Here is a 57,671-nt window from a genome sequence, read left to right on the forward strand (position 1 = left end):
TCCTGGCACATCTTTAGATGAACTCATCTGTGCCTACTGCGCTCAATAGTGTCTCTTTTTTATTTGAAATGACTATAGTATTTTTAGATGAGACTGGAGTATTGCTAGGTTTAAACCGAACTCATGCACGTTCGGAACGAGGCAAAGCGAGCCTATGCGGTTAAACCTTTTTACCGAGGGAAAAAAGTCACAGTAATTGGTGCAATTAGTATCAAGCGAGTAGTAGCACTCATGACAATGGATAACTCAATGGATGGCAAAGCATTTGAGGTATTTATCGAAAAATGTTTAGTGCCACAATTGTGGTCGGGAGCAGTAGTAGTGATGGATAATTTACCCGCGCATAAAGTAGATTCAATTACATCGATGATTGAATCTGTCGGTGCTTCTATTTTATGTTTGTCTCCATACTCTCCTGATTTTAATCCGATTGAATTATGGTGGTCGCAACTTACAGCACATTTCAGGTTTATGAGGTACAGTAGCAGCAGTTGGCAAACCAATTTTTTAGATGCTGAGGATTGAACAAGTCAAGGGCAGTTGCAATTAACGTATCAACCATTTTTGTTGTCGTAGGGGAAAACTGACGTAAAAAAGCTTTCAATTGTGACCACCAATGTTCAATTGGATTAAAGTCAGGAGAGTAAGGAGACAAATTAAGAACACTTGCACCAACTGATTGAATTAAAGTTTCAATTGAAGCTATTTTGTGGGCAGGAACATTATCCATAACAACAACTGCACCCGACCATAACTTTGGGACTAAACATTCTTTTATAAAAACTTCAAAGGCATTTCCGTCCATCGAACCATTTAAATTCATTACTGCTAAAACTTGTTTTAGGCTTACTGCCCCAATAACCGTAATCTTTGCTCCCCGATAAAATGGTTTTAAATCATATACTCTGGTTCCATGATGACTCCGAGACTTGGGTCTCGTCAACCCTAGTAATACGCCCATTTCATCTAAAAACACGCTTATTTTTAGGGTCTATGTTTTTAGCTTTTTCCCATTACTCACATCTCAATTTTTGAACTCTTTCTGTCGCTCCTTGGCTACTGCGTAAAGTCTTTTTTTTATGGTCAGCTTCTGTTTTTTTAATGCCCGACACATACTACTATTACTAACCCATTGACCGTGGGTTTGTCCCCAATATTCGCAGTATTCGGAGAGGGTGGCATCTGGATATTTTTCAACCATAGCCGCTAGCTGGGTTTCATATCCATCCATTTCACTTTTCATGCTTCCACCCTGCTGTTTTGGTTGTACATGACCTTTAGTTTTTTTCATCTCAATCAGTTTTTGTACGAAACTTTTGCTAATATCAAATCGGGCGGCAACTTTTCTGATTGAGGTGTCCCCTTGCTCATAAGCTTTAACAATTTTTTCCCGGAAGTCGATGGAGTACGCTTTCATTGTCGTAGTTGATACACTAATTTTAGTGTACCTCATTTACCCGCAATCTGCTGTAAATCTTTATTGCGAAAGTTTTCGCCAACGACCACTAAAATGGTTGATACGATAATTGCTGTGGCTCTTGACTTAATTAATCCGAAACATCTTAAAAACTGGTTTACTAATTGCTGCTAGTGTACCTCATAACATCCGGAAGTGCTGTAAATCGACGGCAAAGTCGATCGGAATCCCATTCAAATCTATCACTTTTATTTCTCTACAATCAGCTCGGGCATTGTAATCAAGCAATTTAGTCCCGGACACCCCAGATTCATTCCTTCGCAGACTCAGGACAGGAGTAATTCTCCAATCCAAAATCCCAAATCCCAAATCTAAAATCGGCTGACCATTTTTTCATGAATCATCTTCATCTGTGACAATTCTTCCAGCAGTCCCTGCGGTAGGGGAATTTTCACAGCTTCCAGCATACTTTGAATCCGATGCCTCCAATCGTGACGGGCTAAACTCTCAACATAGTTGCGTTTGTATATAGAATTAAGCCTCACTTCGTCCTGTAAAAGTTCATTAATGAATTCAACACTTTTTTGCGGGTCATCGGGCAACTCAATAGTAGCATCTTCCCAATTCATCAACTCATCCATTAGATGTGTAGTTGGACGCTTCCCAACTACCGCACCGCCAGTCGCAGTACCATAAAACCAACGCAGTGTAATAAACGAGTAAGGAAACCGACGCATACCAGGATAGAGCGTGTCAAATGCCAAGGTGAGTTTGCTATGTCTGAGAATGTGAAATAGCAGCCGAGTATCTGGCTCGTCTCTACGCATTTCGTAAGGCAATTTCGGAAATTCCTCATCTTTTCTGGGCGTAGATTTATAGTAAATTTGTTCGGAACCAGGTTGATTGAATTTATTGAAAAACACAGTGTCATACTGTGAAGGTATCCGCCCGAAGCTTGTTAAATCTATTGAACGCTTGAGTTGACACGAACCCTGAGCGAGAACATCAGCAGCAAAAGGTATCAGCGATACTGGTATACCAAAACGTTTTTTCAGTTTATCTCTAATTTCTGGAAGTGCAACGAATAAATGATCTAAATGATAGACATTTTTTGAATAAATTTCCGGTGCCCAAGAATCGAAAATATAAGCGATGACAACATCAAAACGCTCCCTCCACTTAGGTATACTTGAGAGTAGTTCCAGATCGACTCCTGATATCCCAATCATCAGTAAAACATTGGGTTTGTTCGACAATTGAGGTAAAAGTGGTAAATTATATAGACCTGTAGTAGACTTAACGGCTTTACGGACTATTCGAGCGGCTAGCGGATAAAGTGTGGATGACCACTGGATTACATCGCGGGCAGATGGTACCAAAAGTTGTGCGTTGCAGGTTCGTACAACAATATTTTCTAATTCAAAAACTGGATCCCAGGATACAGTTGAGATTAAAGCCCGTGAAGAAAGTACAAAAATATTCATAGCTGGATTTTAATTTTATTAAATGAGTTCGCACATTATACCAAAGACGAGGGGATTAGGGTAGATTCAATAGTCCTGGACGCAACAATCCTATGGATAGATGCAACCACGGAGGGATTGCCCCTACAAAACCCTAAAAGTACAAAAATATTCATAGCTGGATTTTAATTTTATTAAATGAGTTCGCACATTATACCAAAGACGAGGGGATTAGGGTAGATTCAATAGTCCTGGACGCAACAATCCTATGGATAGAGGCAACCACGGAGGGATTGCCCCTACAAAACCCTATATCTAGAGGCTTTGCGTAAGTCCTGTTTAATTAAAGTTGAAATGCCAATTCCTTTGAATCGACTTCCCAATTTACTTAGCTACTAGCTAGCAAATCTAGCCGATCGCACTTATGGCAGCACTTGCAGTGGGTCAATATATCGCCCTATCAGGAAAAACAATAACACATCTATAATCTTAATGTCAATATTGATTATGAATTTTTAACAATATGTATTTTGTCGCTGAGTCGTGATCGCGTCTAGAAAGAGCGGGTTGATAAATCCTAAAGTGCCTAGGATTTATCAACCTTTTCCCTCTTCCTCTTTCCTCTTTCCCCTTCCCCTTCTTTAGACTAAACATTTAACCACTCAAGGAGTACCCTGGGCGCCGGCAACAAAATCATTAACAAAAGCCCGATCGCCATTAGCCCCAAAAAATCCCGTCGATTATCCAATTCACTGACATCATTCAACGCCGGTTCGTCGTTTAGTGGTGTGAAAAATAAAATAATCGCCCACAGCAGTAAACCCTGTTCCAAAAAAGAAAGCAGCAACATACAAAGTCTAGCAACTTGCCCGATCGCCATACTCGCTCGCTGGCCGAACATCGCGTGTACGATGTGCCCGCCGTCGAGTTGTCCCACCGGCATCAAATTAAACGCCGTCACGATCAAACCCAAATAACCCGCCACCGCTACCGGATGCAAATCGATCGCAGTTTCCGCATTCAAAGCGCCGCCCAAGGTTAACTTGCTCAACAAAGTCATCAGCAGCGAAAAACTGGGTTTGAAAGACTCAAAATTTAACATTCCCGACTTGTCAGACAGCGGTACAATAGTCGAATGATTCAAACCCCAAATTAATAATGGCACTGTCGCCACTAAACCCGCAAGGGGCCCGGCAATGCTAACATCAAATAAAGCTCGGCGGTTGGGAATTGGACTCCGTATTTGAATGAAAGCCCCAAAAGTTCCTAAGAAAAAAGGAATCGGGATAAAATAAGGCAAAGTCGTGCGAATTTTGTAGAATCTGGCAGCTAAATAGTGGCCGGATTCGTGAATTGCTAAAATTGTAATTAGAGCCAGCGAGTAAGCCAAACCCTGGAGCAATATTGATGGGTTGGACTGCAAAGCTTGTTCAGTAACTCCGGCAAGTCGCGCCCCGACAAGCGTAGTCGTAAACACCGTGATCACCAGCAAAGCTAATGCAAAAAAGGGTCGGGTTACAGATTCGGTTTTGACAGGAGTTTCCCCTGATTGGTGGCTGGGATTGGGAACTATAGCAAAAAAAGGTTGACCGCTCAAGCTGTTTTGAAATACTACTAAAAAGCGATCGCCAAAAAGCCTCTCCACATTCTCCCGAATTGCCTTATAAGCAGCCTCGGGGTTTGTCCGCAACTGTCCGCGACAAATTACAGCCTGCGGCCGAAATTCCAAATCTCGCAAAAAGTAAATTGACCAAGGAAAACAATCGCGCAAACTCGCTTCTTCCGCTGCATCGATCGGGCGCACGGGCGGTTTTGGCTTTGCAGGTTCAGTCGCTTCTGCTGCTAGCTGCTCAGCAGTTTCGGCGGTAATTTTCTTGCGCCCCAACTGTACCAAAAACCAATACAAAAAAGGGCAAACCAGAAAAGGTATAATTACCAACTCCGGCGGTACAGTTTTGCTGGTACCGTAAACTAAAATCCAACCACTCCAAATCAGCGCGGGCGCCATCATTACCAGCCACAGCAGCCATATCGGAGTCCTGGTGATGCGGCTGGTGCCGTTCTGCAACAAGTAGTACGATATCAGCCCCAATACGAACAACCATAGTAAAAAGAACATAATATTTATCCCATTCCCTTCTGAAATACTTCCTTGAAACAACAGACTTTAGTCTCCAAACAACCCAGGCCCGTGCTCGACAATATCCTTGCTTTCCCGCCTAACCGGGAAACTCTGGGTGCAACAGCCTATTTCATTGTAGAAAACCAAACTAACATCCTGGTGGATTGTCCCGCTTGGGATGAGATTAACCAAACATTTTTGCGGGAACACGGCGGCGTGCGACTGCTGTTTCTCACGCACCGCGGCGCTATCGCCAAGGCGCGGGAGATTCAGGAAGCCACGGGGTGCGAGATCCTGATTCAAGAGCAGGAAGCTTATTTACTGCCGGGTTTGAAGGTGACGGTTTTTGAGCGAGAATTTGTTGTGAGCGATCGAATCAAAGCATTTTGGACTCCTGGCCATTCTCCTGGTTCCTCTTGCCTTTATCATAGTGGCAGCGGTGGAGTGCTGTTTTCGGGTAGGCACTTGCTCCCCAACCGAGAAGCCGCCCCAGTACCGCTGTTGACGGCAAAAACTTTTCACTGGCCCCGGCAAATTAACAGCGTGAAGTCAATTATCGATCGATTTTCGCCGGAAACTTTACAGTATATTTGTCCCGGTGCAAATACTGGTTTTTTGCGGGGAAAAGGATCGATCGATCGAGCTTTTGAGCAATTAGCCAATCTAGATTTAGCCGTTTGTTTGCAGTCAAAACCTGAACCCTAAATGTATGCTGAAACATCAAAAAATAATCTGACGCGCTAATTATAGCGGTAAGGTGCGCCTAGCGCACCCTACATTATTCTTCAGTCTCTTAGAGAGGAAGTTCGTTGGTGAAGTAGCGGTTTCAACCGCCGATTCTTACCTTAAAAAAAACTGTGGAAAAAACCGAAAAACAAAAAATGCTCGCCGGCGAATTGTATTTAGCTGCTGATGAGCAATTAATTTTAGAGCGCCAACGAGCCCGCCGCCTCGCCAGAACCTACAATTCTACCCGCGAAGACGAACCAGACAAACGGTTAGAAATTCTCGCAGAATTGTTCGGTGCAGTTGGGCCAAAAGTTGAAATCGAGCCACCTTTCTACTGCGACTACGGCAGCAATATTTATGCTGGAAACGGATTGTACATGAATTTTGGTTGCGTGATTCTCGACTGCAATCGAGTTAACATTGGCGAAAACTTACTGTGCGGGCCCTACGTGCAAATTTACACAGCTTTTCACCCCACAGACCCGGAAATTAGACTTTCTGGCCAAGAACTCGCCGCTGAAATTAATATTGGCAATAATGTTTGGATTGGCGGCGGCAGTATGATTTGTCCAGGAGTCACTATTGGCGACAATAGCACGATCGGCGCAGGCAGTGTTGTTGTCAAAGATATTCCCGCAAACGTCGTGGCGGCGGGGAATCCTTGCCGAATCATCCGGCATCTACCTTGATGTGGTACGATCGACACAATCGTGCGATCGGCTCCTTGGAGCTTAACCCAAAAATTTTAGGTCTTAGAACAGCCGGTTTGATATTTTTCACGTAAAATCCCCGAAAAAAACGCTGGAAAAAATCTCAAATCTAAAATCTAAAATCGCTTAATTTATCGTTCCCGGTTTCCACACTACCAAGCTTTTCTTATGACGACTGCAACAGTTTATGCCAACGCTCCCGATCTCTGCACCGACGACTACATAGCAGTCGGTGTAGCTACCTGCTTCATCAAAGAAGAAGGCGAAGTTTTTGAAGTGCAAGTAATCGAAGCTATTCCCTCAGCAGCTTTGGAAGCAATTTTGAAGGGAATTCCCACATCTTATTTAATGATTTGCGGGACGACTTTGGGAGCAGTGCTCGACGGCGACACACCCAAAATGTTGCCAGAATTCCCTACCTCAGCTCAGTTTAGCGAAGAATTTGGCTTTCGGGCGATCGCCGCTGCCCGCACTTACAAAATCCGCCCCCAAGCTCAACTTCACATTCCCTTGGGAACAGTTCGCAACGACTTTACTTATTCCTTAGAACGCAAAAGAGTGCTCAACTCCGAGCGCGTCATTCGCACTGAAGACAATGTGAAACAGCACGAACACACTCACAAGGTTCTTTAAACAAATCGCGCAACTCGGGCAATTTAACAGTGCCTCAGCCAGCGGATGCACCGAAAAGAGTTCCGAGTTTTGAGATGTAATATGAATTCCGGTTGCACTCCTCAATTTGATTTTTGACTGTTGATTGTTGACTAAAATTATGCTTTCGGGCCAACTGACTGTTGGGATTTTTGAAAAATACCGAGGCAACCGGAAACGATGTAAATTAAAGATTTAACAAGTTTTGAGTTCATTAATGAAGGAAAACTTTTTAATATTTCGTTATTAAGACAAACACCAAACATCTCAATGTAGGGTTCGCATTACTCACATCACCTAATTAACATAAATTATTAACGACTGTTAAGAAAAATCTTAAGTTGTTAATAAAAAGTTTTAATTAATAAAATAAATGATAGAATATTATTCCAGTTTAACAAGGTGAGCCGGCCGGCGGGAAAAAATTAAAAAATCCCGCAATTATTGAAGGCTAGTAGTTTCAGACTACTGGCGTGCGGGCGAGTACATCGCAGGTGAGCTAAGGATTTCAATCTCACAAATTGGTCAAACCATGCGAAGCTTTGCGAGAGTAAAGTGGTGGAAATTAACTCGACTATTGCCAGCGGAATTAAAGGGCGAATACCATCTTGGGTACAAAACTGCGCTCTTAATTTTGGGCGGAACAATTCTGGCAGCTAGCATCACTGGTTGTATTAGCTATCAAAGCGTTCGCCGCTTGATTATCACCAAAAGCGAGCGAAATGCTTTGTTAGAAGTTAGGGATCGCGCCAACAAGATCGATCGCTGGCTCGGCACTAGAAAGGCTGAGATCGAAATCCTCGCCCACACTCCTCCCGTTCGTTCGATGAATTGGTCCGTTGCAGAGCCTTATTTAAAATCGGAAGTAAATCGACTGCAAGAATTCCAGCACTTCGCCTTAATTGATCCCGACGGTTCTTATTTCACCACAAAAGTGGGCAGAGCGTTGATTAATGTGAGCGACCGCCAACACTTTAAAAAGGCAATGGCTGGGAAAGTTTATGTTTCCGATCCTACCATTTCTCGCACGCTCAAAGGACAAAGTATTGTTCCCATTTCGGCTCCGGTGTGGTCAAGTTCGGCAAATTCTATTGATAAAAAAGCACAAAAGCCGATCGGAGTAATCAACGGCGTCATTAGCATCGACCGAATTGCCCAAGTAGTAGGAAAGCTGGAATATGGGGCAGGAACTTACGCTTTTGTTCTCAATTCTCAAGGAGTGCCGATTGTGCATCCCGACGATCGATTAATGGGAAATATAGACAAATCGGCGCCCAGTCTTTTAGAGTCCGCAGATGCTAATTTGGCGAATGTAGCCCGGGAGATGGTTTATCAAAAAACGGGCATTTCGCTGACTAAAATCAACGACGCCAGAGTTTATGTTGCCTATCTTCCTTTAGAACAAGCTGAATGGTCGATCGCCCTCGTAATTCCCCGCGACAATCTCGAAAAAGAACTCCTTCCTTTCAAGATACTAGCAATAGCAGCCGGGGTACTTGCCGCCGCAGCTATTTTCGCAGCAATTGTGGCGCTCAAGCTGTTTGCCCTAAATGGCATTCGCAGTCGCACAGAAGGCCTTCTCCACCGCTTGACTGGGCGCATTCGCGCTTCCTTGCACCTCGATCGCATCCTCCAAACTACAGTAGACGAACTCGGTACTTTACTGAAGCTCGATCGAGCAATTTTCGCATGGTACGATCCCCGACAAGATACTTTAGAATTTGGCTGGGAATATTGCCGGGAAGGTTTGCCACCACGCTTGGGAATCTTTGGTGTTCCTGGAGGGCCCTCTGGAGATTTAGCTGCACGGCTTCACCGCTGCGAAACGATACTGCTACATAAAACCGCCACTCCTAATGCCACATCGTCTGAGGAACACGCCTATATCGAACTCACAAATAGTCACTACGCAGCAGTACCCGTACTAACTCAGAATCATCGGCTTGGATATCTGTTCGCCTGTGCAAACCGGCAGTTTGCAACTCCCGACGAGGTGGAAGTTTTGGAAGCAATTGCAGACTCGCTGGCGATCGCAATTTCCCAATCCCAACTCCACGGGCAAATTCAAGAAGAACTCAAACTTTTGGAAGAAGTATTAGCAAAACTCAGAATCACCGAAGAGCATTTAGTACAAAGCGAAAAAATGACAATTGTCGGTCAACTAGCCGCCGAAGTTGCCCAGGAAATTAATAACCCGATTAACTTTATTTACGGTCGCCTGATTCACGTTAACGATTATATCAAAGATTTGCTCAATATAATTCGCCTCTATCGCGAACAATATCCCGAACCTGTGCCGCGAATTGCCAAAGAAATAGAGGCCTGCGACCTAGATTTTATCAGCGAAGAGTTGCCGCAAATTCTCAACCTTTTGAAAATAGGAGCCGATCGCATTCGCCAGATAGTCCTTGCTTTGCGGAAATTTTCGCTTCCTGACGAACCCAACAAAGAACACGCCAACCTAAATGAAAGCATCGACAATATTTTGCTGTTGCTAGCGGGCCGGCTGGAGCCAAAAATATTAGTAGTCAAGGAGTACCACAACTTGCCGCCCATTTTGTGTTATCCCGGTCAACTGAGCCAGGTATTCGCGAGTCTCCTCAGCAATGCTATTGATGCTCTTAAGAGTATTGAAAACTCCGATCAAATTATTACAATTAAAACAGATATTGTCGAGGGTTATCCCGCCAGGTTTATTGCAGTATCGATCGCCCACAACGGCGCCCGAATTCCCCCGGAAATTCAACACAGAATATTTGACCAGTCTGGTCATACTAAATCATTTAAAAATTTTACAGCATTGGACTTGTCAGTTTGTTATAAAATTATTGTAGAATTGCACGGCGGCAGCCTTACAGTTGAATCTCCAGTACAATCTCAAATTAAATCTCAAACTGGGGGCGGTGCTGAGTTTATGGTGAAATTGCCGATCGTTTGATATCGCATCTTGCCGCCAGGGAAACCCCTCGCTAATCTTGCCAGCAAGCTCCGCGAAAAGCTTAATGTGGTTTCGCAGTCAAGACTTTAGTCCTCATAAAACAGAGCGCTGAAGTCCTCACTATAAACCTCATATCATTTCCGGTTACACTCATACATGATGTTGACTGTTGACTGTTGACTGTTGACGCCGTGAACAGTGAACAGTCAACCGTCAACAGTGAACTCGAATTTACTATTCCGATGCTAACGGATTTGATATCACGATCATTTGTTAACCCAAATTGCTATGATAGGATTAGGGAAATAATAAAGGTGCAACCACAGCAAACAACCAACCTCCCATTACCAAGACTTCCGCAACAATTAATAAAATATTTTTGTTCATTTTCAAATTAAGCATTTTCACATTAAGAGCGATCGACCAAAGAGCGAATTTTCTTCCACCAAGCCGCCGGCGAATCTTCCGGGCGATATGCGGCATCAAACATCGACAAAATTAGCGGCAAACCCCCCACCTTCGCACTCATCAACAAGTGCATTGCCAGACAAAACACCAATACCACCCAACCAGAAGCGTGTAAATAATACCAAACCTGCGTCAATTCCCCAGCCGGCAGCCATTCTTCCTTAACCATACTGCCAGAAGCGATCGCCCAAGTCAGTGCCAGCAACATCAACGTATTCACAATCCGGTGCAAACTGTACCACCAAATCGGTTTTCCCAACTGCGTTAGTTTCCCAAAAGAATCCGGCTGCACCAAGCGTTTTTGACCGGGGTGGAAACTGTACAATGCAAAAGCCGGCATTATTCCTAACAGCAACATCTTGCCAAAAGTGCCGTGAATCCCAATAATATCTGCAATCTGAGGCACGGGGACTTTGCCAAACCGCCCATCGTAGGTGTTGTAAACCAGAAATGCGCTCAAAATTGCTAAAAGGGCGATCGCAGCGTTAACCCCATGCAGTAACCTGAGCAGCAATGGCTGGTACGGTCTAGATGGCGCCATAGTCGATTCTGCTACTTCATAAATAATCTTTTACACAGTACAGCTAAGCGGTGATTTTTTCAACCCTCGCCAATTGTGAAATAAATGTGAGTCAAAAATGAATATATTATGATAAGAACGCAATTATATCAAAATTTAGTGTAAACTAAAACAGTCAAGAGGAACACTTTATTTATAACACCTAACACTTTACAAAAATGGATGCAGCCACTACCATATTACTTTCGTTGGGACTAGCAGCAGATGCTTTTGCTGTTGCTGTTTCGAGCGGTTTAGCAATCAAACACATGAAGGTCAATAAAGCTTTAAAAATCGCCTTATTTTTCGGAGGGTTTCAAGCTTTAATGCCCGTCATAGGATGGTTGCTCGGTCTTAGTTTTAGTTTTTTGATAACACCGATCGACCATTGGATCGCTTTTGGGCTTTTGAGTTTCATTGGCGGGAGAATGATTTATGAATCGCTGCAAAGCGAAGAATGCGAGAAAAAGTTCAATCCCTTAGATACGGGGACTTTGATAACCCTGTCGGTGGCGACGAGTATCGATGCCCTCGCAGTTGGCCTGGGATTTGCTGTCCTGAAAGATTCTATTGCTCTTGCGGTGACTGCGATCGGGTTTATTACTTTCTTTTTAGCCTTTGCAGGCGTGTTTATCGGGCACAAGTGCGGCAACTTATTTGCTAATAAAATTGAGATATTGGGCGGAGCAATTTTGATTTTTATTGGCAGCAGAATCTTGTTTCTGCACTTGACAGAACTGCCATTAGTTATCGGCAGTTAGTAATTAGTCAGTAGTCATTAGTGGAACAGTGACATGAAAGTCTCTAGTGGCTGCAATTACCAATTACCAATTCCCAAAAAATGCTATAACAGCAATATTGCGTTAAAGGATAAAAATTTTGTGCTGAAACTTTACGGCGGAGCCCGCAGCAGGGCCTCAATTGTCAAGTGGTATCTAGAAGAAATAGGAGTTCCCTACGAATTCGTCATGCTGGATATGCAAGCAGGGGCACACTTGCAGCCAGAGTATCTCGAAATTAACCCGATCGGCAAAGTACCGGCAATTGTTGACGGAGATTTCAAACTTTGGGAATCCGGCGCAATTCTGCTGTATTTAGCTCAAAAACATGGTAAAATGCCCGCGACTTTGGAGCAGCAAGCTCAAATCGTGCAGTGGGTCACGTTTGCTAACGCCACCTTGGGGCCGGGAATATTTGTCGAAGCCAATCGCGATCGCGAAACTCCCAAGTTGTTAAAACCCTTAAATGAAATCTTCGAGAAACAGCCGTTTTTAATGGGTGATGAATTTGGCGTCGCCGACGCAGCAGTCGGGTCAATGTTGGCCTACATTCCGATGATGCTAAAACTAGACCTCAGTGCTTATCCGGCAGTTGTAGATTACATCAAGCGGATCTCAGAAAGACCGGCTTTCAAAAGTGGGATCGGCGGTAGCTGAAGGCACAAGGAAGAGCGAAACAAAACTTAACATCTAAAAGCAGGGGCAATTCTGGAATTGCCCCTGCTTTTATTAAAATCAAACTTATCTAAATCCGACAGCCGCCTGCCAAACAAAAGCCAGCAGCAAGAAAAATACGGGAATGACCGGCAAAACATTAACCAAAGGCTCAAAAATCGAATAAGCTTCGGGCAGTTTTGCTAAGAGTAATGCAGCTTCCATGAATCAACCTACCTATCCAACAGAATTTTCATAATTGTCGCATATCTTTACCCAAGGCAATCACGATCGATCGACTCTCGGTGCGAGCCAGTGGGCAAACTCTTCAGTAAATCGATCGGCAAAAATCGCCTCCCGCATCCTCCCCGTAAAGCGAATCAACTCCGTGACATTGTGAATCGCTAGCAAAGTATACCCCAGCACTTCGTTAGCCCGCGCCAAATGGGCCAAATAAGCCCGACTGAATTTTTGGCAGGTATAACAAGGACAAGACTCATCCAGCGGCGCAAAATCTTCCCGAAACCGAGCATTTTTCAAACTCCAGCGTTCCCCACCCACAAAAGCCGTCCCGTGGCGGGCCAGCCGAGTCGGAATCACGCAGTCAAACATATCTACGCCACTCGCCACCGCCAACGCCATTTCCCGATAAGTCCCAATCCCCATCAAATAACGCGGTTTATTTGCCGGCAACAGAGGCGCAGTCACCTTCACAATCTCTGCGATCAAATCCCCCGATTCCCCCACACTAACGCCGCCGATGGCGTAGCCTGGTAAATCCAAATCTACCAACTGGTTCGCCGCGCGCGATCGCAAATCGGGGAAAACACCCCCCTGGACGATCCCAAACAAAGCTTGATCCGGGCGCGAGTGAGCTTGAATGCAGCGTTGCAGCCAGCGGTAAGTGCGATTTGTGGCAGCCTCCACCTCTTCCCGCGTAGCGGGGTAAGGGGGACACTCGTCAAAGGCCATAATCACATCAGCGCCCAACTCATTCTGAATTTCGATCGATCGTTCCGGCGTCAAATTAATCATGCGGCCATCGCGGGGAGAGCGAAAAGTCACCCCATCATCAGTAATCTTCCGCATTTGGCTCAAGCTAAACACCTGAAAGCCACCCGAATCCGTCAGCATCGGGCCCGGCCAAGCCATAAATTTGTGCAATCCGCCCGCGCCTGCGACAATCGCTTCCCCCGGCTGCAAATGCAAGTGATAAGTATTTGCCAAAACCATTTGAGAACCCGCCGCCTCAAGATGTGCCGGGGTCAAAGTTTTGACATTAGCTAGCGTCCCCACTGGCATAAATTTAGGCGTTTCCACCACACCGTGGGGGGTGGCAAAAACCCCTGCACGGGCTTGGGTATGGCTGCAATTAGCCTGACATTTAAAAGAAAATTTCGCCTTGTCCTCAGTCATTAGTCCCCGATGCTCGTTAACCGCTACTCGGCCGTCCGTGTTATTTAATCTATTGTTGATGACATCGCGACAAAAAAAACCATGACCCCGCCCAAAAACGGAGACAAGTTTCCGACAATCGTCGTGGAGGGCAAAAAATTTTAGACCTTAGTTCTACCTCCCAGATTCTAAAGCTGCAAGTAAATCTAAAATCTAAAATCTAAAATCTAAAATCGACTGACTGACGATTAAAAGGGGGAATCATCCTCATCCAATTGCAAATCCCAGTGGCCTGAGAGTACCTGATCGACAACCGCATCCAAAGCAGCAGCATTTAAATTCCGGGCGACTTGCTCTTGCAAAGGATTGGAGAGGGGAATTAACCGCAACTGCCGTCCATCTTGAATCAGGTCAAAATAAGCACCATCGACCGGGGACTGTTTAAGTTCCAGGTAATCAAAACTATACACGTTCAAATAAAGCGCATGATTGGCAATCAGGGTAGAACGGTGGGGGTTGGCGAAGACTTCGAGTACATACCCTTCCCCTTCGCTGTAAATCTGGCCATCTTGTATGTGAAGGTAGCGGACACGTCCTAAATCAAACAGCAATCTTTTGATATCGCTTTTGTTGACGACAATGCCTGTATCGATGATGCAAGGAGCAACTACCCTGTTATTCAATTGATCGTGACTCATGTAGTAAAAGCCTCTGTTGTAGTATTTTCCCGTCTTGAACATCAGGGAGTTAGCTAGAATTCTTGGGAAGGGAAACGCGGATCTTGAGTTTAGTCATTTTAGATAGGGAGCTTTGGGATCGCTGCCGACAGAGGTTTTCCGGGGAAAAGAGCGGGCGACAGGAGGAATGCTCGATCCAAAAAACTAGGGTGTTACAGTCCAATTCTGGCACACGCTAATCGATTGACAACTGCATACCAGATGAAAAATTTTCTATCTTATGGTGCATGATAAATGGGTTCGCTCTACGATCGACTTTTTCCGGAATCAAGGCGCTGCCATCGCAGCCGCAGTCGCTTTTTATACTTGTTTGCCGGTACCGGTGTCTTGGACTTTGGAGTTTCGGGGCATTGCCCGCTTGGCACCGGCGATCGGGCTTTTGATTGGGGGGATGCTGGGACTGGGGGATGTTGGGTTGCAGTTGTTGGGAATGCCTGCTCTGACTCGATCGGCCTTGGTGGTAGTCTTGGGCATCGCCGTGACTGGCGGGCTGCACCTAGACGGCGCAATGGACGCGGCGGACGGGCTGGCTGTACCCGACCCGGTACGCAGGCTGGAAGTCATGCGGGACAGCGTTACAGGAGCCTTTGGGGCGATGGCTGCGATCGCGATCGTACTGCTGAAAACTGCCGCTCTCTCAGACTTGAATAACTATCGGTGGCTGGCTTTGATGGGTGTGGCCGGTTGGGGAAGGTGGGCCCAACTGGTGGCGATTGCCCGCTATCCCTATCTCCGGGCCGAGGGTAAGGGAGCTTTTCACAAGGAATCGATTTATTCTCCTTTTGATTTTATACCGGGAGTGCTGTTGCTGCTGAGTTTGAGCGTGGTGCAAGTTGTCTTGGAGGGCGATCGGTGGCTGTTGGCGGCGGGGATGGCTTTGGGGGGAAGTGCGATCGGAATTTTTGCCGGAGCCTGGTTTAACCACCGTTTGGGCGGCCACACGGGCGATACTTACGGTGCTGTAGTCGAGTGGACGGAGGCTTTGTTGCTGTGTCTTTTGGCAGCATTGGAAGGGTAAGTTATGCCATGTTGCCATAGTTTTAGTGAAGCTTTAGTCCTCAATTTACCAAATAACGACAGTTCTAGCAGGTGGAAATCCGCACTCAATAGCAATGGTTTTGCTCCTGTCTGCCTTCAAATGCCACCCTAGATTAGATAGAGCAAACCTCAAACTTTAAAGAAAGCTATGGGATACTTTATTGCTGCGATCGTCCTCGGAATGTTAATTTGGGCTGGGTTCGAGATAATCCAAACAATCCGCAATTGGGAAACGAATCCCGAAGAAACCACCCGCAAAATTCAAGCTGAAATGGTCAAAGAAACATATCGCGGTCAATTTGGTGCCGATGCGCTGGAGGGAGGGAGTCAGGCTGTCGGAAACGCACTCCACGCCGGCCACTGCGCCGCCGAAGCTGCTCCAAGTGCGATCGGTCATGTGGTAGAAGGCTTGTTGCACGTGCTACAACATTAATATCGTGTCTGCTAGCGTAAATTGTGCAAGTGTTTTTGATGCTGTAGGGGCTGGTTTTACCAATAATGTTTGACGCACACAAACAATCTCATAAACCCGCCCCCCACAACTAATAACCTATATCAACCTTGACTTTTATCGAAGGGAAAAAATGTACATTGACGTTTACCGTTCAGAGAGAGGGGGCGGGTTTATGGGATGATTAGTTTTTGGCGTAGATGGTTGGTAAAACCAGCCCCTACCATCGCGCAAATTATACAAAAACCAACCAATCCCAATGATATAACAACACAAAATGAATGGAAAATGTTACTGCAAATTTTCCATTCATTCTCACTTTTTAGGCTTTCGGCTCAACCCAAATCGTCATCCCCTCAACCCTCAAACCTTTGCCGCGAGTGCCGCAATATTGACCGTTAGGAGTAACAGGAGTATCACCTACATTCTGGATGTGAGCCGTATAAAATACGTCATACTTATCAGCTTGTGGCCCTGTCAGGCGGGCGGCAAATCCCTCAATGCGCTTGGCTTTGCCCCGGAATCCAGCTAACTCTCCTTCCGAGATCCAAGCAGTGTCGCCCACTCCTTCAACGTGAGCCATGTACTGCAAATTTAAACCGGCAACGGGAGGCTCTATTTTAATTTGAAATCCTTCGACGCGGCGGCCTTGAGCTTTAGTACCCGCATATTCTCGATCACTAAAAGTTCGATCGCCAATTCCTTGAATATGCGCCAACACTTTTAAACCCACAGGCGCCACTGTTTGGGAACTCGCAGACTGCGCGATCCAAACTTTGATGCCCTCTATTCTCAAAGCTTTGCCGCGAGTGCCGCAATATTCGCCGTTGGAGGACACGTCGGTGTCGCTGATATTCTGAATGTGAGCGCTATAAAATACGTCGTACTTATCAGCTTGTGGCCCGCTCAATCGCACCGCAAATCCTTCAATTCGTTTCGCTTGACCCCGAAAACCCGCCAATTCTCCCTCGCTAAGCCAAGGAGTATCGCCAACACCTTCGACGTGAGCCATGTACTCGACATTTAAGCCGGGAATTGGCGGATCGATATTAATCGCAAATCCTTCGACGCGCAGCCCCCGCCCCTTAGAACCCGCGTATTCTTGAGCACCGAAAGTTCGATCGCCAATTCCCTGAATGTGCACCAAAACTTTGATTCCCAAACCGCCCTCTACTGCCACCGCTGGTTGAAGGTTCCGGGGTGCGCCAAAAACAATGTTACCCGAACCGGTTGTCTGAAGAGACTTAGGTACTTCCACGCTGGGAACAATAATTACCTCGTGCATGGGGGCAGAAGGTGCGGGGGATTCCAAAATCTGGATCTGTGGCGCAACTGTAACTTGTTTCGGCGCCACATTTCCTGACGGGATGACAATCACTTCTGGCAAAGGTTCGGCGCTGATTTTTTGTTCTGGCGCTGCTTTAAATGCGGGTTCGACTTTTGCAGGTGCTGCTTTTACCATCTCAGCAATGGTTAATTTGCCTCTGGAAATGGCTACGGCTATTTGTTTGCCAAAAGCAGCGCTAACTGTTTCTTCGAGAATTACCCACTGTTCGTCGTCTAATTTGTCTTGCTGTTCCACCAGGGCCAGCACTGCTGAAACTGGGTGTTTGCCGCTGACTAAGGATTCTGCGTCGGAATGCAGTTGAGTTGGGGTTGATTCGGAAATCGCGCGCTGCAGTTCGCGGGCTCTGGCATGAACTGATTGTAAGGGGGCGAAGTCGCTTTGTTCGCGGTGGGCGATCGCCAATACTCGATCGATCACTTTCAATGCTGCATCGCGAATTTCTGCTTTACCTTCAGAAGCTGCTGCTGTCTGAACTAAGTTTTGAATGTCTTTGAGGGAAGCAATTTCCCCCGGCGCGATCGCGGATTTGTTGAGTTCGAGAGCTTGTTTTTGGACTGCGGCAAAGTTGCGGCTGTAGGCTGCTACTTCTTGCAGCAAGCTGTCAGAGGGAGGAAGGCCGGAGTCTTGCAGTTGTTTTGCTGCTTGGGAGAGGCGATCGGCCAAATTAGCATAAGTTTCCGATAGTCGGGCTATTTGTTGTAGCAAATCTTTATGAGCTAGTTCCATATGTCTTGCCGTAAATATTTAACTTGCTGATTATAGACGTTGAGCGTCTTCTGAAGGTAGAAGGCAGTAGTCATCAGTCATTAGTCGCAGGGAAAAAGAAAAATGCTCCCCCTCTCCGACTCATCCACTCGGACACTCTCCGACTCCCCCACCCAGACACCCGGACACTCTCCGACTCCCCACTCGGACACTCCTCCTCTGGCATCCCCCGCGTGATCGCCATCACAACCGTGCAAATACTTAGTCACACTCTGTGACTCCGGCTGTCACGAGTGGCCCGTAACAATGTCACACCTATCGAGCAATAGCCGTCACTGCTGATTCTGTGAAAACAGTTGATACTGAGGCTTGAACCAATAAAATCCCGAAGTGTTATGGTACTAATTCGCGATCTCGCCCAGCAAGCTCTGGCTCTAGGCTATCTAACCCTTGAAGCCGAAAATCAACTGCGGGGGATGTTAACTACCACCAAGTATGACTTGGAAGACTTAAATGCTTTTATGGCTTTGCAACTAGCAGCTATGTCCGGAGGAGTGAAACAAGAGTCTCGCGAGCTGAAAAAATTTGAAATCTTTGGCGAGACGGCTTCCGAAACTTCCTGTTAGTAATTAGCGGGCTTTTGATTAGTGAAAATTTAGTAAGGGACATTTCTACCGTGCAGATTCGTGAAGTTGTAAAACAAGCTATTGCCGCTGGCTATCTGAGTTTGGAAGCGGAAAATGAAATGCAGAAGGTTTTTTCCTCTGCCCAGTGTGATTTGGAAGATTTGAATGCTTTTATGAGCTTGCAATTAGCTGCGATGGCGGGTCGCGTGAGGCAAGAGTCTTTGGAATTGATGAAAATGCCAAATTTCCCGGATAGAAATTAATTTTTTTCTTCAGTCCTCGGGCGATATGAATATTAATTAATTTTTCTAGTTCATCAAGGCTGGTAAAATATAATTATATTGCTGATTTATATACTAATTAATTTAAAAAATATTGGTAGTTTGGTTCAATGGTTTTTGACCAAAGTAACTAAAATTGAAATAATAAATATTAAAATGAATATGTAAGTGGATAGTGAGGACTTCACTCGTCAAAGGTCAGGCTTGGATGACCAGACCTGTCAAGCTGTAGTCAAAGTGTTTGCTTCGTAAAAATTGAGCATTATTCTTGAGATGTTATGTATTGTTAATACTCTATCAAATAAAGAAGATTTATCGATCGCCCCAAGCAGAGATTTCAAGCGTTTGAGCCACTTTTTAGACATTGCATAATTGCGAGATGATTTTGATTGTTTTTTTGTGGAATGGACTCTCGTAGCCCGAAGGCGTGTATTTTCACACCAGGCGGAACACTCCACAATACATGAGTGTCAAGTTAAGCTTTTAGTCCGCCAGTCCTCCCGCTCACCCGGAAGTCCGCCAGGGAATGAATTCCCTGTCTCATAGCTAAAGTCCTCTCAAAGAGGACTGAAGAACTCATTAGTCCTCATAGCGAGGACTTTCGCTTTGAGGCTCTTGTTTCAAAAAGAGCCGGAATGAGAATTTAACGTTAAGTTGACACCAATGCCCACAATAATCATCCTCAAATTGTGCAACGCCCCTTTTTCACCATTTTGCCAGGTATGGCTGGGATGAGGGCAAACAATTTATGAGCAGTGATTAACTGGAGTTGGTATGAAACAGCTAATATTATTTCCCCTCCATCGACCGCAATAAAATTAGTTAGTAGTGAGGAATTTAACTATCATAAAACTCGCTCGTACTTCCGTCGTCACTACAAACTTTATAACGGTTATAATACCCAATTTTAGATCATCACTGAGACTATTTCCTACGCCTCCGACGCTCTAACTCTTTAATTACTCTCAGAACAAACAGCGACATGAAAGCGCCAATTAATGCCAGTTGCCACAACCCGCATCCAGCAGCCGTTCCTAAAGCTGCTGACACCCAAATAGCGGCGGCAGAGGTGAGCCCGTGAACTTCAACTTTGCCTATTTCCTGTTGATTTTGCCGCAGGATTTCTCCACCTCCTAAAAACCCAATCCCGGCAGCAATGCCTTGAATTACGCGCGCTACAGCATCTCCTCCGTTTTCATTTTTACCCATTGCCAGCGGCATTAAAACAAACAGTGCAGAACCCATACTTACTAGCATATGAGTTCTCAAGCCCGCTGGTTTGTTTCTGAGTTGGCGCTCCCATCCAATAATTCCGCCAACAAACATGGCTAGGCACAACCTTAACAGTATGCCTAGCCAATTATCGGGAGACCACAAGTTAGCTATCGACAATGTTTTACTGCAAATAATTAATCCGAAGATTCCAATATTAGCGGAGTACGATGTCCGATCGCAATGTCACTGCCAAATCTTGTTCCGGGCGAATCACGAGCACGTCAACGCTGCGCCGCCCCAACAATACTCCAGCTATAGCGCCGATCCCAGCGCCTCCCAATACTTCTTCCGTGGCGATGGCTTTGTCACCGGTAATGCCTGCTAGTGCTGCTGCTGCTGCTGCACCCAATGCTGCACCTTGCGCTAATGAACCTGTGCCAGCACCTTTTTGGACTCTTTCGCTTCGGGTAATAATTCCCGAATAGCCATCAATCCGATAGCGTTGGCGGCGGCTGATAATTAACTCTCTGGCAACAAATTGAGTACCGATTTGATTGCCTCTTCTGACAGGTTGCAGTGTCCCGACTATCTGGCTGCCTCCGGGGATTAATACTCTGCCTTGAGGTGTGCGGATGTCTCGCGCCACTGTTAAAGTTAAAGGTGCAGTTTCTTCCCGGGTGACAACTATTTTGTCTTTTTCATAGCTAACTGGAATTACACTGCCCGACGGAATTCGGATGCTATCAAATTGTGAAATTCGTTGTTGGGCTTCTGCGGGAGTAGCTACCACCAGCGGCGCGCTGGTTCCAACTGTAATGCCCAGTGCGAGGATTGCTGCTGTTGCTGAACGCCATTTTTGAGAAGTAATCATATAAATTGTCTCCTTGCTGCGGTTTTTGTTTACTTAGGAACGCAATACTGCTAAATTTGTTTCTTGTTTCGCATTCATCTGATGTTTTGATTATGGCAGGCTGGAATTCTACAAGTTGGGAAGATAAGGTAGATAATCGAAACTTTTAAAATTTGGAAAAATAGATAAAATCGGCAAGAGTGGGAAGATAAGGAGGATAAAGGAGCGATTTCCATTCATCCTCCCCTTAGCCTCTAATGAGTTAATGTGAAATTCCAGCACGAAGGCTGGGATCGCCAGGTTAATTGTTGAGAGCGTTTAAAGCTAACAATCCAGCACCGAAAGCTGGTTCGTATCGGGGCGAGATAACCTTAGCCTTTGGGGCGATCGCACTTATGGCCGCTTCAAACCGACCTCGGCAATTTGCCTCGCCGCCCCACACACCTCCTACGATCACAATTTCAAATTCTTCTGTTTGGTTAAATAGCGCTGAAATGGCTATTTTTGTTGCATAGGTTAATTCTGCCACAGCATTATTGATAATGCTGTCAGCGACGCGATCGCCCTCTGCTGCTGCTCCCTCGACAATCGGCGCTAAAGCTGCAATTTCTTTGACTCCCCAACCGCGCCCGTAAACGACTTCTACCAATTCTTCTAGGTTATTGAGGCCTAAATGCTTTTGAAATTTTTCCGCAAGCACGGTAAAATCTTCGCGTCCGTCATAGAACTTCAAAGCAGCTTGCAAACCCTGAAGGGCGATGTTATATCCGCTGCCTTCATCGCCTAAAATATATCCCCAACCGCCGACTCGTTTAGTTTTCCCGTGACGGTTTTGCCCGAAAACAATCGAACCGGTTCCTGAAATAACGGCGATACCCACTGGATGGCCTGTACCGCCAGCAAGTGCGATCGCGCAGTCGCTGGAAATTACTATATTCCTGGGCAGGAACGATCGGGTTACTGGTAAAGTATTCGTAAACTGCAAGTTCTGCACTACAAATTGCACTATTTCACGATCTTTTGGACGCCCGACGCCTGCTAGTCCCAGACCAATTGCTTCTATGTTGAGATTGCCTACAGCCTCGACCTGAGCGGACAGAACTGCTCGTTCGATCGCCAATTGAATGGATTGTTTGGCTGTCTCAATTCCCAGGGTTTGATAATTTGACGGCCCTGCTTCCCCCCGTCCTAAAACAAGGTGGTTGTCATCCATTAAAAGGCAGATAGTTTTAGTGCCGCCGCCGTCGATGCCGAATACGTAGCTCATGAATAATTTACAGAATAATAGAGCAACCCAGATTAACAGAGATATGTCTATTCTACGCTTTGTACAATCCGATTAAATCGACAGAGCAATGCTAATAATAATTAAACCTAATAATGCTAACCAAACCAGATGGCGCTGACACCAAGTTTTGATCGATTGCAGCCCGTCGCCGCTGCTGTAAGGGCTCGTCTGTGGCACAAGTGGCTCAGCTCGATCGTGATAAAGCGTGCATTCTTTGGCAAAGGGACGCTGCGGGTAGTTGCAAGTGTCGTCGTCGTGATAAATACAGTTAGTGCACAGAAATTCTTCGGGTTTCGATCGATAAAGAGGGATACCCGGATGACCGAAAGCTTTGAGAGTGATTTTGCAGTGCGGACAGGCGAGCGCTCGGGCGTCTACAGGTTGGTGGCAGCGGGGGCAATCAGGCATAGACAGCAGGGTTATGGGGTAAGGTGGTGGGTAGGCTCATTAGGGGGTTTTCCGAACGCCGATTAGCGCGATCGGCTCGCCATCAGGCGGCTTGATGCTCCAAAATAGAAAGGTAGGTGTGCGCTGATGTAACTTTAAGTTTACAGATGGTTTCGCAGCGACAGCAGGCTACCTGAGCCGATCGGGTATGAAAGGGCAAACATTAGGAAAAATCTATGGATAACAATAGCAACTTACTCAAACAACTGGTAATGCTGGGCATTGGTACTACCTCCCTGGTAGCCGAGAAATTGCAGGAAGCTAGCGAGCAATGGGTCAAAGATGGCAAAATCAATCCCGAGCAAGCCAAAACCTTTGTCGATGACATGACGGAGCAGCTCAAGTCTGAGCAGGGCAATTGGGATACGCAGTTGCAGCGGCAATTGCGGAATATTCTCCAAGATATGGGAGTCCCCCGACAGTCCGAAATGGATGAGTTGCGCGGAAGGCTCGATCGTTTGGAACGTCAGATGCGGGATTTAGAAAACCGTAACTGGCGCTGAGTTCGATCCTCTTCGAGGGCTTCGCTAACGCCCGCGAGGAGTTCGCTGTTATCTTGTGATAAGATTGTCACCCGAAGCCAGAAGGCTAAAAAAGGCACTCATGTAGAAGCCATTTATGTAGAATTACAAACATTCTGACTTCATACTTTTGCCTTGAAAATTATCTGGTATCTGCCGTTTTTTGGTGGAAAAGTTCAGATAAAATTTTCTATTTCTTGTTGTTGTAGATGTCTTAGATATCTAAGATATCGCGGTTAAAAGTATCAGGAGGATTAATTTTGCGAGGAGTTCTAGTCAGCTTGGGGGTAATGCTGGTTTGCTTTTTGTTTTTGATAGTCGCTCAAATGGGCGGTTCTGGGTCCCAAGCAGTTGCAGCCGAATTGAACAATCTTTTACCCGAGACTGCTATTGAGAAGTTGTCAGCGCAGTCTTTGAATGAGAATAGCTTGCTAGTAGCGGATGCTACTTTACCGAAGGTACCAGCTACTATCGCTGGCAATAACATGACTGATAATACTGAGAAAACTGTCACCACCGATTCCGGTCTGAAATATGTTGAATTGAAAGAGGGTAATGGGGCGACTCCAAAAACCGGGCAGACGGTTGTCGTGCACTACACTGGAACTTTGGAGGATGGCACGAAGTTTGACAGTTCTCGCGATCGCAATTCTCCTTTTCAGTTCAAAATTGGCGTAGGTCAAGTAATTAAGGGTTGGGATGAAGGTGTCGGTACGATGAAAGTTGGAGACCGCCGCAAGTTGATTATTCCCCCTGAACTCGGTTACGGTGCTCGCGGTGCGGGCGGGGTGATTCCTCCTAATGCTACGCTGATTTTTGATGTGGAATTGTTGAAAATCGCTGGCTAGGTAGCTCAAAACCTAATTCAACGTAAAACTTTTACGGTGTTTAGAAACCCGGTTTTTTTTAAGAAACCGGGTTTCTGTGTAATAAGCTGTTCCGCATTTAAGTTGTATTTTTCAGGCGGGCGAGACGCCCACCCCACAATAATTTCATCAAATTTGACTGTAAAAGTTAGCTGCACATTAGCTTATCACCTCTGGTAAATTAACCACAATATTGGTAGTGGCAGGTTTCACCAACAATCTTCCATTCACCTCGACAATATCTATAAACCCGCCCCCCACTTGAGCGACAAAATTTTATAACTGCCAATTCAACTGACATAATATATAGCAATCCTTGCAGGAGTCGTAAACTTTTTACCCCACCCCAACCCTCCCCTTATCAAGGGGAGGGAGTAAGAAATTCACAAATGATGCGAGGATTGCTATAAGCCCTGGTGGATTTACGATCGCTTCGGAGATGCCAGATTGCGAAAGCAGGTATATTGGGCGTCAAATAATAGTTTGATAATTCCTGTGGGGCCGTTTCTGTGTTTGGTAATAATTACTTCTGCAATTCCGCGATCGGGCGAATCAGGGTTATAGTATTCATCGCGGTAGAGCATAATTACTAAATCTGCGTCTTGCTCGATCGATCCACTTTCTCTCAAATCAGACATCATCGGTCGCTTGTTTGTCCTCGCTTCCACACCCCGACTCAACTGAGATAAGGCAATAATCGGCACGTTGAGTTCGCGGGCTAAACCTTTAAGACTTCTAGTAATTCGAGATAGTTCTTGCACGCGGTTGTCGCTTGTACCTTCCATTAATTGCAGGTAATCTAGCAAGACTAATCCTAGAGTTCCGCCTTGTTCTGCTTGGAGGCGGCGGACTTTCGATCGTATTTCTGTGACGGTAATATTGGGAGTATCGTCAATAAACAACGGCAATTCTGATAAGTTGCCAATGGCTGTACTGATTGGTTCCCATTCGTTTTGACTGATTCTACCCGATCGCAATCGGTTACTTTCTATTTTGGCTTCGCTGGACAGGATGCGCTGCACTAGCTGTTCTTTCGACATTTCTAAGCTGAAAACAGCAACCGGCAATTTCTGCTGTCCAGCGGCGATGTGGTGGGCGATGTTGGTACAGAAAGCAGTATTGTGAACGCAGATATCGTTAGCCACAAAATTGTGCGTCTCCGGGATAGTTAAGTCGTAGACTTGCTTGTTTCCCATCGGTTCGATGGAAACAATTTCATCCCAGTAAACCTCGCTATCTGCCAGTTGTTTCAGCCATAAATTATCTAAAGCCGTTGCTAAAACTAAAAATTTTTCCCTGGACAGCGCACGTCTACCAACGTGGATATTTGAATGACCTTTGATACCTGCGCGTTTTGCTAAGGATGCCCAAGATTCGTTGCCTTTTGCTAATGCTAGGTATTCCCACGCCTCGACAGGAATTAAATCGCGGCTAGTTTGGTATTCTTTATTTTCTAATGCTTCTTTTACTTTGAATAATGCTACCTCTTTGCCAAAAATGCCAATTTCTGATATGAATGTTTTGATTGATTTGGCATCAGTAATATCGATTTGCCAAGCTTGTATGCGAGTATTTTTGTATTTTACCGAACGCTTTTTGAGGGCGGCAATGATGCCAAATCTCAGCAGTAGATGCTGTACGTGTCTGGCTAGTCCTTCGCTGACAGAACAGTAGCCTAGTTGAGATTGACCGCTGGTAAGCACGGTTGCCCAGCCGTCTGTTGAAAAGAGGCGGTTGAGAAAAAGGGCAACTTGCGATCGCTCCAATTTAAAAACTATTTCTGGTACTGTTTTCTGGTGAGCATTTTTGCCCATCAGACCTAATTCTTCTAACCAATGTCTCAGAGGATTTTTATGTTTTGTATTAATAGCATCCATTCCGGGCCCGGTTAGCTGTTTTGGTTCTACTTCTAAAATTTCACAGATGCGACTAAATAATTCTTGATTTGGGAATGCAATTCCTTGTACCCAAGACCAGGCTAAAACAGGTGGAACTTCCAATTTTTGAGCGAATTCTGGAACAGACAAATTTCGTTCTTCAAGGAGTTTTTGTAGATTCCCACCAAAGAGCTCTATTTTCTCTGTGTAACCTTCTCGATCGCCCATTATACAATATTCTGGTGTGCGCTTCTCTTGCTCGCTGAATCGCAGCTTCAGACCTCCGAAGCTAGTAGCAGCTTCAGCAAAATCTTGTAGGATAGCAGTATTTCCATTGGTGAACTTCGGCGCGCTGCGTGTCAAACACCCATCGCCAATTAGATAAGCCAATAACTTAACTTCACAGGAGCGGATGGTTTCTTGACCAAAAACATTCATCCTGCGGGGGACAGCAATTTTATCGCCTGCTTGTACTTCGGCCAACTGCCGCCATCCCTTAATTGTTAAAAATGGGTGCGTAATTGTAGTTTCTATAAAACGTCCCAGCCTTGTTGTTACCCGAAATACAGGCTTAATTCCATCATCTATAAAACCTGATGGTCTAGTTAGGTGAAATTGCCAATCTTCTCCTAATGTTAGTAATTCAGCTTGACGTTTTTGATAGATTTCTTCAATGGTAACAAGGCTTCCATCGCTTTGTACTATAACTGACTCATCTGTACAGCACTTTCCCATCGCCGGCCTGGCTGCAACGATGATTAAATCCGATCGCTGAAAGCCTCCTGTCATGGCATCTAAGTCATAAAAGCCGCAGGGTATACCGGGAAGTGTCAGCCCTTCATTGCGATTTTCTAGGTCTTGAAATGTTTGGTTTAATGTTTCGCCGATCGATACTAAATCCTGTTGCGGGCGTTCTTGAGTTATGCTGAAAATTTCTTGTTCGGCGCGGTCTAAGACTGTTTCTAGTGGTGTTGCCGTCTCGTAACCTAATTGTACTATGTTGTTGCCAGCTTCGATTAATTTGCGGCGCTGATATTTGTCTTCAACTAAAACTGCATATTGGTCGATGTTGACTGCGGAAACTGTGCGATCGACTAATTGTGCTAATTTAGTTAGTCCTCCTACTTGCTCTAACTGGTTGCGGTCGGTTAGCGCAGTTGTTACCGTCATTAAATCGGTAGGTTGGCCCTGTAAAAATAGCCCTAATGCCGATCGATAAATGACTTGATGAGCGGTGATGGCAAAAAACTCCGGTCGCAGCAGTTCGGCAATTCGGGAAATAGCTTCGGGGTCAATTAAAATCCCGCCCAAAATTGCTTCTTCTGCCTCTATATTTGTCGGCATCAAATCGCTCATTAGTCAATAGTTCTCAGTCATTAGTTATTAGTTGCCAGTTATTAGTCGTCAGTTCTCAATCTGTAAGGAAGGCGTTACTCACTTCGCAAGTTAGCAGTGCTTAGTTGTTAGCTAATGACTAATGACTAACAACTAATGACTGATGACTCTTAATTACATCGGAACAACTTGAATATCAACTTCGGCGGTAACTTCTGCGTGTAGTTTGATTTCAGCTTTGTATGTACCAGTTTGGCGAATTTCGGGCAGAGTAATGCCGCGCCGATCGACTTCTTGACTGGTAGAGTTGAAAATCAGTTCTGCTACTTCTTGGTTGGTGACAGTACCAAAAATCGCGTCAGCTTCGCCAACTTGCTTGGAGATGATGAAAGGCCCAGCCGATTGGAGGGCGGTTTTGCGGACTTCAGCTTGCTGCTTGAGCTCTAGCTGGCGCACTCTTTCTTCTTCACGGCGGCGCTCTGCTTGCTTCAGAATGCCCGGAGTGGCTTTAAATCCCATTCCTTGGGGTACTAGGTAGTTGCGGGCGTAGCCCGGAGCTACTTCTACAACGTCGCCAGCTTTACCGAGTTTGCTGACATCTTTATTTAAAACTAATTGGACGCGCTTGGCCATGATCGTGGGTTCTGGGATTTTAACTGCAACTTTTTATAATAGCGAAGTTTGAGGGGCGATCGCAAGGAAGTTCGGCAACGGATTATTTAACGGATGTAACGGATATAACGGATGTAACCGATGGATGTTGAGATTCGAGGTTCGAGATTCGAGGTTCGAGGGAAGAAACAGGCATAATATTTTTAACGGGCAAATTCAGTTTGAAATTACGCAAAACGGGGGTGCTGTAATGAGCCAAATCAACTACAGTCCAATGTCTTACCGAGCACTCAGGCTTTATTTTCAAGGCGCTTGGCGATGATCGATCGCGCTACAGTAGCAACTAACTCGGTCGGATTGATCGGCTTGGCTAAGTGTTTGTCAAATCCGGCTTGCAAAACTTGGCGCTCGTTCGCTTCTCCAGCATAGGCCGTTAAGGCGATCGCCAACAACTGCCGATACTCAGGCGCAAGCTGAGTGCGGATGCGATCGATCAACATATACCCATCCATATGCGGCATTCCAATGTCGCTGACGAGCAAATCCGGCGCAGTTTGTTCGATAGACTCTAGCGCCTCAGCAGCAGATGACAGGGAAATCACCTCTGCACCCGCTTCCTCAAGCACAAAAGCAACAAAATCTCGCGAGTCAGGCTCATCATCTACCACCAAAATTCTCAATCCAGCTAGCGGCAAGGATGAGAGCTCGGGAGGAGCAGCCCCATGACGTTCTTCCTCCTCCTGCCTTCTAGAATCATCATTTAAAAGCGGTAATCTCACCGTAAACGTCGCTCCTTGACCTTCTCCGGCGCTTTCTGCAAACACCGTTCCGCCGTGAAGTTCAGTGAGTTGGCGGACGATCGCCAATCCCAATCCCAAGCCGCCAAATTTGCGAGTTGTAGCGCCATCTTCTTGTCGGAAATGGTCAAAAACATAAGGCAAGAAATTGGGAAGAATGCCTTTACCAGTGTCTATGACTTGAATTTGAGCTTGGCCTTCGATTTGCATTAATCGAACTTCAACTCGACCGCCTTCGGGCGTGAATTTCACCGCGTTTGACAGCAAATTCCAGACAATTTGCTGCAAGCGACTTGTATCGCCGAGAATTGGCCCGACATCGGGATTTAAAATTGTTTGAATTTGAATTTTTTTGGCTTCGGCTGCTAATTGCACGGTTTCCAAAGCAGACATGATAATGGTTGCCACATTCACCGGAGCGACATTCAATCTGAGTTTCCCTTGCAGAATCCGAGACACGTCAAGCAAGTCTTCGATTAGTTGAGATTGTAGTCTGGCGTTGCGCTCGATCGTCTCAAAAGCCTTGGCACTTTGACTCGCGTTCAGCTTGCCACCGACGAGCAGTTGCGACCAGCCTAAAATCGGATTCAGGGGCGATCGCAACTCGTGAGAAAGCACCGCCAGAAACTCGTCTTTAATGCGGTTAGCTCGCTCGGCTTCCGCGCGAGCAGTTTGTTCTAATTGCAGAACCATATCGCGCTCGGTTTCCACTTGTTTGCGCTCTGTAATGTCGATAACAGAGCCGATATAACCCTCAAATTGTCCGCTTTCGGAAAATCTGGGAGCAGCCGCATCGATCGCCCAAGAATATCCGCCATCCTTGCGCCCGACGCGAAATTCTACGCGGTAAGGTTCCTGGCGTTCGTTGGCTGTCAAAAATGCTTTTTTGACCTGTTCTCGGTCTTCTGGATGCGCCGCGTTTACCCAACCGAATCCCAAACCAGTTTCCTCTGTTTGACCTGTGAATTCATACCAGCTTTCGCTCAGGAAAGTGCAATAGCCTGTGGAGTCTGTTACCCATACCATAAAAGGAGCGTTGTTAGCCATATTGCGGAATCGTTCTTCGCTTTCTTGCAGCGCTGCTTCGGCTTGTTTGCGTTCTGTGATATCCCGACAGACAACCACTCCGCCTTTGATTTCGCTGCTAGTATCAACTACCGGATAACCGCTGATACTGATCCAGCGACCTTCGGAATCTTCGCGGCGCACAAATACCTCTACATCATTGACATATTCACCTTTGATTGCTCTGGCTAGAGGTAGTTCAGCGTTGGGGAAAAGGGTTTTTTTGTCAGGCAAAAATAGTCCGTAGGTGCTCGACCATTCCTCATAGGATTTTTCATTCGATAGCGGGCCGAATATGCCTACGGCGGCTCGGTTAAACAACACCAACTCCCCTTGTTGGTTGGCCAAAATCAAACCATCACCAATGCTGTCAATAATTACTTGCAGTAACTTAGTTTGTTCTTGCAGGGCGACTTCTGCTCGTTTGCGATTTGTGATGTCGCTGGAGATGCCAATCAAGCCGATGACTTCTCCCGCCTGATTGCGGTAGGGAGCTTTCATTACCAGAAATGTCCGAATGCCATCGTGAGATTCTTCGAGGACTTCTGTTTGTCCAGATTCCATAATGCGCCGATCGTTTTCCGTGACTCTGGCTGCAAGTTCTACTACTGGGTATAAATCGATATCGCGACCACCAATTACTTCAGAAGCAGGTTTGCCCATTATTTCCAGCGTGGCTGGATTTGCATAAATAATCTGTCCTTCTCGATTTTTGACAAAAATTGGCGTGGGCGCTGACTCGTTAATCACATTCAAAATCGCATTTTTTTGCCGCAGTTCTTCTTCTGTGTGTTTGCGATCGCTAATATCGCTCCAATAAGCCGTAAGTCCTTCGGCAGCAGGATAGGCGCTCACTTCTATATACATCTGGAGCGAGGGCGAATACTCTTCAAACTTGACAGAAACTTGCTCGTTAACGACTCGATGGAATTCTTGATATGTCCTCGAATTGGATTCTCGCTCGGCGGGGAATACCTCCCAGATCGATCGACCTAGCAAGTCCGATCGAGAGCGAGAAAGCAGTTTTTCAGCAGTGGCATTAACGTAGGTATAGCGCCATTGTGAATCGAGCGCCATAAAGGCATCGGTAATACTTTCTAGAATATTGCTGACTTGTTGGTTGGCCGCTTGCAGCGCAAGTTCAGCGTTTTTGCGCTCGGTGATGATTTCGCAAAAAATCATGATGCCGCCAATCTCATTGGTGTTGGTTCGCCAAGGATGAATTTCCCAGCGCACCCAGTCGAGCGAGCCATCAGGGCGGGGAAACTGATCTTCTTGGCAGATTTCGACTGCTCCCGCCAGACAGCGCTGGTGGATTTGTTTAAAACGATCGGGCAAATTGGGAAAGATGTCGTAGTGCGATCGGCCCACAATGTTTTGATCGCCGAGCCCGTAACTTGACAGCCAGCGGTCGCTCACCAGCATATACCGCATCTGGCGGTCAAACATCGCCACTCCCGCAGGCGAATGTTTGACGAACAGCCGCAGTTGTTCTTCCTGCTGCCGCAACCGATTCTCCGATTGTTTGCGATCGCTGATTTCTTTGAAAAGTATGGCGACTTGTCGGCTCTGTGGCTCAGCAGTGCGGAACGCCAAAACATCGAACCAGCGGTTCATGACTTTCGAGCCGTGCTCAAAGCGCAGGGGTTCCCCCGTCAGCGCGACTTTGCCGTAAATCTCAAACCAATAATCTTGGATATCCGGAACGAGCTGTCGCACCGTTTGACCCACAGGTTGTTCTAGTCCGGTTTGTTTCAAGAAGGCCGGATTGACTTCCAAAAAGCGGTAATCGATCGGCTTTTCGTTTTCGTCAAACAGCATTTCGATGACGCAAAAACCTTCGTCTAGGGACTCAAACAAAGTGCGATAGCGTTCCTCGGAACGGCGCAAAGCAGCAAGAGCTTGTTTGCGATCGCTAATATCCATAAACGCCGCCACACAGCCGCGAACTGCGCCTTGTTCGTCAAATAACGGCACCGCATTCACCAACCAATCAAAGGCCGCCCCGTCCTCGCGCACCATTTGAATTTCCACATCTCGCACTTCGACGCCGGAAGCCACGGCTAGTTGCATGGGGAGTTGTTCTCCCGGAATTTCCTGTCCGTTGCGGAGTCGTTTAAACGGAAGGACTGCCGCTTGCTCTCCGGTTCCAGAAACATTGGTATCGGGCGACACTTTCAACATCGACTGGGCAAACCGGTTAGCGCGAATTACTTGACACTGTGGGTCGTCGGCGATCGTAATACCGACAGGTACAGCATCAAGTATCGATTGCAGTTCATTAACTCGTCGCTCTAGTTCTTGGTTGAGCCGTTGAATTTCTTTTTGGGTAGCTTTGCGATCGGTAATTTCATGCACCGTCACATTCACGCCCAAAACGCGATCGTCCTCGGCCCTCAGCGGATAGAGACTCAACAGCCAATCGCGATCGACTCCCGGCTGTGCTGAGTTCGTCCCGCGAACTTCGAGCTGTTGGAGTGGTATTTTAGTTTCAATAACTTGTCGGTAAAGCGGCTCTAAATCATCTGCCATTTCTGGCAAGATTTCGCGCAATGTTTTGCCGATGTGGGCGGTTGCTGGAACTCGGTTAATTTCTGCTAGGCGATCGTTGAGGCGGACAAACCGCAACTCGGTATCTATAAAGCAAAGTCCGATCGGCGCACTAGCATAAATTGCCTCGATTTCTGCTAGTTGTTGGTGTGCTGTTTGGGCTTGTTGAATAAAAACAGCCCGATCCGCCTTCTGCTGAGTCACATCTTGAAAATAAACGGCAAGCCCCGATGGGATTGGATAGGCACGTACCGCATACCAAGCATTGAGCGGTGGATAAAAAGATTCAAAACTAACTGTAACTTGGAATGTGGCGGCGTGGCGATATTCCTGCTCAAACAAACTGCCCACTGATTCGGGAAACTCTTCCCAAATCCTGCGGCCAATCAAATCTTTCGAGGGTCGATTCAGCCACCGTGCCGCTTGCGAATTGAGGTAGGTAAATCGCCAGTCTCGATCCAAAGCAAAGAACCCGTCCGAAATACTTTCGAGGGTGTCTGAGAGTTGTTGCGCGGGCGCGTTACAGACTGGTTCGGGCTTTTGTTGAGCGATAGGAGTGAAGGTTGTTACTACCGCATAGGGAGTCGATCGATCTCCCTGAAATAAAGGTTGAGAATTGAGCGTCAACCAAATCAATTCTCCCTGTGGCCGATCGAAGCCCATGATGACATTTAAACATGGTTGCCCGGTTTGCAGCGCCACCATCGCCGGATGTGTGTCGCCGGGAAAATCCGAGCCATCTTCACGCAGAGTCTGCCACCGACTGTTGATTGAAGTGCATAAGAGCATCTGTTGTGCTGTCATCCCCAACAGATCCTGGGCGTGAGAATTGCACCCCTGAATGCTACCATCTGCCAATTGCAGAACCATCCCTACATCAGTTGGCAAAGGCGCGGCTGGGTAGAAGGCTTTGTTAGAATCCGCTGAAACAGAGGGGTCGATTTTTACTTGGGGTTCAGTATTGCGTGGGTTTTGCATCGGTTTCTAACAACGCTTATTTTACTTTGGGCAAAGCAACTCGCGAGCAATAATAGGGAAATAACCAGAGGAACTTTTGATTGGAGCAGGATGACTCTTCAAACCTAAGATGGATGTCGATCGTTGTGCGGTAATATCGATCTCTAGACAATTTATTTTATCGTAGAGTCCCACGTCTGAACCATTTGCGGGATTCAGCGCAGGCGACGAGGAATTTTCTGGCTGTTTCAAATGCCAGGTTAGTCCATCTCATTATTTTTCGCGTGGCTGCATATTACCAATGGCTGTTGCTCGTTTTCGGGTGCGAACAGATGGCACTTGCACACAGATAAATAAGTAGATGAAGCTTGAAAATAAATAACCCCTCTCTCGCAGCGAGTGAAACGAAGCAATTGCTCTAGTTATGCCCGCCTTACATTCTGTTACATTGTAAACTTTATTTGCGCCTACCTACTTAGAAACCCCGTTTCTTTGTGTAAATCTAACCGGAAATTTAGGCAAGATTTTGTTCGTCTCAACGGTAAACGGGCGCTCGCATTTACCTCAATACAGGGTCGCCTGCTTCCTCCAGTCCCAACGTTTGTGTCACGTTTGCCGTTCATCCCACAAACTTAATCGTATGCACATATTCACAGCCGCCGATCGCACCTATATTCTGGGGTTAGCAGCACTTCTCAAGTCTGTAGATCTGAATGTTAGCAAATCGGGGGAGGAGCCTGTCAAAATTAGCGTTGTATCTACCAGGATATATTCACAGCAAAAGGAACAGTTACAGAATTGCTGCAAATACAAGATTGAATGGCAAGAATTGCAATCTAATTACGACCAACTTCTTTCGGTATCAGCTTCTAAACTTCCTTACGTTAAATTGGAGCCGCGAAAATATACCAAAGAAACAGAAAGGCTACTTTGGCTCGACAGCGATACGATCGTTCTGGGTAGCTTAGAGGGGCTGTGGAACCTAGATTTTCAAACTCTGCCGATAGCAGCCGCAGCCAACGTCTGGGGAAATCCCAACAATTATCAAGATCGAAACCCTTATTTCAATAGTGGTGTTTTAGTTTACAACATGAAGCTTTGGGAGGAAGAGCAACTGTCCGAAAAGTTGCTCCAAAACGCTAGGTTTCACGTTTGGGGCGATCGCGATCAAGGTGCATTAAATTCAGTTTTAGTGGGAAGGTGGAAGCAATTAGATCAAATATGGAACAACCACAAGACTGATGATATGTCAAGTAAAGTGATGCACTTTATGTCAAGACCGAAACCGTGGGAAAGCTCCGCCCCCAATCAATTATGGCTTGATATGTTGTCTCAGACACCGTTTAAGGACGAACTGAAAAAAATTCCCCATAAGTTTAAGGGGCTGTCGAGCTTTCAGGTAAAATACAAAAGACTTGACCGATGGTTGAGCGAACCAATACTCAAGTTTAAGAGTTATCTGAAGAAACAAAAACTTTAAGGTCAAAATTGGTCTTTCATGCCGCGCAATCGAGCGAAGGTTTGCACTGGATCGCGGGTGTTGGCGGCTGATTGGATCTGGGGAAAATCCCAGCGCAAAAATGGGTTTGTGCTTTTTTCGAGGCCGATCGATGATGGTATTGTAGGTTGCGATCGACTCCGCGCTTCCTTGACTTCGGCGAAGCGCTGCTGTAAATCGGGATTGTCGCCATCCACACTCAAGGCAAATTGCAGGTTGTTCAGCGTGTATTCGTGGGCGCACCAAACTCTAGTATTGTCGGGCAAGTTTCGCAGTTGCCCGAGGGAGGCTACCATTTGAGTTGGAGTGCCTTCAAATAGTCTGCCGCAGCCTCCAGCAAATAAAGTGTCGCCACAGAACAATTCGCCGGTTTCGCCTGGGTTGCGGGGGGGGAAATAGTAGGCGATGTGAGCTTTTGTGTGACCGGGTACGAAGAATACTTCGGCGGTTCTGTTGGCGAAAGAAACTCGATCGCCCGCTTGTAAAAACACTTGCTGTCCGGGAATTCTACCTCGGTCTTCTGCGCCGCCGTAAACTTTAATTTGGGGAAAGCGATCGATCAGTTCCTGATTGCCGCCTATGTGGTCGCTGTGGTGGTGGGTATTGAAAATTGCGGTTAATTCGGCTCCGAGTGCTTGCAGTTGCTCTACTACTGGCTGCGATCGTGCTGGATCGACGACGGCTGCTGTGTGGCTATCGGGGTCGTGCAGCAAGAAAATGTAATTGTCGGACAGTACCGGAAGCCGATAAACCTGCATAGAAAGGTGCCTCTCTAGGAAAAATATTATATAATTAAATTAGTTCTGAACGCTATCCGAAAGCTGATTGCAGATTTATTAAGTCCGCGTATCTATCTTGGGAAGTAAAACTCTGATACGTTATTTATGCTGTTGAGCCAAGTGATTTACGGTCGGGTACGCACCATTTTTGGGTCAATAAGTGCAATCGGCTTTAATTATTTTAGCATACAAGCGATCGAAGAATAAATGCGAACATCTCACAACAAATCGAACTTAACAATTTCTCAAAAAGTCGATCGGATTGTAGCGTCTGGTAAGATCACTCGCCGGGATCACTTAGTTTTGACTTCGGCTATCCTATCAGATGATAAAATTTCAGAAGAGGATCGACATCAGATTAATCGGATATTTGATTATATCCAAATTGGTCGCCTCAAGTTTATCGATTGAACAGAAAGACTTGCACAGTCAGCATCTATCTGGAGTATAAAAAGCGTTGTTTAGGAGTGCGATCGTTCTGTCCCGCACAGCAAAGCCTATATATTTCGCTTGAATTCTCCGGCTCACGCCTAGTGTGAAAGCGTCTGATGTGGCAGTCTCAAGTTAACAAGGCTCTTGGCAATCCCAGCTACAAAAACAGGCAGAAGAAAATGAGTGCAGACAAACCAACTATTTTGGTGACGGGCGGAGCTGGATATATTGGCTCTCACGCGGTATTAGCGCTGAAAAACGCCGGTTACGGTGTGGTGATTTTGGATAATTTAGCTTACGGTCACCAAGATATAGTAGAGCAGGCTTTGCAGGTGGAGTTTATAGTTGGCGATACGAGCGATCGCACTCTTCTCGATAACCTGTTTGCTACGCATAAAATTGATGCGGTAATGCACTTTTCTGCATACGCTTACGTGGGCGAATCTGTTACCGACCCAGCTAAATATTACCGCAACAATGTCATCGGTACTATTACCCTTTTGGAAGCAATGCTCGCTGCTGACGTGAAGAAATTTGTGTTTTCTTCTACTTGCGCGACTTACGGTGTACCGCAGAAAATCCCGCTCACAGAAGACCACCCACAAAACCCGATCAATCCCTACGGTGCTACTAAGTTAATGGTAGAACGGATTTTGTCGGATTTTGACGCTGCGTATGATTTCAAGTCTGTTTGTTTCCGCTATTTTAACGCGGCTGGGGCCGATCCGAACGGGTTGTTAGGAGAGGATCACAATCCAGAAACTCACCTGATCCCGCTGGTGTTGTTCGCTGCTTTGGGGAAACGAGATTCGATCGCGATTTTTGGCACGGATTACGATACTCCTGACGGTACTTGCATCCGGGATTACATTCACGTTAACGATTTGGCATCCGCTCACATTTTGGGATTAGAATATTTGCTAAATGGTGGCAAATCTGATTTCTTTAATTTGGGCAACGGTGGCGGGTTTTCGGTGAAAGAGGTGATAGAAACGGCTCGCCAAGTGACGGGAAAAGAGATTAAGGCTGTTGAGCGTGAGCGGCGTCCGGGCGACCCTCCTGCTTTAGTTGGTAGCAGCAAAAAGGCGATCGAAACCTTGGGTTGGTCTCCTGAATATCCCGACATTAAGAACATTATCTCCCATGCTTGGCAGTGGCACCAAAAACGCCACTCGCAGGCAGAACTATAAAGATAGAAGGCAGAATTAAAATTTTCTTTATTTCTGCCTTCTAGATTTTTTATTGAACTATTATAGGGAGTCCCTTACTGCGAGTGAGAGAGACAAGTGAAATTAGAAACCAAAGGATTTATCACTATTTTAACCGGTCTTTACTCTTTTCAAGACTGCGTGCATTTTCTGGCTTCAGTCAGGAAGTTTCACCGCGAACCCATTGTTGTTTTAATAGATAGAGTTCCTCGGATTTTATATCCTTTACTTCTGGCGTTTGGAAATGTGAAATTGCAGCCCGCACCACCGGACGAAAATCCTGTTTTGGCTTCCCGGCAAGCTAAGGTGGCTTTGTATGACGGCTCTCCTTTTGAGAAGACTATTTATATGGACTGCGATATTTGTTTGTTGTCGCCAATAGATGAGGTTTTTGACTATCTTGATGAAGTGGATTTCCTGGTGACTGAAGATCTACAACCTGCAATCGCTAAAGCTGCTCATTTATTAAGAGTTGAGCGAGATATTCTCTCGACTTTGCAATCTGTAGGATTACCTTTGGGCGAAAATAGTATTCAATACAATAGCGGATTTATCGCTTTTAAAAAAAGCACTAAAAATCAAGACTTTTTCCAAAATTTTAAGAAATATTTCGAGATAGTAATTAGTAATCAAAACCTGCTAATGTTGAGAGATAAAGGTGCTTTTGCTGCTGGGATCGAAGCGGTCAAACCAAAAATGAAAACATTGTCGCCTGTTTACAACTACTTAGACCAGTGGAAAGCCACTTATACAATCGACAAACCGATTAAAGTAATGCACTGCACTTATCCTTACCGCCCTCAGTACGCGAAGAACGTGACGCGATCGCTCTTTACTAGAATATTCGATCGCACTGCTAAAATATTTTTACCAAATCAACTTAACAATCCCTGGCGTTTAAAATAATTAAAGTTTGTTGGTAAACTGCATCAAAAACAACAAAATTTAGCCCACAATAAAAAAACTTAGCCTCAACATATCCGAAAATATATCTGAAAATTCACCTAGGAGAATTATTGCGGGAGTGAATAACAGTCCTGGATTCATCACTGGTTTTTTTACCAAAATACTTCGTTGCTGCCCTTTGTCCTAGTTAAAAACCCGGTTTCTTTGGTCGGGAGTGCGTGACTACCCATCGCCTTGACAAAAGCTCAGTTAAGCAGGAAAATCAAACAAATGTTATAAACAAAATACTCAGTGAAAGTTTCATTAGTAGTGAGCGATTTGTCAGGAGCAGGTGCAATTCGTGCTTTTTTCTTAGCTCAAGTCCTGAGAGAGCTTAAATGTGATGTAGAAGTTGTTGGATTTCAGTTTGGCAAGGAATTGTATGCTATTCCTCCCAGAGATATCCGGGTATGTGCGATACCGGGTAAAAATTATCCGGGGTTTTTGAGGGATGCTCAAAAACTTTGGAAAAAAATAGATGGGGATATTATTTATGCAGTCAAACCTAAACCTACAAGCTTTGGGTTATCACTGCTAAAAAAACTGGCGAGTCGCCACTCTATAATTCTAGATATAGACGACTGGGAAATGAGCTGGTACGGTGGAGATGAATGGAAATACCGTCCTTCTTTTAAACAGCTTTATCGAGATATTTTTAAACACAATGGTCAATTGAAAGAACCAGATAATCCCCTTTATGTAAAGTGGATGGAAAGTCTCATCCACGGTGCTGATGCAGTCACCGTTCATACTGAGTTTTTAAAACAGCGTTTTGGGGGTGTATATTTGCCTAATGGTAAGGATACTGCAATGTTCGACCCTGCTAAATACAATCCTGAATTGAGCAGACAGCGTTACGGCTTGTCCGGGTATAGAGTTCTGATGTTTCCGGGGGCACCGCGACCTCATAAAGGCGTGGAGGATGTTTTGATGGCCCTGGAACAGTTAAATGAGCCCGATTTAAAATTAGCGATCGTCGGCGGGAGTCCTTATGATGATTATGATGATAAACTTGTGAAACAATGGGGGCGTTGGATTATTAAACTGCCAAGGTTTCCAGTGGAAACGATGCCGTCGGTTGTAGCGGCGGCTCATGTTGTCGTTGTTCCTCAGCGAGAAACTCTCACAGCCGTGGCTCAGTTTCCGCTCAAGCTGACAGATGGCATGGCAATGGCTAAGCCTGTTTTGTCTACGCGAGTGGGGGATATTCCAGCAATTTTGGGGGGAACGGGTTATTTAGTCGATCCGAGTTCTCCCGCTCAAATTTCACAAAAAATTCAATGGATATTTCAAAATTTGACAGCGGCTAATTTACAAGGGATGAAAGCTCGGGAAAGATGTGTGAAAAAATATAGTATTCAAGCAATGAAACCGATACTTTCAGAGATAATCGCAGGTATGTAAAGGTTATTTTAAAACCACTCACGGGAGGAAGAAAAACTGGCTGTTATTAAAGAATATTTTGAGATGCCGTACTGTTTAGCTGGGAATGCTTCATGTCTGCCAATAAGCTACTCCTAAAATTTGCCAGACGATATCCCGGCAGGATTTTCTTAACTGTGATGCTGGGCTTTTCTGGCGCTTTATTCAACGGTATCAGCACGACTCTGATTGTACCAGTGCTTTTAAGTTTTTTAGAGGAAGCAATCGAGCTGCGCGGCGCTCCACCTCTAATTAAAACTTTGATGTATCCCTTTGAGGGAATGCCCGAAAATCAGCGTTTAATGTTGATGACCGGGGCGATTGTGCTGGCTATTTTTTTAAAAAATGTTGCCAGTTATATCAATACTTTAGTAGCTACTTCTCTGACGCGCTCTCTGACTTTTGATTTGCGAGAAGAAGGTTTGCGGTTGTTGTTAAAAGTAGATTTAGATTTTTACTCTAAAACTAAAGTCGGGGATTTAATTAATAGATTGGGGGGAGAGATTGGTCGAACTGCTAGTGCAGTTGGCACGGCGATCTCAATGTTTACTACCTCAATCACTGTTTTGGTGTTTGTGGGTCTGCTGCTTTCTCTCTCGTGGAAACTGACGATGACAGCTACAGTTTTGCTGTCGTTAGTTGCTTGGACAAATCAATATATTATTAACCGTTCCAAGCATTTTGGCTACCTGCTTTCTGAAATGTCGAAAGATTATTCGGTTAGGGTGCTGGAAACCATTACTGGGATTCGGTTGGTCAAATCAACGGGGAACGAGGAAAGAGAGTATCAGCGGATCAAGCATTTAATTCAAAGGCGAGAACAAGCAGATTTTCAGGCTCAGGTAAATTATGCGGCGATCGCCCCAATTAACGAAGTTGTTAATTTGATAGTTATAATTTTGATTGTATTTATAGGTCGCACAATATTTGCAAATGAGATAGAGTCTATTTCTACAATTTTATTAACCTACTTATTGGTACTTTTTAGGTTGATTCCTTTAATTTCTCAGTTGAATAGCGGGCGCAGTCAATTTGCTAATACGTCGGCTAGTGTAGAGCTGGTTAATGATTTTTTGAGGCGTGACGACAAGCCATTTATGGTGAACGGTAAAGTGCCGTACACTCATTTGCGATCGGGGATTCATTTTAATAAAATATCTTTTAGTTATCCTAACCACAAAAATTTAGTTCTTCAAGGAGTTGATTTATTTCTACCTCACGGCACTACTTTGGCTTTGGTAGGAACTTCGGGTTCTGGCAAGTCAACTTTGGCAGATTTACTGCCTAGATTTTACGATCCTACTGAAGGCCATATCTCGATCGATGGCAGGAATTTGCGTGACTTTGATCTCAAAAGTCTCAGACAAGCGATGGGTATTGTTAGCCAAGATACGTTTTTATTTAATGCTTCAGTGCGCGAAAATATTGCTTACGCTAGGCCTCAAGCGACTGAGGAAGAAATTGTGGAAGCGGCGAAGGGAGCGAATGCTTATGAGTTTATCCAACTGTTGCCGGAGGGGTTGGATACTCAAATTGGCGATCGGGGCGTGATTTTATCGGGAGGGCAGCGTCAGAGAATTTCAATTGCTAGAGCCCTGTTGCAAAACCCGGAAATCTTAATTTTAGATGAGGCAACGAGTTCGCTGGATACGGTTTCGGAAAGGTACGTGCAAGCGGCGATCGAGAAATTGAGTTGCGATCGCACAACCTTAGTCATCGCCCACCGCCTCTCCACAGTCCAAAAAGCCAATAAAATCGCCGTGATCGATCGCGGACAAGTAGTAGAAATGGGTTCCCACGAAGAATTGCTAGCAAAAGGAGGTTACTACACTCGCTTGTATTCAGTGCAATTTGCCGAAGAAACCGCTCGCGATGAAGCTCTAATTAGAGGTTCTTACGAAATTCGCACTCGCCTGACTCCCATGATAGCTTACCTCAAATTGCTAGTAGATGAAATGGTAGACTCTCCCGAAGAAAGAGACGAGTTAATCCGAGAATCGTTTCACTCGGCTGCTAATATTTTCACTACTTTAGAATTTATAGAAAAGACGATTAAGCGTCAAGCTGTTAAAAAGTAGTTAGAAGGAAGAAGGAAGGAGGAATAAGGAAGAAGGAAGAATTTAGGAAGAAGGAGCCATAAGTCATCTCATGTCGGGTTGATTTGCCTTTGTTCCCAGGGTTCGCCTAGGAATACATATGTGGAGGCTCTGCCTCCCTTTACCAATTACCAACTACCAATTACGATGTCTAAATATTATGTATTTTTTACCAGAAATATCTTGCCGCAACCCAATGTAGCGAGCTTAGTTCAAGTTACACACTCTGCCAATGCCGCAGCAAACCTCGGTTATCCAGCAGTTTTGGTATACCTCCGCAAAGGCTGGAGTGCTTTGAATCCGGTTGATTTGCTTTTTCCTTTTCAACCGAGGAAACCCGATGACAAGCTTGCCAAAATTTACAATATTCAAGATAAATTAAAAGTAGCAGATTTACCGATGCCGTGGCCGATCGACCTTTGGGATAACAAGTGGACGAGTGCGAGTACAATAGTATCAAAATACTATTTACCGATTCACCTGCTTAAATCGACTCAAATTGTCCATACCCGGGACTGGAACTTTGTCAAAGCAGCAGTTAAAAACGGAATTCCCGCTATCTACGAACAGCACCACCATGAAGACAAGCAATTTGAATCAGAAATTGTCCGCAATCCTCTGTTTCAGATTTCCGTAACTGTTGCCGATACAGTGCGAGACAGCATGATTTTGAATGGGATGCCGTCGGAAAAAGTAATTACACTGCACAACGGTTTTAACAAGTTGTTTCTCGCGAGACAAACAGAAGCTGCTCAGAATTGGCTACAGAAATTATTAGAAGATGACAGACAGCATTTAGCAGTTTATGCAGGGGGACTTTACCCGTTTAAAGGTGTTGATATGTTGGTGGATGTGGCTAAGGAATTGCCGCTGGTTCAATTTGCGATCGCGGGTGGCGATTCATCCCAAGTAGCAGCCTACCAACAGTTAGCCAAATCCAAGCAAGTTAACAACATTAAATTTCTCGGCTACCTGCCTCAAAATCAACTAGCTAGCTTGCTGCAAGCAGCCGATGTTTTGACTCACCCGCACTGTTTGACAGAGGCGGCGACATTCACATCTCCTTTAAAATTCTTTGATTACATGGCATCGGGAACTCCGATTGTAGCGACGGAGATTGCATCTTTAATGGAATTTAAATGGGGAGATATAGCAGCAATTTGGTGCAAACCGGATAACCCGCACCAGTTCGCGCAAAGCATTCGAGATTGTTTAACCAAATATCCGAGGAAAAGCGAAGGCTATGCAGAAACGATTGATTTTGTCAAGCAGTTTTCGTGGGAAAATAGGATAGAGAGAATTTTGAGGTATGTGGATGAGCAAGTGCGATCGCAAATGATTCATTAATCCTCATCCGATAATTTTAAAATCCTCCGGGGCGAGTTTTACCAACAATAATCGCCTCAAATTAATAATCTCATAAACCCGCCCCGCCCACACGCAAAAACCCGATTTATTATTAGATATGAACCCAAAAATCATCGGCACAATCACCACCTATCCAGGCATGAACCAAAGCGACTGGCTGTGGCAACAAACCCCCCACAACTTCGGCAAATGGGGCCACATTCAAATGTTAGCGAATCACCCAGAACCAGACTTTTTACTCATGTATCAATTCGACTTTCCAAAACCGTCCAAAAAGCAGTCGTGGCTCGACAAAATCCGCCGTCCAAGCCCCCAAAATCCAGAAAAGGACATTCGAGAAAAATTGCGCGGTGTCCCCAATGAACGCAGAATTTACCTAATCCGCGAACCGCCATTACCAGAAGTTATTGAAATTACCAAAGCCAACTACGAACAAGCCAAACTTTATTGTGGTTACGTTTCCGGGCCCGACGACTTCGCACCCAACCCCAATTATATGCCGGCGATTTGGTATCACAGCAACTCATTTCGAGAACTCGATGAAATGCCTGCGCCGCCGAAAACTAAATCCTGTTCTTGGATTACTTCAGGTGTTAGCCGCAGCGCCAATCACCGCCAGAGATTAGACTTTATCAAATTGCTGCAATTACAAGAATTGGATTTTGACCTTTACGGGCGAAACTTGCCAAGTTGGGCTCGCGGAAACGGCACTGTGAACAATAAATGGCACGCCGTCGCACCATACTATTACAACTTAGCTATTGAAAATTATGCAGAAAACGATTGGTATGTCAGCGAGAAACTTTGGGATGCTTTGCTAGCTTGGTGTTTGCCGATTTATTACGGCGGTTCTGCGGCGGATAAGTTGTTGCCGGCGGGGAGTTTTCTGCGGCTGCCGAGTTTGGATGAGAAAGGAGTAGAATTTATTAAAGAGGTTGTAGCTACTGCGGATTATTGGCATGAAGCGAGGGAGAAAATTGCTGAAGCTAGACAAATCATTCTCCACGAATTGAACTTGCTTAATTGGCTATCTAACTTTGTATCTTAGGAAATAGCGCAATGACAGAAAACCAAAATCAACCCAGAGAATACGATGCCGTACTCGGCGGTCAAAATCCACCCCCCCTAGGTGCTGCTGTTTTAGGCGGGATTCCCGGCGTTAAGAGTCGTTTGGCTTCACCGATTGTCGAGGTGAAAATTTCTGCACTGTCTGAAGCACTCAGACATGGGCACGCAGGTTTAGATTTAATAATTGGGGCGCTGCAAGATGAATCAATGCAGGTGAAGTTTGCAGCCTATTCGCTGCTGAAAGATAGAGATGAACCAAATCTAAAAGAGCAGTTCCAAAAATATTTGCCTACTTTTGACTTTGATGTGATAACAGTTGATGCTAAAGGAAAAGAAAACAGTCGTCGCCGTCATTATGCTCATTTCTTTCCTGAAGACTTAGGGAACGAAGTTGTGCTGGAAATGGTTTATATTCCCGGGGGTACATTTATGATGGGCTCGCCAGCAACAGAAGAAGGTAGAGACAGTTGTGAAAGTCCGCAGCATCAAGTAACAGTACCCGCTTTTTTTGCAGGCAAATACCCTCTCACCCAGGCACAGTGGCAAGCAGTGATGGGAAACAACCCATCATCATTATCATGGTTTCAAGGTGAAAAACGTCCTGTAGAAAAAGTATCGTGGGATATGGCCGTCGAATTCTGTGGCCAACTCTCGCAAAAAACCGGGAAAAAATATCGCCTCCTGAGTGAAGCAGAATGGGAATATGCCTGTCGTGCGGGTACAACAACCCCATTTCATTTTGGGGAAACTATTACCCCGGAATTAGTCCGATATCGCAGACACACAACTTATGTCGGGGGTTGTCTCCCCAATGCCTTTGGACTTTACGACCTCCACGGTCAGGTTTGGGAGTGGTGCAGTGATAGATGGCACGAAAACTATAACGGGGCACCAACTGACGGAAGTTCCTGGGAAACTGGCACATCTGAATACCGAATGCAGCGTGGTGGTTCCTTGCACAGCCCTGCGTTCAGTTGCCGCAGTGCCTATCGTGTCAGGGACTCGACGGGCAACCGCCAATATTACATCGGTTTTCGCGTCGCTCTGGTTTTCGGTTCTATGCTTTAGTCTTCCCCGATCGCCCTTCTCTACCATTTTACTAACTGATTCGGTGGTTGAAACCGCAACGACACAAACAAAGTCCGCCTTCGCGAGACTATAGATATGAATGGAATTTGCACGCTAGCCAACGATACAGTTTACGACCAACTAATTGCCTTGCTCAACAGTATTGAAGTTATCTTAGGCTCAAATATTCCTGTCTGTATTTATCCTTTCGACGACCAGATACAGCAAATCAAAGCAGAAATTGTCAACCGTCCCAACGTCTTTATTTATGAAGATAGCGCATCTATTCAGCGATGGGACCAATTCATGGAAGCAGCCGCACCAGAGCGTTTGAACCGCAAAAAATTCCGGCTTTACGGCGCACATCGGCGCTTTTGCGCTTTCGACGGCCCGTTTGACAAGTTTATCTATATGGATGCCGATACTTTGGTGATGAATTCCCTTGATGCGGTTTTTCAGAAGTTAGAGGAATCGGATTTTGTGGTTTATGATTTTCAATTTCGCGACCCAACTAAAGTATACAATATTCAGTCACCAAAACTCCTAGAAGTTTTTGAGCAAAATCGGATAGACTCGGAAATATTTTGTTCTGGATTTTACGCCAGCAAGCAAGGATTGTTTGAGCAAGATACTAGGGAAGGGCTGTTAGCTCAACTGCAATCGGGCGAGGCGGAAATTCTCTATGAAGGTGCGGGAGAACAGCCGTTGCTCAATTATATGGTGATGAAAACGGGGATGAATAGCTATAATTTTGCTTATAGCCTCCCGGATGGCGAAAAAACTGGGTGTAGCGTCAGTTCTCAACATTTTGAAGAACGCGATCAGATTTTGTACGACAAGGGAAACCGACTTACTTACATTCATTATATTGGTGTGCCGCCGGATTTAATTCGGAGACTTTGTGCGGGCGAAAATATTGAGTTTCCCTATCGCGATTTGTTCCTGCACTACCGCTATCTCCGGGAACCCTCCAAGCGTCCGATTTTTGCCCAAGCGCCAAAGTCTTATACTCAGGTTTCTGCGCCGAATTTGTTAAAAAGGGTATTGAGAAGGTTGAGGATAAATGTATGAGTCGCGGTATTTATATTGTTGCGAATGATAAGGTGATCGAAAGTGCGATCGCCCTTTTAAACACCATACGTCTGTACAATTGTCAAGTACCTGTTTTTCTGATTCCCTTCGACGACAATTATCAGCAAGTCGCAGCCGCCCTCAGCCGTCTCCACGGGGTGCGATTGTTCCCAAATCTGGAGTTTGTCGAACAGTTTACCAGGGAAATTGGCCAAATGTTCGATCGCAACTTTTTAGCCCTCCCCAACAAAATGCGAAAACTCGCAGCCTGGTTTGGCCCCCTCGACGAATTTCTGTACATCGATACCGATATCATCGTCTTTGAAGACATCGCAGCCAACCTCGACAAACTATCAGAAGTAGACTTTTTTTGCTGCGACTACCACCACCTCAGCGAAAAACTGCGAAATGTATTTTCACCACTTGTAAAAGAACAAAATATCTTTACAGACTCACAGCTTCAAGATGTATTTAACAGCGGTTTTTGGGCTTCGAGGAAAGGAACTATTTCAGAATCGCAAATGTATGACATATTGCGCGAATGTTCGCACCATCGAGAATATTTTGACTTTACTCAAAATGTCACCGACCAACCTATACTAAATTATATTATTCTTAAATTGATTTCCAAGCGCTGCAATCTTGTTAAAGATTCAGCAACAGAACCTGGAAGCTGGGCGGGTTCCAAGCATTTTCAGGAAATAGATTATGTTCTTTATGACAAAGGCAAAAGGTTAAAATATCTTCACTGGGCTGGAATACCGATTAAATCGGGTAGTCCTTATTGGAAACTTTGGAAACATTATCGTTATCTCAATGAGGAAGAGGAAAAACCAAATTTAGTGCAAAAGATATTTCGATATTGGCATGATAAATAATATTCTTTGTAGTCACAAGGCGATTGAAATCGCTAGCAACGCGGGCACACAAACGAAGTCCACGCGCAATAAGAAATTAACTGGTTTACAGGCCGCACCTAGTAACGAGTAGAATTATTCAATCTAAAATCTAAAATCTAAAATCCGATGGCTGATGGCATTTATATTCTAGCAAACGATGTTGTGTTTGACCACTTAGTAGCTTTATTGAACAGTCTCGAAGTCAATGGGGCAAAAAATATTCCTGTTTGCATTATTCCCTACGATAAGAACTTGAAAAAAGTGCGATCGCACATTTCCCTCCTACACAATGTCACACTGTTTGACAATACCGATTCCATCGATTTTTGGGAAAACTTTGCGACTCAAGCTTGGACATCTCACCGCAAGGCTCAACAAGTTTGGCAAGCTAAAGGTTGGGGGCAAGTTCATGGTTTGGGAATGCACCGAAAATTTTGCTGTTTTGACGGCCCTTTTGACCAATTTGTCTATTTTGACTGCGACACTCTGTTGATGGGTTCTCTAGATTACATCTATCAAAAACTTGATGAATTTGATTGGGTAGCCAACGATTTTCAATATAAGTCTGACCTCAATTATGTATTTGACTTATCATCTCCCAAACTAGCAGAATTTTTCAATCTTGGTCAACTGCAATCCCAAATTTTTTGTGCTGGTTGGTTTGCTTCCAAAAAAGGTATTTTAAATAGAAATAACTCAAATCAGATGTTAGAGAAATTGACTTCGGGAGAAGCAGAAATTTTGTCTTTGCGGGGAACTGACCAACCTTTATTTAACTATTTAGTCGCCCGCAGCGGCATCTCTTTTTATAACTTTGCTTATCATCAACCTGCACGGGTAACTGGCAATCATTGGTCTTCTAAATTTGAGGTGATAGATTATGTTCTATACGATAAAGGGCTACGATTGACTTACTTGCACTACATGAGTATTTCGGCTGCAAAGTTTACTCGATTGTGTGCTGGCGAAGATGTTGAGATTCCTTACCGAGAGGTGTTTCTGCACTACCGATATTTGAAGTCGCCGGAAACACAGCCAAAACTCGCACCTCCAAATTTGTTGGTTCGCTTGCAGAGAAATCTCAAAACTTTGGGAATTAGAAAAATTAACAATGTTCAATTTAAGTTGCGGAATTTCTGGGATAGATAGCCTCTAACTGTACTCTAACTGTACAAAGACTGAATCCACTCCCATTCGTGCCTTAAACCTTCTTCTAAAGCAACCTGCGGCTGATAACCTAAGATTTTCTTGGCTTTAGACACATCCGCGCTAGTGTGCCGCGCGTCTCCCCTCGCAGCTTCAGTAAAATCTATGCGAATAGGTCTATCGACAATTCTCTCTATTGTATCAATAACTTCTTTTAAAACTACCCGACTTCCCCCACCAATATTAAAAACTTCCCCTGCAGCTTCTGGAACCTCAGCCGCCGCTAAATTCGCCGCAACGCAATCGCTGATAAACGTAAAATCCCGCGTTTGCAATCCGTCGCCGAAAATTGAAATCGCCTCATCAAACAAAATCGACTTAAAAAACTTGTGAAAAGCCATATCCGGGCGCTGTCTCGGCCCGTAAACAGTAAAATAGCGCAGCGAAGTAGTCGGAAGGCCAAAATTTTTGTAATAAAGCCCGCACAAACGTTCACCGGCTAATTTCGTAATTCCGTAGGGAGAAACCGGCTGCGGACAAGCATTTTCATTCGTGGGAAAAGATTCAGCATTGCCGTAAATTGAAGAAGAAGAAGCATAGACAAACTTTTGCAATCTTGGCGCATCTTTTGCCGCTTCTAACAATACTTGAGTGCTGTTAATATTGCGTTCGGTATAGCTGCGAAAACCGTCGCCCCAGCTAGCACGAACACCTGCTTGCGCCGCCTGATGAAATATTACCTTAACATCGGATAAAAGCGATCGCCAATTTTGAGACAAAATATCGCCTTCCACCAATTCAAAACCCGGATACTTTTCAAATCGTGCAATATTCTTGCGCTTGAGATCCGGATCGTAATAATCGTTGAACTCATCAACACCGATCACCGTCTCGCCTCGATTTAAAAGAGTTTCTACTAAGTTAGATCCAATAAATCCCGCCGCACCCGTAACAAGTAAAATACTCATTCGATTTTAGATTTTAGATTTTAGATTTTAAAACTTTTACACAAATTATTGCATAAGTTGTCTTCTTTTTCTTTCTCTTCCTCTGCGTTCTCTGCGTTCTCTGCGGTTCAAAAAGCATCAAATATGATAATCTTAGAGAACTATCAACCCCCTTCCTTCTGATAAAAAGAGGTTGATAGTTAACTTTCATTGTTCAAAAGAATCCAGATCCAGCGCTTGGGAACCTCCGCGTTCTAACTCGATCAAAAGCTTACCTAGCTGAGTCCAAACTAGCCAGCCCGTGAGTAGCGTCAGTGGCAAAGCTAGGGCATAAGAAAGTAGTTTTGGGAAGCCAAAAATCTCCATCCCCGAAGCTAAAAATACGCAAATACCGCCCGCCATTCCCAGAAAAGGCATCTGCAATGGCAGCCCTTGCAGGTTAGCCAAAGTGCTAGTAGAACGATTTTTAGACCACAGTTGTACGGATTGTTTGAGAGTTGCTTCAAATGCTACACCGGAGGCGATACCTGCTAGCAGTCCAGCCGACATTAAAAAATAGGGAGGTTCTGGAAAATAATACACGAATAATTCCTTAATTTGGGTAATTGAGAATTGGGAATTGGGAGTGAGTAATTGAGAATTGGGAATTGGGAATCGGTAAAAGTAGAATTATTTTTCTTTCTTCTTCCCTCTTCCTTCTTCCTTCTTCCCTCTTCCTTCTTCCTTCTAATTAAAACTGAGTTAGCGCCGCTGCTCCTGCTGTGGAAAACTCCGTCAAAGCGCCTAGAGCAACGTTGAACAGGCGACTGGGCTGCAAATCTTCCTTGACTAAGTTCCACAGGCTGCGAACTTCTTCGGTGTGGAGCCGATCGTCCTCAATCAAAGCTAACATTAGCTGGCGTCTCAAAAACGACCCTTCCTCTGACAGCAAAAATTGCAAGCCTAGTTGTGCTGTGGGTAGCAAGTCGAAACTGCGATCGGATCGGGCGATCGCGATCATGTCCTCCAACCTGTTCCACTGGAATTTGCCATCCTTGAATAATACCTCAATCAGACGCCGCCGCAGAGCCGGAGATTCTCCGTTCAACAAACGCCGCGCTACATAAGGATACGCCACCTCGACTATCTTGAAATTGGGATTCAGCGTCAGGGCCAAACCTTCTTCTGTCACCAGAGAGCGAATAATTAAGGCAAATTTCGCCGGCACCCGGAAAGGATAATCGTACATCAACTCCGAAAACTGGTCTGTAATCGTCTTGAAGTTAAAATCTGACACCTTTTCGCCGACGATATCACCTAATACAGATTCCAACGCCGGAACGATCGGCATAATATCTGTATCTGGTGTCAAAAAGCCCAGTTTGACAAAATCCTTAGCTAACTCTAAGTAATCTTTGTTGATTAAGTGAACGACAGAATCAACCAAAGTTTCTTTAGTTGTTTCTTCCATCTGATCCATCATCCCAAAATCAATGTAAGCCATGCGGCCGTCCGCTAAGGCAAACAGATTTCCAGGATGGGGGTCAGCGTGAAAAAATCCGTGTTCCAGCAACTGTCGCAAACCGCTGCGGACTCCAACTTCAATTAAACTATCGGTATCCAAACCTGCGGCTTTAACACGTTCTATATCTGTCAGCTTGATGCCCTCAATCCATTCGAGAGTGAGAACGCAGTTGGAAGTATAGCGCCAGTAAATGCTCGGAACTTTTACTGTCGGGTCGTCGGCAAAATTTGTAGCAAATTTCTCGGCGTTCCGTCCTTCATTGAGATAATCAATTTCCTCGAACAATTTGATACCGAATTCATCGACTATTAAACAAAGGTCGTGACCGAGATTCAGCGGCAACAAGGGGCCCAACCATCCAGCGGCCCAGCGCATTAAATAAAGATCCAGGCTCAAAACTGGCAGCAAATTCGGTCGCTGAACCTTGACTGCTACTGCTTCGCCGGTGAGGAGGCGAGCTCGGTAGACTTGACCGAGACTTGCCGCGGCGACAGGTTCGGGAGAGATTTCGCTGTAGGTTTCGCTAATTTTGCGATCGAGTTCCGCTTCAATAATCTCGAAAGCGCGCACGGAGTCAAACGGCGGCAATTGATCCTGAAGTTTGATCAATTCTTCGAGAAAGTCTTTGCGGATCAAATCCGGTCTGGTAGAAAGGGCTTGGCCGACTTTAATGAAAGTGGGGCCCAAGCGAGTGAGTATTTGTCGCAGGTGGGCGGCCCGTTCCGGCTGGTGTGCTGCGACTTCGTGCTGCCAACTGTCCCACAGCATCCCCAGAACGAAGCCTGCAAAAGACCAAATAACGGTAATTGCGCGCCAAATTGCTTTCCAAGGACGGTTGCGGTAATACTGAGCGATCGCTTGTGGATCGTAGCGTCTAGCCTGAGTGAATTGATACTGAGGCACTCGTTTATTTTCCTCTTATATTCTGAAAATTACAGGTTAAATTGAGAATTGGGCATCGGGCATCGGGCATCGGGCATCGGGCATCAGGCATCGGGCATCGGGGATTGAAAGTCGAAAGTTTAAACATTCTTTATTCTTCCTTCTTCCTTGTTTTTACCTTGAGCGAAGCCGAAGGGCCTTCTTCCTTCTTCCCTCTTCCCTCTTCCCTCTTCCTTCTTCCCTCTTCCTTCTTCCTTCTTCATCATTGACCGATCGCATTGCAAGGTTTAGGCGAGCGGAAAATGCACCCGTTCGAGGCGGATTGCTAGCCTAAATTTGTTTCTTTTCATTAAATATAGTACATAAAAGTACAAGTGATCGGTCAAAATACTTAACGGCTCTCCCTGAACCCTGCACATTCTCACAACACTGCAACCCTGCAATTCTTTTCTCCTGCTGCGTTTCGCTCGCTTATGCCATCGCGCCAAAGCTACCGGATGCGATCGGCCTTTGCCAAGCAATCTTTCAGCCCATAAATCGTCCGCTCTTGTTGATCCCTCGACAGTTCCGGAAACATCGGCAAAGACAAGACTTCGCGACAAACTTGCTCAGCCTTTGGCAACTGACCTGCAGAATAGCCCAAAGATTTGTAAACAGGTTGCAGGTGCAAAGGTAACGGATAGTAAACCATCGAACCGATGCCGCATTCCTGCAACTGAGCCCGCATCCAATCTCGAAAATCGCCAGAGGGATTTTGCGCGTCTTCTGGACTTGTCAGCCGGATCGTGTATTGATTCCAAACTCCTTTTGCTTCCGGCAATTCTTTGGGGACGGCAACTCCGGGCACGCGGGAGAGAAATTCGCTGTAAAGTGTCGCTTTCTCCTGCCGCTGCGCGTTCCAACTGTCGAGATACCGCAATTTAATGCTGAGAATCACTGCTTGCAGGGCATCTAAACGGCTGTTGTACCCGATTTCTTCGTAGAAATACCTAGAAGACTGTCCGTGTTCTTTGAGCATTCGCATCGAAGCTGCGAGGGCAGGATCGTTTGTCGTCACCGCCCCACCGTCACCGCAAGCGCCTAAATTTTTGGTCGGATAAAAACTGAAGCAACCGACATGGCCGATGCTGCCGACTTTTCGAGACTGCCACTGGGCCCCGACAGACTGGGCGCAATCTTCAATTACGGCTAAATTGTGTCGAGTCGCAATTTCCATCAACCGAGTCATGTCTACTGGTTGGCCGAAGATGTGCACTGGCATAATTGCCTTGGTTTTTTCAGTAATTGCCGCTTCGAGGAGCTCGACATCCATATTAAAAGTCCCGCTGTCAATATCAACAAACACGGGAGTTGCGCCGACGGCGCTAATTGTCTCAGCCGAAGCAAAAAAGGTAAAAGGAGTGGTAATCACTTCATCGCCGGGGCCAATTTTGAGAGCTCGCAATGCCAAAATCAGCGCATCCGTGCCGGAGTTACAGCCCACGCACTCGGAAACTCCAGTGTAGTCGGCGAACTCTCGTTCAAAACTCTTCACGGTCGGGCCGCCTACGTAGCCGCCAGAGGCAAGCACTTTTTGCACCGCAGCGGTTATCTCGTCGCCAATCTGCGCGTATTGGCGGGTTAAGTCGAGGGGGGGAACATTATTCACTCTTCACACCATAAATTTCAAGCATTATCAAAGCAAATTCTTGCAGCAAAACTGTTTCTCAGAAACCTTTATTGCAATATCTTATATTTGGACAGGCAAACAATCACATTATCGAAAGGGTGGGCCGGTGTTAATTGAGCTAGATTTTACAGATTTGGGTTGGGCTTTGGGGATGGTGGCGATCGCGATCGGGCTTTCGGCGTGGCAGGGATTGGGGTTGGAGGGGGCGATCGCGATCGCGGCGGGGCGCACCCTGATCCAGCTAATCTTAGTCGGATACGTGCTCGCAGTCGTATTTGACCCCGAGGGAAAAAATCCTTGGCTGGTTTTAGCAGTTTTAGCAATCATGCTGACAACAGCTAGCATGGTTGCCAGCAACCGCATCAGCAAAAAAATCAAGAACTTACTGCCCTTAGTTTGGGGTTCAATTTTTATCAGTACGGCCTTGACTCTCGCCTATACAAACTTGCTAATTTTGCAACCTGACCCTTGGTACGAACCGCAATACCTGATTCCTTTAGCGGGTATGATTTTGGGCAATGCCATGAACTCCGGGGCGATCGCCGGCGAAAGACTTGTCAGTACAGTTAATAGCAGTCAGTTAGAAATAGAAACCCATTTAAGTTTAGGTTCGACGCCGCAGCAAGCAGTAAAGCAGTACCGCAAAGATGCGATCAAAGCTGGATTAATCCCGCTCTTAAATACAATGACAGTGGTAGGAATCGTAACTTTACCGGGAATGATGACAGGTCAAATGCTGAGCGGTGTCAGTCCTCTTGATGCAGCATCTTACCAGATTTTGATTATGTTTGTGTTAGCGCTGGCAACTGTAATCGCAACTCTGCTGTTGACTGAGGGATTGTCCCGGAAGTTTTTTAATCAAGATGCACAATTGATAAAATGGTAATTGGGAATTGGTAATTGTAGATGTAAATTGATTATGATTACCGAGGGGCGGGTTCACCAATATCTCCCACACAAATGATAAATATCATAAACCCGCCCGTGACTTTATCGACCACAAAATCCGGTCGGGGCAGGTTTAGGGAATATCGGGCTGATCTTACTCAGCAGATCCAATGATTGGAATTAATCGTTCCTCGATTTCATCCATATAGTCTGTTAACCCTGTATTAACACCGTTTTTTCGTAGATATTCCAGACTCGTCTCTTCCCAGCACTGTTGTTCGCGATCCATCTTGCCACCTGTTAGCTTTTCGACAACAACTTTAGGATTTCTAATACGATCGGGTTCTTTCCATGAGTTAGAGCGTAATTTGTGTGACTCATTACAAGGATTAAACGTCAATTGGGTTGTTATCTCTTGAAGAATTTGTTCTTCCTCTTGATTAGAGGGAATAAACCCATTCAAGACCCAGGCTTCCCGCATTCTGTCGGCTGTACCAATAATAATTTCTAATTTAGGTTGTCGATTGATGTGTTCAGAACGTGCTTGCTCAATACCTTCTCTTCGCTGAGGTTGATTGTCTAAATCCCGGATCAGGAGAACAGCTTTAATCTGTCGTGTTTTTTGAATAAATCGTACTAAATTCAGAATTTTTATAGCTGCTGCACCATCAGCTTTTAATGCTCCATCTTTACCATGACCTAAATACCTTGGTGGACGGAATCCTAAGCTTTGTTGCAAATTCTCTATAATTTGATTAATATCTTGCCAACAGGAATGTTCTGTATTTTCTTGTAAGCCACTCCAACGAAATAAATACTGAAGCTGTCCAGGTTCTAACCAATCAATTTTCTCCACAAAAAGGCGATCGGCTAATTTAGTAGCGGTTCTTGCATCTGCGCTACTTTCCACAATCACCACAAACTCAATCATTGATTTCTCCTGCAACCACCCAATCTTCTCCCTCCGCATCCCAGAACTCTCCGGTGGTTAAAGTTTGTTTGGCCCATTCGACATCAGGATGTTCATCTAAGCGTTTGCAACGAGTCACACCAGAATTGTTGTTACTTAATACATGAACTTGAGAAGGAATAAGTTCATCCACAATGTAAGGAGAATGGGTAGAAAAAATAATTTGCAGATTGGGGTTGTCTTGAAGAATTTCCTTGAAAACAGCGATTAATTCTCGTTGCGCTTTTGGATGGAGTCCCTGTTCAACATCATCTAGTAACACTAAATTAGGTTGATTGGGATTCATCAAAACAGTCAGTAATCCGAGAGCGAGCATTGTGCCTTCGCTAATGGCATGCGCTGGAATACGCTTACCAGTATTCATGTCTAGGACAACTTCTTGCCCTGTCATTTCCTGACTTTCTTCGTAGGGGATAGATTTGCCGCCGACTTCGATTAAGCGTTGGCGATTTACGATAACCTTAGCTCTCCTTACCCCTAATTTTTGTACGCCAGGGACAATTTTTTGCAACATTTCTTCTAAATATTGAAATTGTTCTGGAGCCTCTTCACGAAGATAGTCTAAGGTAGGTGCTAAGCCTGAACCATCGAACTTAATGCGCGGGGTAATTGCATCGCTGTAAGCTGCTTTAGAAAGATTAGTAGCTACTAGCTTAAGATGAACTGAGTGTCTCAAAGATTTAGGAAGTCGATAGGGAGCAGCGCCTAGTGAATGTGACCATCCTTGCAGATTTCCAGCTGCTCGACCCACTTTCCATGATGCTATCGGAAACCAAGGAGGATTAACTTTTTGTTGCTGCCAGTTATAGGAAGCTTCCCAATCAGCCCGAGGATTGTCTCCCGAATAACCACTTGCAGTAACAGACATATTATCTTGCCCAATTGTTGTAATAAATTGAGGCGCTCTTTCATGCTGAAAAATATTTTCAAATGATGAATTAACAAGCCTACTGAGATAATGCAATGCTTGCAACACTGATGTTTTACCAGAACTGTTTTGTCCTACGAGTGCGTGTAGGCGTGAATTATCAAAATTAAGTTCTGTATCTTGATGACTTTTGAAGTTATGAAGTTTGACCTTTTCTAGCATTTGATTGCTAATATTATTTTATACAGTTTGATTGCCGAAATTGTAGTGTGTGTTCGGATGTTCTAAGTTGTTGGCGCGCATCTAATTTTAACAATCCTGTTTCTTGAAACAATGAGTGGGGCGTTGCTCATAGCCCGCCCCAAAAACTAAAATTAAATGCCGTAACAGCTTACTTCGGTTCGTGACTCCCAATCCGCTGGCCTTCGCCATCGTACACCTGCATCGGGATTTTGGCGTTTTCGGCGATCGCCTCCAAAGCTTTTTGCAATGTTTGAACGTGCTTTTCTACAGCTTGACGAGTCTTAGTAGCATTGTTGTTGTTTGCTTGGATGAAAGTTTGTTGCAGTTTCTGCACGTAACCTGGAGTCATCTGCACCGCAATCAAATCTTTGCTAACAGTATAGTCGCAAATCTTGGGGTTGCCTTTACAAGTTCTATCTAAATCGGTGCGGGCTTTTTGCAGGTTTCTTTCTTCCTGCAACCTTACTTCTGCTTGCTGCAAGGAAGTTTTGTAGGAAGCGATCAGCGGTTGGGCTTTCTCGGAAAATGAAGTTGCCGCCGGCACTTGCTCCGCGTAACTCAAAGCTCTCCGCCAGTATTCAGATGCTTTAAACCAGGCGTTTTTGCCTTCAAAAATTTGAGCTTCCGCTGCTAAAGTCACAGCTTGAGTATACGCATTTTCGGAAATTCCTTCGACATTTTTGCGCTCGCGAGCTTCTGAAAGTTTGGTTTCGTATTTGGGAACTAGCAGTTTAGCTTGTTGGTAAGATGTCGTGCTCGTGGGAATTGCTGATAGGATGTCTAGGGCTTCTTCCCAACCTGATTGCACTTGATCCCAAGTCTCGGCTGTGTGAGCTACTGCTTCGCGAGCTTCTGCTATTTGGGCTGTACTTTTGGCGGCGAGCAGGGTTTTTTCGGCTTGTTTCTCTGTGCTTAACTGCCGATTTCCAGTTGCTAAATTTTTCCGGTATTCTTTTGACTTTTTCTGAGCAAAGGGATAAGCTGGGCTGTCTGGGGGGATTTCTGCGAGTTCGGCGATCGCACTTTGCCACAGAGCTTGCGCTTCCTGGCCGTCCTCCGCAGAATAAGGCGGATTTTGGGTTTTCTGGGCTGCTGACTGTGCGAGGCGCCCTGCATCGATCGCAGAGTTTAAATTCTGATTTTGCTTCCGGTAGTTTTCCAGGGCGCTTTGAGCTTCACCGCGATGAATTGACCAAGAGGGAATCGGTTCCAAAAGGGCGATCGCCTGTTTTAACTGTCGCTGCGATTC

50 protein-coding genes (1 of these 50 running past the window's edge) are annotated in these 57,671 nt (G+C 45.4%); 25 read left to right on the forward strand and 25 right to left on the reverse strand.

The window, feature by feature from the left end; all coding sequences use genetic code 11:
* The first annotated feature begins 123 nt into the window (after positions 1-123).
* Positions 124-525 (forward strand): transposase, encoded by a 402-nt coding sequence (locus QUB14_RS13625; RefSeq protein ID WP_333217472.1) that lies wholly within the window; start codon positions 124-126, stop codon positions 523-525.
* On the opposite strand, the gene QUB14_RS13630 is transcribed toward QUB14_RS13625, so the two are convergent.
* The 4 genes from QUB14_RS13630 to QUB14_RS13645 all read right to left on the reverse strand — a co-directional run bounded on the left by QUB14_RS13630 (position 470) and on the right by QUB14_RS13645 (position 4,999).
* Positions 470-976 carry a transposase gene (locus QUB14_RS13630; protein WP_333217473.1) on the reverse strand — a complete coding sequence of 169 codons (507 nt, stop codon included), beginning with the start codon at positions 974-976 and terminating at the stop codon, positions 470-472. The genes QUB14_RS13625 and QUB14_RS13630 overlap by 56 nt on opposite strands.
* A 48-nt stretch (positions 977-1,024) precedes the next feature.
* Positions 1,025-1,417 carry a transposase gene (locus QUB14_RS13635; RefSeq protein ID WP_333217474.1) on the reverse strand — a complete coding sequence of 131 codons (393 nt, stop codon included), beginning with the start codon at positions 1,415-1,417 and terminating at the stop codon, positions 1,025-1,027.
* Between the two features lie 371 nt (positions 1,418-1,788).
* Positions 1,789-2,901 carry a glycosyltransferase gene (locus QUB14_RS13640; RefSeq protein ID WP_333217475.1) on the reverse strand — a complete coding sequence of 371 codons (1,113 nt, stop codon included), beginning with the start codon at positions 2,899-2,901 and terminating at the stop codon, positions 1,789-1,791.
* A 625-nt stretch (positions 2,902-3,526) separates the two neighbouring features.
* On the reverse strand, positions 3,527-4,999 hold the full coding sequence (locus tag QUB14_RS13645) for a site-2 protease family protein (protein WP_333217476.1): 1,473 nt from the start codon (positions 4,997-4,999) through the stop codon (positions 3,527-3,529).
* A gap of 33 nt (positions 5,000-5,032) precedes the next feature.
* Here QUB14_RS13645 and QUB14_RS13650 point away from each other — a divergent pair, with 33 nt between their 5' ends.
* The 4 genes from QUB14_RS13650 (at position 5,033) to QUB14_RS13665 (ending at position 10,030) form a co-directional block, all read left to right on the forward strand.
* Positions 5,033-5,707 carry an MBL fold metallo-hydrolase gene (locus tag QUB14_RS13650; protein WP_333217477.1) on the forward strand — a complete coding sequence of 225 codons (675 nt, stop codon included), beginning with the start codon at positions 5,033-5,035 and terminating at the stop codon, positions 5,705-5,707.
* 152 nt (positions 5,708-5,859) lie between these two features.
* Positions 5,860-6,420 (forward strand): sugar O-acetyltransferase, encoded by a 561-nt coding sequence (locus QUB14_RS13655; protein ID WP_333217478.1) that lies wholly within the window; start codon positions 5,860-5,862, stop codon positions 6,418-6,420.
* A 189-nt stretch (positions 6,421-6,609) separates the two neighbouring features.
* Positions 6,610-7,074 (forward strand): hypothetical protein, encoded by a 465-nt coding sequence (locus QUB14_RS13660; RefSeq protein ID WP_333217479.1) that lies wholly within the window; start codon positions 6,610-6,612, stop codon positions 7,072-7,074.
* A 595-nt stretch (positions 7,075-7,669) separates the two neighbouring features.
* Entirely contained in the window at positions 7,670-10,030 is a 2,361-nt protein-coding gene (locus QUB14_RS13665; RefSeq protein ID WP_333217480.1) for a cache domain-containing protein, read from the forward strand.
* Positions 10,031-10,439: 409 nt separating this feature from the next.
* Here the strand turns inward: QUB14_RS13665 and QUB14_RS13670 are convergent, their stop codons facing one another.
* Complete coding sequence (locus tag QUB14_RS13670; protein ID WP_333217481.1) at positions 10,440-11,039, reverse strand: cytochrome b/b6 domain-containing protein; 600 nt, start codon at positions 11,037-11,039, stop codon at positions 10,440-10,442.
* A 197-nt stretch (positions 11,040-11,236) separates the two neighbouring features.
* Here QUB14_RS13670 and QUB14_RS13675 point away from each other — a divergent pair, with 197 nt between their 5' ends.
* On the forward strand, positions 11,237-11,818 hold the full coding sequence (locus tag QUB14_RS13675; RefSeq protein ID WP_333217482.1) for a manganese efflux pump MntP family protein: 582 nt from the start codon (positions 11,237-11,239) through the stop codon (positions 11,816-11,818).
* Between the two features lie 120 nt (positions 11,819-11,938).
* Entirely contained in the window at positions 11,939-12,493 is a 555-nt protein-coding gene (locus QUB14_RS13680; protein ID WP_333217526.1) for a glutathione S-transferase family protein, read from the forward strand.
* An 84-nt stretch (positions 12,494-12,577) separates the two neighbouring features.
* On the opposite strand, the gene QUB14_RS13685 is transcribed toward QUB14_RS13680, so the two are convergent.
* The 3 genes from QUB14_RS13685 to QUB14_RS13695 all read right to left on the reverse strand — a co-directional run bounded on the left by QUB14_RS13685 (position 12,578) and on the right by QUB14_RS13695 (position 14,583).
* Positions 12,578-12,715 (reverse strand): photosystem II reaction center protein K, encoded by a 138-nt coding sequence (locus tag QUB14_RS13685; protein ID WP_006634808.1) that lies wholly within the window; start codon positions 12,713-12,715, stop codon positions 12,578-12,580.
* Between the two features lie 60 nt (positions 12,716-12,775).
* A complete protein-coding gene (gene tgt / locus QUB14_RS13690) occupies positions 12,776-13,906 on the reverse strand; it encodes a tRNA guanosine(34) transglycosylase Tgt (protein WP_333217483.1) in 1,131 nt (376 codons plus the stop codon).
* 227 nt (positions 13,907-14,133) lie between these two features.
* Positions 14,134-14,583, reverse strand: a complete 450-nt coding sequence (locus QUB14_RS13695; RefSeq protein WP_333217484.1) for a hypothetical protein — start codon at positions 14,581-14,583, stop codon at positions 14,134-14,136.
* A gap of 259 nt (positions 14,584-14,842) precedes the next feature.
* Here QUB14_RS13695 and cobS point away from each other — a divergent pair, with 259 nt between their 5' ends.
* Together cobS and QUB14_RS13705 are read left to right on the forward strand one after the other, a co-directional pair.
* Positions 14,843-15,640, forward strand: coding sequence for an adenosylcobinamide-GDP ribazoletransferase (cobS, locus tag QUB14_RS13700; protein ID WP_190662160.1), 798 nt, complete (start codon positions 14,843-14,845; stop codon positions 15,638-15,640).
* A 168-nt stretch (positions 15,641-15,808) separates the two neighbouring features.
* Positions 15,809-16,093, forward strand: coding sequence for a hypothetical protein (locus QUB14_RS13705; protein ID WP_333217485.1), 285 nt, complete (start codon positions 15,809-15,811; stop codon positions 16,091-16,093).
* A 340-nt stretch (positions 16,094-16,433) separates the two neighbouring features.
* Here the strand turns inward: QUB14_RS13705 and QUB14_RS13710 are convergent, their stop codons facing one another.
* On the reverse strand, positions 16,434-18,185 hold the full coding sequence (locus tag QUB14_RS13710; RefSeq protein WP_333217486.1) for a hypothetical protein: 1,752 nt from the start codon (positions 18,183-18,185) through the stop codon (positions 16,434-16,436).
* Between the two features lie 374 nt (positions 18,186-18,559).
* Between QUB14_RS13710 and QUB14_RS13715 the strand changes: the two genes are divergently transcribed.
* Entirely contained in the window at positions 18,560-18,790 is a 231-nt protein-coding gene (locus QUB14_RS13715; RefSeq protein ID WP_333182814.1) for a hypothetical protein, read from the forward strand.
* Between the two features lie 50 nt (positions 18,791-18,840).
* Positions 18,841-19,053, forward strand: coding sequence for a hypothetical protein (locus tag QUB14_RS13720; protein WP_333217487.1), 213 nt, complete (start codon positions 18,841-18,843; stop codon positions 19,051-19,053).
* 942 nt (positions 19,054-19,995) lie between these two features.
* Here QUB14_RS13720 and QUB14_RS13725 read toward each other — a convergent pair.
* The 4 genes from QUB14_RS13725 to QUB14_RS13740 all read right to left on the reverse strand — a co-directional run bounded on the left by QUB14_RS13725 (position 19,996) and on the right by QUB14_RS13740 (position 22,832).
* Positions 19,996-20,463 carry an MgtC/SapB family protein gene (locus tag QUB14_RS13725; RefSeq protein ID WP_333217488.1) on the reverse strand — a complete coding sequence of 156 codons (468 nt, stop codon included), beginning with the start codon at positions 20,461-20,463 and terminating at the stop codon, positions 19,996-19,998.
* Positions 20,464-20,500: 37 nt separating this feature from the next.
* On the reverse strand, positions 20,501-21,157 hold the full coding sequence (locus tag QUB14_RS13730) for a hypothetical protein (RefSeq protein WP_190662148.1): 657 nt from the start codon (positions 21,155-21,157) through the stop codon (positions 20,501-20,503).
* Between the two features lie 280 nt (positions 21,158-21,437).
* Positions 21,438-22,403 carry a BadF/BadG/BcrA/BcrD ATPase family protein gene (locus QUB14_RS13735; RefSeq protein WP_333217489.1) on the reverse strand — a complete coding sequence of 322 codons (966 nt, stop codon included), beginning with the start codon at positions 22,401-22,403 and terminating at the stop codon, positions 21,438-21,440.
* Between the two features lie 72 nt (positions 22,404-22,475).
* On the reverse strand, positions 22,476-22,832 hold the full coding sequence (locus QUB14_RS13740) for a zinc ribbon domain-containing protein (RefSeq protein WP_333217490.1): 357 nt from the start codon (positions 22,830-22,832) through the stop codon (positions 22,476-22,478).
* A 215-nt stretch (positions 22,833-23,047) separates the two neighbouring features.
* Between QUB14_RS13740 and QUB14_RS13745 the strand changes: the two genes are divergently transcribed.
* Together QUB14_RS13745 and QUB14_RS13750 are read left to right on the forward strand one after the other, a co-directional pair.
* Positions 23,048-23,374, forward strand: coding sequence for a phasin family protein (locus QUB14_RS13745; RefSeq protein ID WP_190662145.1), 327 nt, complete (start codon positions 23,048-23,050; stop codon positions 23,372-23,374).
* 278 nt (positions 23,375-23,652) lie between these two features.
* A complete protein-coding gene (locus QUB14_RS13750) occupies positions 23,653-24,240 on the forward strand; it encodes an FKBP-type peptidyl-prolyl cis-trans isomerase (protein WP_333217491.1) in 588 nt (195 codons plus the stop codon).
* 440 nt (positions 24,241-24,680) lie between these two features.
* On the opposite strand, the gene dnaB is transcribed toward QUB14_RS13750, so the two are convergent.
* From dnaB to QUB14_RS13765, 3 genes are all read right to left on the reverse strand, one after another.
* Positions 24,681-27,491 (reverse strand): replicative DNA helicase, encoded by a 2,811-nt coding sequence (gene dnaB, locus QUB14_RS13755; protein ID WP_333217492.1) that lies wholly within the window; start codon positions 27,489-27,491, stop codon positions 24,681-24,683.
* A gap of 153 nt (positions 27,492-27,644) precedes the next feature.
* Positions 27,645-28,103: a 50S ribosomal protein L9 gene (gene rplI / locus QUB14_RS13760; RefSeq protein WP_333217493.1), complete on the reverse strand. Its 459-nt coding sequence runs from the start codon at positions 28,101-28,103 to the stop codon at positions 27,645-27,647.
* A 269-nt stretch (positions 28,104-28,372) separates the two neighbouring features.
* Complete coding sequence (locus QUB14_RS13765) at positions 28,373-33,472, reverse strand: PAS domain-containing protein (protein ID WP_333217494.1); 5,100 nt, start codon at positions 33,470-33,472, stop codon at positions 28,373-28,375.
* Positions 33,473-34,091: 619 nt separating this feature from the next.
* Between QUB14_RS13765 and QUB14_RS13770 the strand changes: the two genes are divergently transcribed.
* Positions 34,092-34,931, forward strand: coding sequence for a glycosyltransferase (locus QUB14_RS13770; RefSeq protein WP_333217495.1), 840 nt, complete (start codon positions 34,092-34,094; stop codon positions 34,929-34,931).
* A gap of 2 nt (positions 34,932-34,933) precedes the next feature.
* Here the strand turns inward: QUB14_RS13770 and gloB are convergent, their stop codons facing one another.
* A complete protein-coding gene (gloB, locus tag QUB14_RS13775; RefSeq protein WP_333217496.1) occupies positions 34,934-35,707 on the reverse strand; it encodes a hydroxyacylglutathione hydrolase in 774 nt (257 codons plus the stop codon).
* Between the two features lie 632 nt (positions 35,708-36,339).
* On the opposite strand from gloB, the gene galE reads away from it, so the two are divergent.
* The 10 genes from galE to QUB14_RS13825 all read left to right on the forward strand — a co-directional run bounded on the left by galE (position 36,340) and on the right by QUB14_RS13825 (position 48,454).
* Positions 36,340-37,350: a UDP-glucose 4-epimerase GalE gene (galE, locus tag QUB14_RS13780; protein WP_190659095.1), complete on the forward strand. Its 1,011-nt coding sequence runs from the start codon at positions 36,340-36,342 to the stop codon at positions 37,348-37,350.
* A 96-nt stretch (positions 37,351-37,446) separates the two neighbouring features.
* Positions 37,447-38,274 (forward strand): hypothetical protein, encoded by an 828-nt coding sequence (locus tag QUB14_RS13785; protein ID WP_333217497.1) that lies wholly within the window; start codon positions 37,447-37,449, stop codon positions 38,272-38,274.
* 291 nt (positions 38,275-38,565) lie between these two features.
* Entirely contained in the window at positions 38,566-39,717 is a 1,152-nt protein-coding gene (locus QUB14_RS13790) for a glycosyltransferase family 4 protein (protein WP_333217498.1), read from the forward strand.
* 92 nt (positions 39,718-39,809) lie between these two features.
* A complete protein-coding gene (locus QUB14_RS13795; protein ID WP_333217499.1) occupies positions 39,810-41,813 on the forward strand; it encodes an ABC transporter ATP-binding protein in 2,004 nt (667 codons plus the stop codon).
* 165 nt (positions 41,814-41,978) lie between these two features.
* Complete coding sequence (locus QUB14_RS13800; protein WP_333217500.1) at positions 41,979-43,178, forward strand: glycosyltransferase family 4 protein; 1,200 nt, start codon at positions 41,979-41,981, stop codon at positions 43,176-43,178.
* A 118-nt stretch (positions 43,179-43,296) separates the two neighbouring features.
* Positions 43,297-44,247, forward strand: a complete 951-nt coding sequence (locus QUB14_RS13805) for a glycosyltransferase family 10 domain-containing protein (protein ID WP_333217501.1) — start codon at positions 43,297-43,299, stop codon at positions 44,245-44,247.
* Positions 44,248-44,258: 11 nt separating this feature from the next.
* Entirely contained in the window at positions 44,259-45,335 is a 1,077-nt protein-coding gene (locus QUB14_RS13810) for a formylglycine-generating enzyme family protein (RefSeq protein WP_333217502.1), read from the forward strand.
* 96 nt (positions 45,336-45,431) lie between these two features.
* Positions 45,432-46,406 carry an Npun_R2821/Npun_R2822 family protein gene (locus QUB14_RS13815; RefSeq protein ID WP_333217503.1) on the forward strand — a complete coding sequence of 325 codons (975 nt, stop codon included), beginning with the start codon at positions 45,432-45,434 and terminating at the stop codon, positions 46,404-46,406.
* Entirely contained in the window at positions 46,403-47,284 is an 882-nt protein-coding gene (locus QUB14_RS13820; RefSeq protein WP_333217504.1) for an Npun_R2821/Npun_R2822 family protein, read from the forward strand. Before QUB14_RS13815 ends, QUB14_RS13820 begins: the two co-directional genes overlap by 4 nt.
* Positions 47,285-47,431: 147 nt before the next feature.
* Complete coding sequence (locus QUB14_RS13825; protein WP_333217505.1) at positions 47,432-48,454, forward strand: Npun_R2821/Npun_R2822 family protein; 1,023 nt, start codon at positions 47,432-47,434, stop codon at positions 48,452-48,454.
* A 14-nt stretch (positions 48,455-48,468) separates the two neighbouring features.
* On the opposite strand, the gene QUB14_RS13830 is transcribed toward QUB14_RS13825, so the two are convergent.
* The 5 genes from QUB14_RS13830 to QUB14_RS13850 all read right to left on the reverse strand — a co-directional run bounded on the left by QUB14_RS13830 (position 48,469) and on the right by QUB14_RS13850 (position 53,432).
* The gene (locus QUB14_RS13830) at positions 48,469-49,419 is read right to left on the reverse strand and encodes an NAD-dependent epimerase/dehydratase family protein (protein ID WP_333217506.1); all 951 of its coding nucleotides are present in this window, start codon (positions 49,417-49,419) and stop codon (positions 48,469-48,471) included.
* Positions 49,420-49,605: 186 nt separating this feature from the next.
* Positions 49,606-49,980, reverse strand: a complete 375-nt coding sequence (locus QUB14_RS13835; RefSeq protein WP_190659115.1) for a hypothetical protein — start codon at positions 49,978-49,980, stop codon at positions 49,606-49,608.
* 148 nt (positions 49,981-50,128) lie between these two features.
* Positions 50,129-51,805, reverse strand: coding sequence for an AarF/ABC1/UbiB kinase family protein (locus QUB14_RS13840; protein ID WP_333217507.1), 1,677 nt, complete (start codon positions 51,803-51,805; stop codon positions 50,129-50,131).
* Positions 51,806-51,924: 119 nt separating this feature from the next.
* Positions 51,925-52,050, reverse strand: coding sequence for a hypothetical protein (locus QUB14_RS13845; protein ID WP_333217508.1), 126 nt, complete (start codon positions 52,048-52,050; stop codon positions 51,925-51,927).
* 224 nt (positions 52,051-52,274) lie between these two features.
* Positions 52,275-53,432, reverse strand: coding sequence for a DegT/DnrJ/EryC1/StrS family aminotransferase (locus QUB14_RS13850; protein ID WP_333217509.1), 1,158 nt, complete (start codon positions 53,430-53,432; stop codon positions 52,275-52,277).
* A 127-nt stretch (positions 53,433-53,559) separates the two neighbouring features.
* Between QUB14_RS13850 and QUB14_RS13855 the strand changes: the two genes are divergently transcribed.
* A complete protein-coding gene (locus QUB14_RS13855; protein ID WP_006634775.1) occupies positions 53,560-54,339 on the forward strand; it encodes an ABC transporter permease in 780 nt (259 codons plus the stop codon).
* A gap of 156 nt (positions 54,340-54,495) precedes the next feature.
* Here QUB14_RS13855 and QUB14_RS13860 read toward each other — a convergent pair whose 3' ends face one another.
* The 3 genes from QUB14_RS13860 to QUB14_RS13870 form a co-directional block, all read right to left on the reverse strand.
* Positions 54,496-55,272 carry a hypothetical protein gene (locus tag QUB14_RS13860; RefSeq protein ID WP_333217510.1) on the reverse strand — a complete coding sequence of 259 codons (777 nt, stop codon included), beginning with the start codon at positions 55,270-55,272 and terminating at the stop codon, positions 54,496-54,498.
* Positions 55,265-56,401 (reverse strand): AAA family ATPase, encoded by a 1,137-nt coding sequence (locus QUB14_RS13865; protein WP_333217511.1) that lies wholly within the window; start codon positions 56,399-56,401, stop codon positions 55,265-55,267. Before QUB14_RS13865 ends, QUB14_RS13860 begins: the two co-directional genes overlap by 8 nt.
* A 169-nt stretch (positions 56,402-56,570) precedes the next feature.
* On the reverse strand, positions 56,571-57,671 hold the 3' portion of the coding sequence (locus QUB14_RS13870) for a hypothetical protein (RefSeq protein WP_333217512.1). 789 nt of this gene lie beyond the right edge of the window; only the last 1,101 of its 1,890 coding nucleotides appear in the window; the start codon falls outside the window, past its right edge — the gene reads right to left on this strand; it ends in the stop codon at positions 56,571-56,573.

The organism is Microcoleus sp. B3-D2, assembly GCF_036705345.1.
Lineage (GTDB): Bacteria > Cyanobacteriota > Cyanobacteriia > Cyanobacteriales > Microcoleaceae > Microcoleus.

Excerpts from the sequence above, each read along its gene's own strand:
- QUB14_RS13625 (WP_333217472.1), top strand. The coding sequence starts at position 124 with ATGCACGTTCGGAACGAGGCAAAGCGAGCCTATGCGGTTAAACCTTTT.
- QUB14_RS13635 (WP_333217474.1), bottom strand. The coding sequence starts at position 1,417 with ATGAAAGCGTACTCCATCGACTTCCGGGAAAAAATTGTTAAAGCTTAT.
- QUB14_RS13640 (WP_333217475.1), bottom strand. The coding sequence starts at position 2,901 with ATGAATATTTTTGTACTTTCTTCACGGGCTTTAATCTCAACTGTATCC.
- QUB14_RS13645 (WP_333217476.1), bottom strand. The coding sequence starts at position 4,999 with ATGTTCTTTTTACTATGGTTGTTCGTATTGGGGCTGATATCGTACTAC.
- QUB14_RS13660 (WP_333217479.1), top strand. The coding sequence starts at position 6,610 with ATGACGACTGCAACAGTTTATGCCAACGCTCCCGATCTCTGCACCGAC.
- QUB14_RS13670 (WP_333217481.1), bottom strand. The coding sequence starts at position 11,039 with ATGGCGCCATCTAGACCGTACCAGCCATTGCTGCTCAGGTTACTGCAT.
- QUB14_RS13675 (WP_333217482.1), top strand. The coding sequence starts at position 11,237 with ATGGATGCAGCCACTACCATATTACTTTCGTTGGGACTAGCAGCAGAT.
- QUB14_RS13685 (WP_006634808.1), bottom strand. The coding sequence starts at position 12,715 with ATGGAAGCTGCATTACTCTTAGCAAAACTGCCCGAAGCTTATTCGATT.
- tgt (WP_333217483.1), bottom strand. The coding sequence starts at position 13,906 with ATGACTGAGGACAAGGCGAAATTTTCTTTTAAATGTCAGGCTAATTGC.
- QUB14_RS13695 (WP_333217484.1), bottom strand. The coding sequence starts at position 14,583 with ATGAGTCACGATCAATTGAATAACAGGGTAGTTGCTCCTTGCATCATC.
- cobS (WP_190662160.1), top strand. The coding sequence starts at position 14,843 with ATGGTGCATGATAAATGGGTTCGCTCTACGATCGACTTTTTCCGGAAT.
- QUB14_RS13705 (WP_333217485.1), top strand. The coding sequence starts at position 15,809 with ATGGGATACTTTATTGCTGCGATCGTCCTCGGAATGTTAATTTGGGCT.
- QUB14_RS13710 (WP_333217486.1), bottom strand. The coding sequence starts at position 18,185 with ATGGAACTAGCTCATAAAGATTTGCTACAACAAATAGCCCGACTATCG.
- QUB14_RS13715 (WP_333182814.1), top strand. The coding sequence starts at position 18,560 with ATGGTACTAATTCGCGATCTCGCCCAGCAAGCTCTGGCTCTAGGCTAT.
- QUB14_RS13730 (WP_190662148.1), bottom strand. The coding sequence starts at position 21,157 with ATGATTACTTCTCAAAAATGGCGTTCAGCAACAGCAGCAATCCTCGCA.
- QUB14_RS13735 (WP_333217489.1), bottom strand. The coding sequence starts at position 22,403 with ATGAGCTACGTATTCGGCATCGACGGCGGCGGCACTAAAACTATCTGC.
- QUB14_RS13740 (WP_333217490.1), bottom strand. The coding sequence starts at position 22,832 with ATGCCTGATTGCCCCCGCTGCCACCAACCTGTAGACGCCCGAGCGCTC.
- QUB14_RS13745 (WP_190662145.1), top strand. The coding sequence starts at position 23,048 with ATGGATAACAATAGCAACTTACTCAAACAACTGGTAATGCTGGGCATT.
- dnaB (WP_333217492.1), bottom strand. The coding sequence starts at position 27,491 with ATGAGCGATTTGATGCCGACAAATATAGAGGCAGAAGAAGCAATTTTG.
- rplI (WP_333217493.1), bottom strand. The coding sequence starts at position 28,103 with ATGGCCAAGCGCGTCCAATTAGTTTTAAATAAAGATGTCAGCAAACTC.
- QUB14_RS13765 (WP_333217494.1), bottom strand. The coding sequence starts at position 33,472 with ATGCAAAACCCACGCAATACTGAACCCCAAGTAAAAATCGACCCCTCT.
- QUB14_RS13770 (WP_333217495.1), top strand. The coding sequence starts at position 34,092 with ATGCACATATTCACAGCCGCCGATCGCACCTATATTCTGGGGTTAGCA.
- gloB (WP_333217496.1), bottom strand. The coding sequence starts at position 35,707 with ATGCAGGTTTATCGGCTTCCGGTACTGTCCGACAATTACATTTTCTTG.
- galE (WP_190659095.1), top strand. The coding sequence starts at position 36,340 with ATGAGTGCAGACAAACCAACTATTTTGGTGACGGGCGGAGCTGGATAT.
- QUB14_RS13795 (WP_333217499.1), top strand. The coding sequence starts at position 39,810 with ATGTCTGCCAATAAGCTACTCCTAAAATTTGCCAGACGATATCCCGGC.
- QUB14_RS13800 (WP_333217500.1), top strand. The coding sequence starts at position 41,979 with ATGTCTAAATATTATGTATTTTTTACCAGAAATATCTTGCCGCAACCC.
- QUB14_RS13805 (WP_333217501.1), top strand. The coding sequence starts at position 43,297 with ATGAACCCAAAAATCATCGGCACAATCACCACCTATCCAGGCATGAAC.
- QUB14_RS13810 (WP_333217502.1), top strand. The coding sequence starts at position 44,259 with ATGACAGAAAACCAAAATCAACCCAGAGAATACGATGCCGTACTCGGC.
- QUB14_RS13815 (WP_333217503.1), top strand. The coding sequence starts at position 45,432 with ATGAATGGAATTTGCACGCTAGCCAACGATACAGTTTACGACCAACTA.
- QUB14_RS13820 (WP_333217504.1), top strand. The coding sequence starts at position 46,403 with ATGAGTCGCGGTATTTATATTGTTGCGAATGATAAGGTGATCGAAAGT.
- QUB14_RS13825 (WP_333217505.1), top strand. The coding sequence starts at position 47,432 with ATGGCTGATGGCATTTATATTCTAGCAAACGATGTTGTGTTTGACCAC.
- QUB14_RS13830 (WP_333217506.1), bottom strand. The coding sequence starts at position 49,419 with ATGAGTATTTTACTTGTTACGGGTGCGGCGGGATTTATTGGATCTAAC.
- QUB14_RS13845 (WP_333217508.1), bottom strand. The coding sequence starts at position 52,050 with ATGATGAAGAAGGAAGAAGGAAGAGGGAAGAAGGAAGAGGGAAGAGGG.
- QUB14_RS13860 (WP_333217510.1), bottom strand. The coding sequence starts at position 55,272 with ATGATTGAGTTTGTGGTGATTGTGGAAAGTAGCGCAGATGCAAGAACC.
- QUB14_RS13865 (WP_333217511.1), bottom strand. The coding sequence starts at position 56,401 with ATGCTAGAAAAGGTCAAACTTCATAACTTCAAAAGTCATCAAGATACA.